Origin of the sequence: Chlorobaculum sp. MV4-Y, assembly GCF_025244685.1 — a bacterium.
GTDB lineage: Bacteria > Bacteroidota > Chlorobiia > Chlorobiales > Chlorobiaceae > Chlorobaculum.
Genome location: NZ_CP104202.1, coordinates 1,443,527 through 1,500,558 on the forward strand (window position 1 = coordinate 1,443,527; position 57,032 = coordinate 1,500,558).

Genomic DNA, 57,032 nt, shown 5'->3' on the forward strand with positions numbered 1-57,032 from the left:
TTGCATACGAATAATCGTCTGCATCTATTGGTACATAGACTTGTTTAACGAGTCCGTCCATGCTGAAACTCGGAGTGCAACGACATCTCACACCTATCCTGTCGATAGCCTGTCATCCCCAGTAGGTCAAAGAACAATTGTGCTCAGGAGTAGATACCATTTTCTCCTGATATTGACAACAAGCGGAATCTGAGAAGAGTTCCGGCGAACATTGCAAAAATCAGTTCATGCCCGGAAGCTCCGGCGAGTTGGCAACATAGCAGTAATCGCCACCTTTGGAGCGCACGGTGCGGCTCCACATGCGTTCGTATTCATCCGTGAATACCTGCTCGCTCGATGCATCGGCGGTGTACCACGAGCCATCTTCGAACTCCTTTTCGAGCTGCCCCGCGCTCCATCCAGCATAACCGAGAAAAAAGCGCACCTCGGACGGTTTGATGACGCCGGTATTGATGAGATAGCTGAGCTGCTCCTTGTCGCCTCCCCAGAAAAGGCCCGGAATCACTTCGACAGCCCCATCAATCACATCACCCCGCGTGTGCAGAAAATGCACTGTATCAACCTGCACCGGACCGCCCATGTGCAACGGCTCATCAATCTCGTCAAATCCGCTGATGGCTTCACACACCTTGAACTCCATCGGCTTGTTCAGAATGAAACCGATCGAACCCTCTTCGTTGTGTTCGCACATGAGAAGCACCGTCCGCTTGAAATTGGATTCAAGCAGATTCGCCGAAGCCAGCAGGAGCTTGCCCGGCTTTAATATTTCAAATTCGTTTGTCATGTGTCACGTTTTTTGCTGCAACCAGTCGAGCACCTCTGCTGCGTGCGTTTCAGGTTTAACCTTTGGCCACACCTTTTCGATGGTGCCCTGTTCATCAATCAGATAGGTGACCCGGTTCGTCCCCATGTACTCTCTGCCCATGAACTTTTTCAGTCCCCAGACTCCGTATGCTTCGACGATTTTTTTCTCATCATCAACCAGGAGCGTGAACGGCAATTCATACTTGTCAGCGAATTTACGATGAGCTTTCTGCCCATCGACGCTCACCCCGAGCACCACTGCATCTACCTTTTCAAAGTTAGGCAAATTGTCACGAAAAGCACAAGCCTCCTTGGTGCAACCCGGCGTATCGTCCTTCGGGTAAAAGTAGAGAACAACCTTTCTGCCTATGTAGTCGCGAAGGGAAACTTCCTTCCCATCCTGGTCTTTCGCGGTGAATTCCGGAGCCTTCTGGCCCGCCTGCAATAGTGCCATGACTGGTGATTTATAATTACATTTTCATCGAGTTTTCAGCATCGGGAACTCATATCCGCCTACAAAAAGTTTCCTGGATTTTTCATGGCACCGGAGCAGGATCACCTATCTTCAGAAATTATTTGAACACGGTTCCGGTTTTTGCGGATGAGATCGAACGGCTGCATTGTGCTTCCGTTTCGAAATGAAACCGACACCTACTCTTTACTGTTTCCGGCATGAAGTCATTTGCATTCTGCCCGCTGTGCGCCACACCACTGAACGACTCTTTCATCGATGGCCGCGACCGGATGAGCTGTCCTCAGTGCGGATGGGTGCACTACATCAATCCCCTGCCGGTCGCCGTCGCTCTGACGGTCAACCGGAACAACGAGCTCCTGATGATCCGGCGTGCGCACGAACCGGCCTTCAACGAATGGGCGCTGCCCGGCGGATTTCTCGAAGCGGGCGAACGGCCCGAGGAGGGGTGCCTGCGGGAACTGTTCGAGGAGACCTCGCTGGAGGGAACCATCGACAAACTGATCGGGGTGTGGCATCTGGAATCGGAGCTGTACGGATCACTGATGGCGGTAGCGTACCGCGTGATTGCAGCTCACGAGCGCATCTCGATCAACCACGAGGTGTTCGAGGCGGGATTCTACCGGCCCGACAACATGCCTCCGGTAAGGATTCCGCTGCATCGCCAGATCATCGAACAGAGCCGCTGGCCGGAGTACGATCTGTCGCTCACTCTATAACGGCTGGCGGAGGAACCACCGCGCCCTGGAGCTGATAGGCCTTGAGATCGAAGTACGGCAACACGGCGAAAATATGATCAAGGATGTCTGCCTGCACCCCTTCGTATTCCGCCCAATCTTTCGTTCTGGTGAAGCAGTAGATCTCGCACGGCAAACTGAAGGCATCCGGTTGCAGATACCGGATCATAATCATCATATCGGTATTGATTTTCGCCAGATTGTGCACGTAGGCCTGGAGATAGGCGCGGAAAGTGCCGAGATTGGTAAGCCGACGGCCATTGACTGGCGAGCCGTCATCAGCGCCCACAGCCCGGTTGTGGTTGGCGATCTCCTGAAGACGTTCCTGCAGGTAAGGCTTCAGAAGCTGGACCGCCTCGACTTTTTTCATGAGTTCGCCGTCGAGAAACCGGATGCTCTGCATGTCGATATTGAAGGAGCGCTTGATGCGTCGCCCGTCCGACTCCTGCATCCCCCGCCAGTTCTTGAACCCCTCGGAAATGAGCGTATAGGCCGGAAGCACCACAATGGTTTTGTCGAAGTTCTGCACCGACACGGTCACGAGCGAAAGGTCGATCACATCGCCATCAGCGCCATATTTGGGCATCGTAATCCAGTCGCCGATGCGCACCACGTTGGTCGAAAGCTGCACACCCGCCACGAGCCCAAGAATCGAATCCTTGAAAATGAGCAGCAGCACCGCCGTGAAGGCGCCAATACCGCTGATGAACACCACGGGAGACTGGCCGAGCAGCCGGGAGATGACAATCACTGCGCCAATCGAAACGACAACAGTCTTGATCACCTGCACGATGCTTTTGACCGGCAGCTTCATGCCAATCGGGTGCCCCGAGTAGAATTCGTAAACAACATCGAGCACGGCGAGCAGCAGCAGAATAACGACCACGGCAAAATAGATGACCAGCCCATCCGTTACCTGCGGCACCGCGGCAGGATAGAACTGCAGAACAGTACCGGCCATCCGGTACGCGAGCAACGGCACCACCAGCCGGGCGATCCAGTCGAACACGCCCTGGCTCACCATGAGGTCATCGAGGTTGGTTGCCGTTTTTGCCGCGAAGTGACTGATGGATTGGAGAAGGAATTTTTTCGTGATGACCTCGACAATGCCGATAAGCGCTACGGCTCCGAGAACGGCGATCAGCGTGGCCACCGGCGTGGCGATTGCGTGATCGATTTTGAAGGATTCGATATAGAGCAGAAGGGAGTCGAGCATAACTGGCGGGATTGGATATTGCGGGGTTCAACGGGAATTGCGTGCTTGCAGAGCCAGTAAGGTTACGCACAAAAAAAATGCCGATTAACCGAAAAAGTTGCCGAAACCGCCCGTCAGGTTTCAGCGACAGGAATCGTGACCGTAAAGGTCGAGCCGCGGTTAATCCGGGAGCGCACCTCCACCTTGCCCCGGTGCGCAAGCACGATGTGCTTGACAATCGACAGGCCGAGACCGGTGCCGCCAAGATCGCGGGAACGCGCCTTGTCAACCCGGTAGAATCGCTCGAAAATCCGTTCGAGATCGGCCTGCGGAATGCCGATGCCGTTGTCGGCGACCTCGATGCTGACACCATCGCCCGAGGCGTAGGCGCTGACTCGTACCCGACCGCTCTCCGCATCGACATACTTGATGGCGTTATCGATGAGGTTGCGCATGACGATGTCGAAGTAGTTGCGGTCAGCATAGACTGGCGGCAACCCTTCAGGCGCGTTCAGCTCAATGCGCACGCCCTTGCGTGAAGCGGCTGGTTCGAAGAGCGCCACCGTTTTTTCGAGCTGCGGTTTGACATCGACCGACTCGAAAGTGTAAACGATCTTGCCCGATTCGATGCGCGACAGATCGAGCACATCGTTGACCAGCGCCGTGAGCTGCTCGCTCTCCTGGAGGATGATATTCAGAAATGCCGTGGCGTTTTCCGGATCGTTCATCGCCCCTTCGAGCAGTGTTTCGGTGTACCCCTTGATGCTCGCCAGCGGCGTGCGCAGCTCGTGCGACACGCTGGAGACGAAATCGCGGCGCGTGCGTTCAAGATTGCGCAGGCGAGTCACGTCGTTGATGACAAGCACCGTACCGTCGAACTGCTCGCCCTTCATCACCGGCACGGCAGTCACCTTGAGCGTGCGCCTGCCCTTGGAGGTCATGGCCGACAGCTCTTCGTTGTAAACCCCGCTCTGGCGACGGTGCACCCGCTCGAACAGCTCCCGCATCCCCGGATCCTCGATATTGGTGACCGGTATCGAGCGCTTCCAGGCGGCCTCGATCATGAACAGCCGCGACGCGGCGGGGTTGGCAAGCACGATCTCACCCGAAGCGTTGGTAACGATGATCGCCTCGCGGATGCTCGACAGTACCTCCCGCAGCCACTCCTCCTTGCGGGTCAGCCTCACGATCTCTTCGGAAAGATAGTTGAACGCCCGCGCCAGGCGCCCGATTTCGTCGTCATGCTTGACGGGAATCTTCACCTCCGTCTCGCCGTGCAGAAAGCGGTCGGCGGCGCTGGCGATCCTGACCAGCGGGCGGGAGAGAAAGACCGCCGACAAGGTCCCCGCCGTCAGGGCAAGCAGGAGCGCCCAGTAGAGGCCCCCTTCGATGCCCTTGTCAATCTGTGCCTCGACCGCAGCGATGTCGTGCAGCGGCTTGGCCAGCCTGAGCACGGCCCAATGCTCGGGCCTACCGACCGGCATGGCCATGTAAAGCATGTTTTCACGAACGGAAACGCTGAAGCGCGTCGCCTCGCCGAGGCCACCGGCAAGCGCCGCTTTGACCTCTTCGCGATTTCGATGGTTCTCAAGCATGGCAAGTTTGGCAGCGGAGACGTAAGAGTCTCCAATGACCTTGCCATCGAGACCGATCAGCGTGACCCTCACGTCGAGCGTCTTGCCAACCCGGTCAGTCCACTGGTCGGAAAGCTCCGGATTGCTCCACCCCGGCGGGCGGTTCTCCAGCATTCCGGCGGTAAGGCGAAGGTCGTGCAAGAGGCTGGTGCGAACGTTCTGAAACAGCACCTTGCGGAGCTGACGCCCCTGATAGACATAACTGAAGGCAAGCGAAAAAAAGATGATCAGGCCGAAAACCAGACCAAGTCTGAATGAGAGCTTAGCCTTCATTCAAATCGTCTCCGTTTTCATCGAACTTGTAGCCAAGGCCTCGAACGGTCTTGATGAAGCGCCCGGAGTCGCCGAGCTTTTCGCGGAGCCGCGTAACGTGCGTGTCGATGGTGCGGGTATTGATGCTCTTGTCCACATCCCACACGTCGCTCAGGAGCACCTCGCGCGTCTGCGCCTGCCCTTTGCGTTTCAAGAGGAGCGCAAGCAGCTTGAACTCCATCAGGGTCAGCACCAGCGGACGACCATCGAGCGTGGCCGCATGGCGTCCGATATCGACCTCGATGCCACCCGAGCGGAGCACCTCCTGCACGTTGCTGCGGTTGCGGCGGTCGCGCTTGAGAATCGCGCGGATACGCAGATTCAGCTCGCGGGGGCTGAAGGGCTTGACCACATAGTCGTCGATGCCGAGTTCGAACCCGAGCACCTTGTCGATCTCCTCGCCCTTGGCGGTCAGCATGACGATGGGCAGATCGCTCCACTGCACATTCTGGCGAATGCGGCGGCACACCTCGAAGCCGTCGATACCAGGCAGCATGATGTCGAGCAGCGCGAGGTTCACGGCATGGCGTTGCAGCTCGTCGAGCGCATCCTCTCCACTGGCGGCGTGAATGCAGCCATAACCGGCTTTTTCGAGGTTGTACTTCAGGAGCCCGGCAAGGTTCCGGTCATCTTCGACGATCAGTATGGAGGTTTCAGCCATGCTCGTTCAATTGTGTTCAGTTCAGGGGATTTTCCAGCAGGCCGCCCGATGGCCCGGTTCATATTCGAGAATCGGCGGCTGCTCACGGCGGCAGTGGTCATCAGCCAGCGGACAGCGCCCGGCGAACCGGCATCCGTCCGGCAAACGGGTGGCGCTCGGTACGTTGCCCTCGATCACGTTCAGCCGCTCCTTTTTCGCGCCGAGACGCGGAATCGACTTCAGCAGCCCTTGCGTGTAGGGGTGGAGCGGATTCTCGAAAATGTGCCGCACCGTGCCGCTCTCGGCGATGCGCGAAGCGTACATAACGACCACCTCTTCGCAAAGCTCGGCCACCACGCCGAAGTCGTGCGTAATGAGCATCACGCTCATACCCCGCTCCTCGCGCAGCTTGCCGATGAGTTCGAGAATCTGCGCCTGCACCGTCACGTCGAGCGCCGTCGTCGGCTCGTCGGCGATGAGCAGCTCCGGCCCGCAGGACAAAGCCATGGCGATCATCACCCGCTGCCGCATTCCGCCGGACATCTCGTGCGGGTAGGAGTCGATGCGCTCGGAAGGATTCGGAATGCCAACCAGATTCAGCAGTTCGACCGCCTGTTTGCGCGCCTCGGCCTTGCTCACATCGCGGTGGTTGAGAATCTGCTCCGTGATCTGATCTCCACAGGTGAAGACCGGATTGAGCGAACTCATCGGTTCCTGAAAGATCATGGCGATCTCGTTGCCGCGAATCTTGCGCATCTCGGCTTCGGTTGCCTTGACGATGCTGCGCCCTTTCCAGAGAATATCGCCCCCGGCAAAGTAGCCCGGCGGCATCGGCACGAGGCGCATGATCGACAGCGCCGTCACCGACTTGCCGCATCCCGACTCACCGACGATGCCGATGATGCGGTTCGGCGCAAGCGAAAAGCTGACGCCATCGACAGCCTTGGCAATACCGCTATCGGTACGGTACCAGGTTTTGAGATTCTTGAGTTCGAGAAGATGCTCCATAAATAATGACCATGCGCCCGCGCCCGCCGGCGAAGTGCGCAGCTTTGATGAAGGTGAATGTACGACAGAGAACTTTGACAATTACGACCGCAAAAGGCCGCGACAGTGCAATTTGCACAATTTTCACAAAGTATGGGAGATGAAAGTTCAGGGTGGAGGGGAACAATGCAGAAAGCCTATCGATTATGACTTGCTCACGAATCGATTGGCAGAAATGATCGGAAGCATGCCCATTGCTATACTTCTTTTTTTGCGAATCTTATCCTTAAAGTGATTGTCAACTCGATTTATCGCTCCCTTTATCTCGACTGAAAACTCATTTTCATCATCAAACCGATAAATTACACGATCATTCTTTTGAACACGAGCTGGATTTCGATCGACTGTAGCCCCAGGTCTGGCAAACGCACCTTTTAGCCAAAAATGAAACCATAATTCTGCTCTCAGCTTACGAACTAATTTCCCCACGCCCTCGAACCTCTCCTCCACCTCTTGGCCCCATATTGCTTTTGACTCTAGAATCACATGTATTCAGCAGTCCCTTTAACTTGTCTTCGCCAAGTACTTAACCCGACAATACCAATTATCAACGCTCCGATAGTTCCAGCTATTGATACGATGTCTTTTGTCACGGCCCAAAATCGATATTGGATATGGTCAAACAAATATCCATGAATCTCCTTTATGAATCATAATCACAGGCCAGCCCAAACGAAGAGTAAATCTAACGAATTGATCAGTTATACCAACGATCTCAGCATCATCATCGCCCTGTACGGGCAGGCCTCGCGCCTGCTCTGCCCTCCCCGCATCATCCCCGCAAAACGCGGCTCGCTCTTTCAACGCCCTTTAGTATATTCCCATATTGATAATACCGCCTCCGGCGCAGGGCGCTTTGCCTCGCTCCGAAAATCCGGGTTGCATTGTCTGCGAATTAAATACCGCGGACTGAATTTCCGTTTGCCCGAAATCAGTATCGATGCCGTTCTATGAAATTTTCCGCTAATCCCGCGCCACAGTTCGCCAGTATCGTCAAAAGACCGGTCGATCTCGTGATCGACAGCCTTGCCGCGTCGGCTCCTTATCGCGCCCTCCGCGAGGCGCTTTCGGTAACGGCGGACGAAGAGCACCGGCCCGTGGACATCTGCGGCGTTCGGGGTTCACTCGCGCCGTTCATCGCCGCCGGGCTGTTCCGGGATTTCGACGCGCCGGTGGTGCTTTTTTGCAGCGCCGACGAGGAGGAGGTGTACGACAACGACCTGCCACTGCTGCTTGGCGGCAAGCCCTTCCGCAACACCGCCGACGAGCTTTCTCCGGCGCTCGGAATGCTCTCCCGGCGCGAGTCGCTCGTCGTGCTGGCGGCCTTCGAGGATGTCGGCGTTGAGGTGTGCAGCGCGGAGTCGTCGGGTGAACGGCTCTTTTCGCTCTCCGCCGGAAGCGATGTCGGGTACGACGCACTGATGCAGTTCCTTAAAAACAACGGCTTCGAGAAGCGGGAGTTCGTCGAGAACGAAGGCGAGTTTTCGGTGCGCGGCTCGATCATCGATGTCTTCAGCTACGGCAGCCGCGAACCGGTGCGCATCGAGTTCTTCGGCGACACGGTCAGCTCGCTCAGGAATTTCGACACCGACAGCCAGCTCTCGACCTCGGCCATCGAGTCGGTCGATCTGTTCGGCAGCTTCACGCAGAACAGCGAAGCAACCAGCCACTCCGGCATCCTCGACTACCTGCCGGAATCAACGATCATCGTCATCGACGACGCCACCGCGATGCAGAGCGCCACGAGCCGCGCCGTGCTCGAAGCGGCGCTCCCCCGCTTCCGGCACGTGGTAATCCACCGGATCGACAGGCAAGGCATCGACTTCAACTCAAGCGAGCAGCAGCACCTGCAAGGAAATTTCCGTCTGCTGGCCGGCCGCTTGCAGGAGAAGGCAGAGCGCGGGCTGAAACCGCTCTTCGCCTGCGCGTCACGCCGGGAAATCGAGGAGCTGGCGGAGTTCATTGCTGACGAAAACGCCGGTAAATCGCCCGACGCTATCAAATGGATTCCGGCGAACCTGCACTCCGGCTTTTCGTTTGGCGAGCTGAATCTCTACACCGAATCCGACATTTTCGGCAAGTTCCACACCTACAAAACACACCGCAAACGCAAGGTTCGGGGCATTTCGCTCAAGGAGCTTCAGCGCCTCAAGGTTGGCGATTACGTCGTGCACGAAGATTACGGCGTCGGCGTGTTCCGGTCGCTCGAAACGATCCAGGTAGGAGATTCGGAACAGGAGTGCGTGCTGGTCGAGTACGAGGGCGGCGACCAGTTGTACGTCAATGTGCAGAACATCAACCTCCTCTCGAAGTACACCGCTTCGGAGGGGTCGCTGCCGAATCTCTCGAAACTCGGCAGCTCGAAATGGAGCGCCAAGAAGGAGAAGGTGCGCAAGAAGCTGCGCGACATCGCGGCCAAGCTGATCCGCGTGTACGCCGAGCGCAAGATGACACCCGGTTTCGCCTTCGGGCCGGATTCGATCTTCCAGCGTGAGTTCGAAGCCTCCTTCATGTTCGAGGAAACCCCCGACCAGCTCAAGGCAATCCAGGAGGTCAAGAAGGACATGCAGTCCCCCTCACCGATGGATCGGCTCATCTGCGGCGACGCCGGATTCGGCAAGACCGAGATCGCCATGCGCGCAGCTTTCAAGGCGGTCGAGTCGAAAAAGCAGGTAGCGATCCTGACGCCGACCACCATTCTGACACACCAGCACGGCGAGTCGTTCGCGCGGCGCTTCGCCAACTTCCCGGTCAACATCGCCGTTCTGAGCCGCTTCGTGCCGAAAAAGCAGCAGAAGGAGGTGATCGAACGGATCGCATCGGGGGCGGTGGACATTGTGATTGGCACGCACCGACTGGTCTCGTCGGACGTGGTGTTCAAGGATCTGGGGCTGCTCGTCATCGACGAGGAGCAGCACTTCGGCGTCGAGGTCAAGGAGAAGCTCCGCCAGCAGTTCCCCGGCGTCGATACGCTCACCATGTCGGCCACGCCGATTCCGCGCACCATGCAGTTTTCGATGCTCGGCGCACGCGACATCTCCATCGTTTCAACGCCGCCAAAGAACCGCCAGCCGGTCGAGACGGTCATCACGGAGTACGACTCGGCGACGATCCAGGCGGCCATCCAGCGCGAAATCCAGCGGGAAGGTCAGGTCTTCTTCCTGAACAACCGCATCGCCAGCCTCGAAGATGCCGAACGCACCATACGCGAACTCGTGCCTTACGCCCGCATCGCCTCGGCGCACGGCCAGATGCCCGCCAAGGAGCTGGAAAACATCATGATGGACTTCATGCAGCAGGAGCTCGACGTACTCATCGCGACCTCGATCATCGGCTCGGGCCTCGACATCTCCAACGCCAACACGATCATCATCAACCGCGCCGACATGTTCGGCCTGTCGGATTTGTACCAGCTCCGGGGGCGCGTGGGACGAAGCGAGCGCAAGGCGTACTGCTACCTCGTCACGCCGCCGCTGCACACGCTCAAGCGCGAGGCAATCCAGCGCATCGCGGTGATCGAGAGCTTCACGGAGCTTGGCTCCGGCATCAACGTCGCCCTGCGCGACCTCGACATTCGCGGCGCGGGTAACCTGCTCGGCGCGGAGCAGTCGGGCTTCATCCACGAGATTGGCTTCGACCTTTACCAGAAGATGATCGAGGAGACCGTCGCCGAACTCAAGCTGACGGAATTCAGCCACATCTTCAGCGACAGCGAGAAGGCAGCGCTCAAGCCGCAGAGGCCTTGCGACATGATCTTCTTCTTCGACGCGCTCCTCCCCGATTACTACATCACGGCCACCCAGGAGCGCTTCTCGTGCTACGACCGCATTTCGAAAGCCGCTGACGACGCGGCGCTCCGGAACATTTCCAAAGAACTCGAAGACCGCTTCGGCGCGATGCCCGCCGAGGTGCAAAATCTGCTCGCACTCACCCGCATGAAGCATCTCGGCTCGGCGCTCGGCCTCGAAAAGATCGACCTCCAGCCATCGACCGCCACAATCTTCCTGCCGTCCGACGAGGACAAGGAGTTCTACGACAGCGCTTTCTTCCAGAACCTGATCGTGGCATTGCAGGATGGTACAATCAAAGAGTACCACCCGCAGTTCAGGCACGAGAAAAAGATGAAGCTCGTCTTCCGGCACCCCGGAACCGCCGACACCGCTCCCCTCGCGCTGATCGCGCGGTACGAAGCGCTGCTGAAGGAGATCGCCGAGAGGGCGACAAGCGAATAAAATCCGCTATTCATCTACCCTTTTATAGGTCTTTTACGATTTATAAGACCTGTTCTCCCTCCCCCCCCCAACTTTTCACAATTGTTTAGAAACTATTTCCCGAATCTCTACTGTTATGGTGGATATGACGAAATTCACTTGATAAACATAAAAACATACAGTCATGAACATCACCGTAAACGATAGAGAGTGTTCCGCCCAGGTTGGGGATAGATTGCTCGATGTAGCTCGCGCCAATCACAGCCATATAGGTTATTTCTGCGGCGGCAACGCCATCTGCCAGACCTGCTACGTCAGGGTGCTCGAAGGTGCGGAGTTGCTTTCGCCGATGAGTGACGCCGAAAAGGCGATGCTTTCCGACAAGCTGGTCAAGAAGGGGACGCGAATGGCCTGTCAGACACTTATAGAGAAACCCGGCAAGATCACGGTTCTCTCCGAGGTCGAAGCGGCCAAGAGGATGACTCTGGAAAACCCGCTCCAGCTTCCGGCATATATGGGCAAAATGGGTTGGGAGTCCGCCGTCAAGTTCACCGATACGATTGCCTTCCAGGCAAGGCGTGAACAGGGAGAACATGCACTGGAGCCGACCCAGCTGCTTCACGATGTGGCCGCCGCCATCGGCGACGCGATTCAACTGGTGTTCAACGCGATTCAGGCCGCCTTTGGCGTGAAGCGTTCAGCGGACAAGCCCCAGATCAAAGCGGGCAACGGATGCGGCTGTGATACGGCGCTCCTCGCAAAAACGGCAACTTGTGACAACGGTCATGGAAGGATCGTCTCTCCTGAAATACTCCAGCTCCATCAGGAGAGCGGCGCGGTCTGCAACTGACCTGCGTTTGAAAAAGCCGGCTTGTCCGGCTTTTTTCTTGTCCGCTCATTTGACGCAGTACCGTTGAAAGGACTCTTTGAAACCCATCGAACCGGAAGTATATTTTCGAATAGGCAAACCTGCCCGCGCTTGTTTCTTAGAGTCATCGTTCACCAATGAAAATCTCACCGCCATGATTATCTACATCAATGACAAACCCTGCAACGCCAAGGTCGGGGAGTTGCTGCTCAACACCGCAAAACAGAACAAGTCTCACATCGGCTACATCTGCGGCGGCAACGGCATATGCCAGAGCTGCTTCGTCTATGTACTCGAAGGCGCTGAATGCCTCTCCGAACCGGGCGAAGACGAAAAGGCTTTTATCTCCGACAAGCTCTTTGCAGAAGGCGGACGCCTCGCCTGCCGCACCACCATCGTCAAGGAGGGGACGATCCGGGTGCTGACCCGTGCCGAAAAGTTCCGGCGGATCGTGCTTGGACTGAACGTCCCGGGCTTCATCACCTACGCACAGACGATCGGTTACAATGTGACAAACAAACTCCCGTCCGGCGTTTCAAGCATCGTCTCAAGAGTGCAGAGCGGGCGACTCAATCCTGTCGATACAATCGGCAAGATCGCCAGCGGCCTCAGCCCGGCATCGCAACTTGCCTACAATAATTTTATTGAGACCTTCCCCTTCATGGAAACCCCCGTAAATCTGGTTAGCGGTGTAACCAAAGGCGCGCTCGACAATGCCTCTGGCGCACTGTGCACCATCAGCGGCGGTCGGCTTCACCTGCCGGGTTCGACCTGCGCAACCCACGACAAACCGGCTGAACCCATCGAGCGCATTACCATCACGACGAAATAAACCATACAAACTCTTGACCAACGAGCGTCCCCGGCTTTCATGAATTGCAGTCGGGGACGCAATGCGCTGCACGGAGCTGTTTCAGAAATTCTGACGATTTGACCGACGATGGGCTATTCATCCGATCTGGAAACTCTCGAATTCGAACTCGGAGTCAAAACTCTCGAGCGCTGGCTGCTCAAACCGGAAAAGACGATGAGCGTCTCCATCGCCATCCCGAAAGAGCGTGCCCAGGACGAGCGGCGCGTGGCCCTTTCACCGGCGGGTGTTCAGATACTTTCCGAACAGGGTATCCGGGTGGTGGTGGAAAGCAACGCGGGCCACTTCTGCAATTTCCATGATCAGGATTACGCCGAAGCCGGTGCGATCATCGTCACCTCACCAGAGGAGCTGTACCCGCAGGCCAACATCATCGTCAAGGTCTCACCGCCGCAACCCGAAGAGTTGCACCTCCTCCTGCCGGGCCAGATGCTCATTTCCGCCGTGCACCTCGGCACGGTGAGTCGCCAGATGATCAAAACGCTGATCGACAAGAACATCACGGCGCTCGGCTTTGAGTTCATCGAAACAAGAGATGGTGAACTGCCCATCGTCAGAACGTTGAGCGAAATCGCCGGCTCTCTGGCCATCCAGACGGCGGCGAAATACCTCGAAACCGGTTACGGCGGCAGCGGTATTCTGCTCGGAGGCATCGCCGGCGTACCGCCGGCGCACGTCACCATCATCGGCGCGGGAACGGTGGGCCTGTTCGCCGCGCAGGACGCGCTCGGCCTCGGTGCGCAGGTGACGGTGATCGACAAGGAGATCAACCGGCTGCGGCGATTTGAGGCTTTCTTCAACCGCCACCTGGTAACGGCCATCGCCAACGAGCACTACATTTCACAGCTCGCGAAAATGTCCGATGTGATGATCGGCGCGCTCAGTCCCAAGCTGAAGCTGAACAAACCGCTGGTGAGCGAGCAGGTGGTTCAATCGATGAAACCCGGCTCGGTGATCATCGACGTTTCGATCGACCAGGGAGCCTGTTTCGGCACCAGCCGTCACACGACGCACACCAACCCGATTTACGTCAAGCATGGCGTCACGCACTACTGCGTACCGAACATCCCGTCAGCAGTCGCCAAAACCGCCACCTTTGCCCTGACCAACACGCTCCTGCCGTTCCTGCTCAAGCTGAACGCGCACCAGACCATTCCGGAAATACTCTGGAACAGCCACAGCCTGCGCAAAGGCACCTACCTTTACAAAGGCTACGTCACAAAAAAATCCTCGCCGAACTGACCGATTTCCCATTCCGCGAAATCGAAATGCTGCTCGCCACGGCGTGAAAAAGGGCGGCCACAAAGGCTGCCCCTGTATCATCCTGTCCACCAAATCCACCTCGTTCCCCCCTACAAATACTCCAGCGGCTTGCCAAGCTGACGTGCGATGTAGGAAGCGCACGAAATGCCCGAGTAGGTCACGGCAATTACTCCCTGACCGGGAAAGGTACTGTCGCCAGCGGCAAAGAGGTTCTTCACCGGCGTGCGGTTCTGCGGCTTCAAAAGGATGTTCTGACCCGGCTTAAGCAACGGCCCGTAGGAGCCGTCACGGCGATTGAGGTAGCACGCGTGGCTCTGCGGCGTTGCGGTCACCATGAGTTCGGTGGCATCCTGAATTCCCGGCAGGAGTCGCTCGGCTCTCGCAATCAGTGATTTTGCAAAAGCCTCTTTCGCAGCCTTGTATTCCGCGCCGCGATACTCGTACCGATCCCACTGCCAGGTCTCGGCGGTCACAAAAAGATGCAGGGCGTGCTTGCCGGGCGGCGCAAGCGACTGATCGAGCACCGAGGGAGCAGAGAAGTAGATCGTGCCTCCAAGCTCGTCGTGCGTCGACCAGTCATCCACAATGATGTGGTGCATGTGGAAGCCCTGAGGTACGATCGAGCCGTCCACACCGAGCCATAGCTGGAACCAGCTCGGAGCCTTGATGAAACGATCATCCGGAATCCGCAACCGGGGATCGTCCACGAGCTTGCTGAAGGTGTCCCACACCGTGGCGTTGCTGACCACCGCCGTCGCTCTCACCTCCTTGCCGTCAGAGAGACGGACACCGACCGCCGAGCCGTTCTCGACGATGACCTTCGACACTTCGCTGCCGAACCGGATTGAGCCCCCGAATTTTTCGAATCCCTTCACCAGCGCCGACGGAATGGCTCCCGAGCCACCGACAGGATAGTTGATACCGCCATGGTGCCGATCGGCCAGGCAGATGCCCGCATTGACCAGCGGGGTCGAAATGGCGTCCTGCACCGCCCACGAGTAGGATTCGAGATCAATAAAACGCAGCAGCTCTTTGTCGCTGATGTAACGCCGCGCCATCTTGCCCATCGAAAAGAGCGTCTTGACGCCAAGGGACATAACCTTCAGCGGATGCCGGGCACCGACAACCCCAAGATGCATCACATCTTCGAGTGAGCCGGCGGGCAAAGAATTCAGAATTTCATAGACCGATTCAAGCTCGTCGTAAAATTTCCGGATGCCTGTGCGTTCGTGCGGAAACCGGCGGCAGAGCGCTTCGAGAAAACGCTCACGATCAAACCAGGCCGGAACCTCGAAGCCTGCCGGCATGTGGTAATGAATCTGCACCGGATCGGGAATGGTCTTAACCTCGATGCCGAGTTTGCGGAAAATCCGTGAATGCAGGTTGAGTGTCCCCTTTGCGTCGTCATCGCAGAAACCGTAAAACACCGAGGCTCCGGCATCGAAGGTGTAACCTCCCTTCTCAAACGACGAGCAGCTCCCACCGGGAAACCTGTTTTTTTCGAAAACGACGGTTGAAAAACCCCGCTCCTGCAACAACGCTGCCGCCGTCAGGCCTCCGATACCCGCCCCGATGACAATAACATCAACCGTTTCAGCCATCTTTCAATTTTTTTTGTGCCAAATCAAAACCTCTGACGCGGAACCAATATTTGGTGTTGAACTCAAAGTTCTCTAAAGATATATTTTTATATTGTTTGTCGTGAACAACACTATCACTGACCATCGAATTCGCAGCTCTATTCGGGAAAAAACTTCCTCAAAGCATCCGTCAAAACCACACCCTATGAAAGAGAAAAAACAGATGCTCTCAGCTCAGGAACAGCTCAAACAACAGGAGTTTCAAGAGGAGGCTGTCGCGCATATCAATTCACTCTACAACTATGCGCTGCATCTCACGATGAACCCTGACGACGCCCATGATCTGGTGCAGGAGACATACCTGAAGGCATATAAATTTTTCAATTCCTTCGAGCGGGGAACAAACTGCAAGGCGTGGCTGTTCAAAATTCTCAAAAACAATTACATTAACAAATTTCGTAAAAACGCAAGGGAACCCGGCAAAGTTGATTACGACCTGATCAAGGATTTTTACCATACGATCAAGGACGTGCAGAGCGACACAACCGAAGCCGAGTCGGATTTTTTCCATTCCCTGTTGCACGAAGAGGTTTACCAGGCATTACAGTCGCTTCCAGAAGAGTTCAGGGAGGTCATACAGTTGTGCGATATTGAAGGATTTACTTACGAGGAGATCGCGAATATGGTTGAAAGCCCGATCGGAACGGTTCGATCACGTTTGTACAGAGGCAGAAAACTGTTGCGTGCCAAACTTGAAGATTACGCCAAAAAGCACGGGTACGACACCGAATCTGGTGATTAATCCCTTTACTTCAAATAATTTATCAGTTGACAGCCATGAATTGTAACAAAGCAATGGTGCTCATGAGCGCAGCTATTGACGGGGAGCTCACCCCGAAAGAAGAGGAAGAGCTTGCCCAACACCTTGCTGATTGTCCTGAATGCCGGGCCGAGTTTCAGGATGCAAAAAAAACCAAAATCATTATCAAAGAACGCATCGTTCGAGTCAAGGCGCCGTCAACCCTCGTCGAGTCGATTACAAGGCTGACCACCATTACTTCCTGAAGTACCCTCCCCATAAATACAGTATTTTCCTCGCAATCACCCATTCATGCAATGAATGGAGAGGTTGTTTTTTGGTTTGATTAATGTGATTTAATAACTATATATATTAATACTTTTTCATTCGTACCATTGAATGACGCAAAGAGGCATTAACAGGATTATCACATGAGCAAATCGATTACAATTACAGAAGAAGAGGTAAAAAAATGGCAATTCAATATGCCGGACGAGATGCTCGATGCTGTATCAAACCGGTTCAAACTGCTCTCCGAGCCGATGCGGCTTAAAATTTTGCGAACTCTCTGCGACCGGGAACACACGGTTCAGGAGATCGTCAAGGAGGTCGGAGCGAGCCAGGCCAACATCTCCAAGCATCTGGCGCTCATGCACGACAACGGCGTCGTCAACCGTCGCAAAGAGGGACTCAAGTGCTACTACCGGATTTCGGACGACAGCATCGTCTACGCCTGCTTCCTCATCTCGAAAAGCGTGGTTGAAAACCTTCAGGACCGTTTGAGCTGGATTCAGAAAGTGAACACCAACCTGACAACCTGAACAGTTTTGCGCAGATAGAACAGATACCAGGGCGATATTCAGTATTGCCCTGTCTTTGTTTCCGCCGCTCGCCTGACCCTATCTACCAGATAATAACTCCGCCTGACAGACCCGGCATGTGCTCATAACCAAGCTTCTCCCATTTACTCTGCACTGTTTTCCTTACCTGTGCTCTCCTCCTGAAAGTCTGACAAAATGACCATCCTCATGTCAGAACGCCGATAAATACACGCATATCTGTCAGACAAAAACAGAGGAAAAGTCGAAAAAACGCCTTGGCACGTCTTTTGATGTTTTAATAACAGAGGTGATCAAGGATCGCCAAACCAAAATGATTTAAAACAAACAAAGCATAAAGGAGATCATCATGTTAATGAAAATAGCGAAAGACCCGATGAGGCTGTTCGACGATATCTGGAGTGGCAGCCAGATGCCTGTAGCCCCGTCATTCAAAGTGGATATTTCTGAAGACGAGCATGCCTACCATCTCGACGCCGAGCTTCCGGGCATTGCAAAGGAACAGATCGCACTGAACATCGAGGATGACGTACTCATTATCAAGGCCGAGCGCACGCACAAAGAGGAGGAGAAAAAGAAGGATTACCACAGGGTCGAAAGAACCTACGGTTCATTCTCCCGCAGCTTCAATATCGGCGAGATCATCGACCAGGAGCACATCAGCGCAACTTACGACAATGGCGTACTGCACGTCACACTGCCGAAGACCCAGCCGGTCAAGAAAACCAAGGAAATTTCAATCAACTAACCGATTTTCTCCCGAACGCCTCCTGACAGAACGGAGGCGTTTAACGTAGATCAAAACCATAAAAAAAAGGAATTACACATCATGGGTAAAATTATCGGAATCGACCTCGGCACCACCAACTCCTGCGTAGCGGTCATGCAGGGTACCCAGCCGACGGTCATAGAAAACTCTGAAGGCAGCCGAACGACTCCGTCGATGGTCGCTTTTACCAAGACGGGCGAAAGGCTCGTGGGCCAGGCTGCAAAGCGCCAGGCCGTTACCAACCCGAAAAACACCATTTTTTCGATCAAGCGCTTCATGGGCCGCAAATACGACGAAGTGCCGAACGAGAAAAAGCTTGCCTCGTACGACGTGGTCAACGAGGGCGGCGACGCCAAGGTGAAAATCGGCGACAAAACCTACTCTCCCCAGGAAATTTCAGCCATGATCCTTCAGAAGATGAAGCAGACGGCTGAAGACTTCCTCGGCGAAAAGGTAACCGAAGCCGTCATCACCGTTCCGGCCTACTTCAACGACGCCCAGCGCCAGGCCACCAAAGACGCCGGCAAAATCGCGGGTCTCGAAGTCAAACGAATCATTAACGAGCCGACGGCAGCTGCACTTGCCTACGGCCTCGACAAAAAGCAACAGAACGAGAAGGTGGCTGTGTTCGACCTCGGTGGCGGTACCTTTGACATTTCGATTCTCGAACTCGGCGACGGCGTGTTCGAGGTCAAATCGACCGACGGCGACACCCACCTCGGCGGTGATGACTTCGACCAGGTGATCATCGACTACCTTGCCGACGAGTTCAAGAAACAGGAGGGAATCGACCTGCGCAAGGACGCTATCGCATTGCAGCGTCTGAAAGAGGCCGCAGAAAAGGCCAAGATCGAGCTGTCGTCGCGCACCGACACCGAGATCAACCTCCCCTTCATTACCGCGACCCAGGAGGGCCCGAAACACTTGGTGATCAACCTTACCCGCGCCAAGTTCGAGGCGATGAGCGCAGCCCTTTTCGACAAGCTGCTTGAACCCTGCCGCCGCGCTATCAAGAACTCAAAGCTTGACATGAAGGAGATCGACGAGGTAGTGCTGGTCGGCGGTTCGACCCGCATTCCGAAGGTACAGGCTCTCGTGAAAGAGTTTTTCGGCAAGGAGCCGAACAAGAGCGTCAACCCTGACGAGGTGGTCGCTATTGGCGCGGCGATCCAGGGCGGCGTGCTCAAGGGCGACGTCACCGACGTGCTTCTGCTCGACGTCACCCCGCTGTCGCTCGGTATCGAGACCCTCGGCGGCGTCATGACCAAGCTGATCGACGCCAACACCACGGTGCCGACCCGCAAGCAGGAAGTCTTCTCGACCGCCGCCGACAACCAGACCTCGGTCGAGGTGCACGTGTTGCAGGGTGAGCGTCCGATGGCCAGCGACAACAAGACCCTCGGCAGGTTCCACCTCGGCGATATTCCGCCGGCACCACGCGGCATTCCGCAGATCGAGGTGACCTTCGACATCGACGCCAACGGCATTTTGAACGTGTCGGCCAAAGACAAGGCGACGGGCAAGGAGCAGAGCATCAAGATCGAGGCGAGCGGCAAACTGACTGACGCCGAGATCGAGAAGATGAAAGAGGATGCGAAGGCGCACGCTGCCGAAGACCAGAAGCGCAAGGAGGAGATCGACCTGAAGAACTCCGCCGACTCGCTGATCTTCAGCACCGAGAAGCAGCTCACCGAGCTTGGCGACAAGCTTCCGGCGGACAAAAAGGCGCAGATCGAGAGCGCGCTCGAAAAGCTTAAAGAGGCGCACAAGAGCGGCAGCGCTGATGCGATCAAACCGGCGATGGATGAGCTGAGCAAGGTCTGGAGCGAAGCTGCTTCGAACCTCTATGGCCAGCCCGGCCCGCAGCCTGAGTCAAACGGCCACGCCGGAGCCAACAAGAGCAGCGACGGAGCGGTCAACGCCGAATACGAAGTGATCGACGGCGACGACAAGTAAAAGCTGTCGGACCAGCCACAATCAAAAAGCCCCGTGTCAGTAAAAACGGGGCTTTTTGCGTTTATGACGATGAAGCGGATTTGACACTCACCTGTCATTGCGAAGAGCACAGCGACTTGGCAATCCAGTTCACCCCTCAGCGCACAGCATCTCCTCCAGAATGTCCGAGGCTGTAGCGACAGCATCAACACATACTGTCTCGAACAGCTTCAGCTCGCGCGCTTTTTGCAGGTTTTCCGGTTCGCCAATGCAGAGGCCGAGAATCGATTCGCATTGGCATGAACCCATGCGCCTCTCGAACTCCGCCATAAACTGCCGCCCAAGCTCGTAAGTTTTCGATTTGTTCGCCAGCTCCTCAATACCACCCATGCCGTAGCGCATCGACAACACCATCAGCGCCCCTGTCACCGCACCGCACATCCCTCCACCCGATCCAACGCATCCGCCCCCAAACACCGTCGCCAACCGCAACGCGCTCGCTTCGTCAAGCACCTCCGCCTGACGAAAAGCAGCAAACACCGCCTGGCTGCAATTGCAACGGTTGCTGAACAGCTCAATCGCTTTTTCTTTTCTGTGCATGAGATTATGGTAAAGGGTTCTTGATAATCATCGAAAAACGCTCACTCGCCGCGTAATGCTTTCTCGTTTTCCGCCAGTATTTGCTGGGCTTCGGGTAAATTTTTGTAACGCAAAAAGAAATAAATGCCAAAAGCGAAGGTATGATGCATGTTCAATTCTCTTGATTCAAGATCCGTCAAAAGGTCAGGCGAGATCTCAATATACTCAACAAGTGAACATTGACACCTAAGTGTTTGAGTAGCATCCCTTAACGACAGCATTGCAAGGGCGAAAAGTGCGAAATATCTGAAAAAAGTCGGAAAATCATAACACACGACTTCCCGTAAAGGAGGTGAGCGCAGCCATGAAATCTTTTTTATTTGCAGACCTTTTGCTAACTTAACATAATTAAGGTTTACACCACCAAGAGGTGCCCAGTCAGCCAATCAAACCGAGCAGAACCATGCAACCTCAGCTCAGCCGCCCACAAACCGCCACCAACCAGGTTCGTAAAGCTGTTTCCGGCCCATGGTCAGGAAATGCGGTACACAAAGCCGAAAAGTATTTCATTACATCAGCAAAACGCGATCGCAACGACAGGCTTCAGATCGAGCTTGTTCCTGCTTCTGGTCGCCGCAAGCTGTCGCCAACACCGGAGATGATCCGTAGGCTCATCGATGGCGAAATCGAGATTTACGTCCTCACCACCCAGCCTGACATCGCCATCGACATGAACAAGGAGGTCATCGACATGGAAAACCGCTATGTCATTGATTTTGACAAGCGCGGCGTCAAGTGGACGATGCGGGATATTCCTGTTTTCTACCGCGAAGGCAAGGGTCTGTGCGTGGAGCTTCATAACAAGATTTATACCCTCGACCAGTTCTTCAAATAAACAGGCTTGTTTCAGCACCTCTCTCAAGCAAATCTGTTCAAAAAGAGCCATGCTCCAGCGTGGCTCTTTTTTTTGCCCATAAAAAAGCCCGGTGATGTCCGGGCTTTTCAGAGTGTTTTAGATTACTTCTTATCGAGATTCTTTTGGGCGAGTTTCGCCTCGGGAGATTGCGGGTAAAGATTGACTACATCCTTGTAACGCGCTCTTGCGTTGGCCTCATCTCCGATTTTCGCGAATGAAAGTCCCTGCTTGTACAGCGCAGCGGGCCGTTTGGGACTCTTGGTATATCTGGCAATGACGGTCTGATATTCAAGAATAGCCTTCTCGTACCACTTTTCGTTGTAATAAGTCTCGGCCAGGAAAAATTGGGCATCGGCAACTTTCGGCGATTTGGGATTGCCGGTCATAAAGGCATTGAAACTCTCGCGAGCGCCAGCGTAATCTTCTCTTTTCATCTTGATCAACCCTTCGCTGAGTAATGCCTCGCCAGTTGCGGGTGCCAGAGCCCCCTGCGTTGCAGCCGAAGGCTCTTCTTTTTTGGACTGAGCAGATGTACTCCCTGAAGAATTGCTTGACGTTGAAGATGACTGTGGCGGCGGCACAACCTTCGGCAACGAAGACTTGTCTTTTCCGGTAGTCTCAATCCCAAGATATTGCTCTATCCTTGCAATCCGGTTTTCAAGATCGTCGGCCTTTCTGACCAGCAAGGAATCCTCCATATCGAGCCTTTTCTTAGAAGCCCGATAATCGTATTGCAATTCATCGATCTTTCCATTAAGAGAAGCGACCTCTTCACGGTATTGGGTTATTTCGGAATAGGAACCCGCCGACTGCTGTTTTATAACCGTCGACTCTTGCTTGAGCTGTGAAACCTCCCCCTGAACATAGCTCAGATCTTTCTGTGACGCACATGCAGAAAGAAGAATCGAAGGAATCAACAAAAGACGTCTGGTTTTCATCATGGATCGATATTTGGTTCATGAATAACAAAACCGGGGACTGGGCATAACCCGGCCTCCGGTATAGTGCTCATTCGATCGGAAGATTTATTTCGTGACGAAATGGTCTCTTCTGTTCTTTGCCCAAGCCTCTTCGTTATGACCGGGGTCAAAAGGCTTTTCTTCACCGTAACTGACGGTGGAAAGACGACCGCCGTTTACTCCAAGATTAACCAGATAAGCTCGAGCCGCTTCAGCACGGCGCTCACCAAGCGCGATGTTGTACTCATCGGTCCCCCGCTCATCGCAATGTCCCTCAATGGTCACGGCAGAAGCAGGGTGTTTCTGCATCCAGGCGGCATTCTGATTGAGTTGTTCCTGTGCTTCGGAATTTAGTGCCGAGCTGTCGAAATCGAAGAAAATGTCGCCGATGATTGAACCGGCTCGGCCCCCTTGTCCAATGTCTTCCACACCCACTCCGGCTCCAGCTCCGCCTCCCATTCCCGATCCATAACCGGATCCGGAGGTTTCGTCTGTCGATACTGCACTTTTTGAAGAACAGCCTGCCAAAATGATCATGGCAGCACCGATAATTCCTGTTAACGTATGTCTCATGGGTATTCTCTCGTTGTGTTGATGTAATCAAAAAAGACTGGAGGGCTCTTATGCCCTCCATATCTTCATGGCAAATTTACTTTTCTTCAAAATGCGCTCTTCTGTTCTTTGCCCATGCCGCCTCGTCGTGACCAGAATCAAACGGCTTTTCTTCGCCGTAGCTGACCGTGCTCATACGAGCCTGATCGGCACCAAAACTCATCATACCTTGCATTGCAGACTGAGCCCTACGTTCGCCAAGTGCCATGTTGTACTCCGACGTGCCCCGCTCGTCGCAATGACCTTCAATAATGATGCTCTTGTCCTTGTTAGCGGCCATCCATTCAGCATTGGTCTTGAGCTGCGCCTCGCCTGCCGGGTTAATCCTGGAACGATCGAAATCAAAGAAAATATCGCCTAACGGTTCAACTGCTGGCATGGGCGCGGGTGCCGGTGGTGGCGGAGGAGACGGTGGTACCGGTGTCGGTTTCGATGTGCAGCAGCATGCGCCAAGCAGCAGCAGTGCCGGAACATACAATGCCCTCTTGGTAATCTTTTTAATGTTTGTCATAAATGCCTCTCTTTATTAAAGGTTGACAAAATGAGCCTCTACTTGCTTACAGACCATGATGGCTGCTGCTGCTCACCTTGCATATTCAGCAAAGGCCGTTGATTCGAACCGTCAGCATTCATGACATAGAGTCTTCTTCTGCCATTCCGGGTCGATGAAAAAACAATCATACTTCCATCAGGAGACCACGACGGATGCTCGTTATTGCCTGAGCCACTGGTCAGCTGAAGTAGACCTGATCCATCGACATCTATCGAAAATATATTGATTTCACCACTCTTTTGCATTGAAGAATACAAGATTTTACCCCCATTTGGCGACCATGAGGGCTGGGTATTGTAGATGCCACTGTAGGTCAGTCGTCGAACCTGACCACCATTCATATCCTGGATGAAAATCTGTGGGCCGCCTTGCCGGGTCGAAACAAAAGCCATTTTCGAGCCGTCTGGCGAAAAGGTCGGAGACACATCGATGCCACCACCTTTGGTCAACCGGCGCTCAACCGTACCATCAGCCCTGATGAGGTAAAGGTCCTGATCGCCCTGATAGGAGAGTGTCGTAACAAGCGTATTCGTGCCTGGCCGCCACGCCGGACTGATGCACACCCCGTGCTTGTTGACCGAAACTTTGGCACCAGTGGCAAGATTCTTGATATAGAGATCAGGCTTACCGCTCGTATAATCGGTCCATGCGATGTAATTACCATCTGGCGAAACAGCGGGCGTAAGAGAGATAGACCTCGAATTGGTGAGCTGCACAACATTCTCTCCGTCGAAATCACACATGTAAACCTCTTTGTTCCCGGTGCGGTTGGAGACGAAAACAATTTTGGTACCAAAAACAGAGCGTTTGCCGGTAAGCAGCTCAACAAGATCGGCACAGAAACGCAAGCCGATCGCCCGGAGCTGGGACTCTTCCCCGGTATAGGTACGAGCGAGCAGCGACTTGCCGGATGAATCATAAACATGCATTTCAAGAACAGGTCGCCCCGACCTCTTTGTTACAGAACCGCCCGCGTAAATATCACCGCCAACAGAAACAATAGATGCCAGATTAAGTGTGCCATCCTTGGCATTCCTGATATTCAGAGGGGCCGGTAGCAGATTGAACAGACCGGTGAAATCGAGTCCCTTATTGATCGTGGCATCGAGGCTTCGGGCCCATTCCGCCTGCCCGCTTCCATCGGCAGATATTTTGTCAAGAACGATCGCAGTCCTGCTGGCACCCTCTTTACGTATAGCAATATATTCACCAACCTCTTCAGCTCTGAGCGTGAATGGCACAAAGAGCATACCGAACAGCATGATGCAGAGACAGGCGAATGAATTTCTGGTGCTTCTCATATCAGTCGGAAATGAATTTATGTTTTTGTCACAAGCACAAACAGTTCGAGCGGGACACGGTCACAGCCTTATCATGCAAACCGGTAAAAAACACCTCAAAACTGTCAGGGGAACAGCCTTTCTGAATATACAGCAACTTTGCGATACAAGGCAACTTACCAACAGAGATGTTCAGCGCCCGACACCTTCCGGAGTGAAAACAAACCCTACCCAGATACCTTTGGCACCGTATTCCCTGGGAAGTGAGGGAAATGGCGTCGATTTGGCAAGCGCGTTCTTGACGGAATTGTTCAGGTATTCGCTCGATGATTTCCGGTCATAGCGGATCTCGTTGACCGATCCGTCCGGCAGAATCAGCAGGGAAACGTAGACCTCCATGCCCGAAGTGCTCCGAACCATCTGGCTTGAAAAAGACCAGTTTTTCTGGATAATGTCAGCAATTCTGGCCTTGTAGGGATCGAACACTCCCCCGCCACCAGTGCCGTAACGTCCACCGCCGGCGCCTGAACCGGAACCGGAGCTGGCGGGACCACCCCCGCCGGACGCAACTTTTTTCTGAAGATTGGCCAACGTACTGCTGAGATTGCTCGGAGCCGCAGCTTTGCCTGTTTCCGTTTTCTGGCTGGACGATTTATTCTTCAGCCGTTCAAGAGCGGCCTGAAGATTCTTCCGTTCATCCACGACACTCTCCTTCTTCGGAGCCGGTTCGGGAGCCTTGACCGGGGTCTTTTCAGGATTTTTTTTGACCACCAAAGGCTCGGGAATCTTTTTCACAGGTTGAGGAGGCGGTTCTGCCACCTTCTTTGCCGCCGCCGGTTCAGGAGTTTCCGCCTGCTTCTCGATGGCAGCTGGCGGTGTTTCGGGACTTTTCGGCCCACCAGCAGGACCGGGAAGTCCTGGCATCTGCACCAACGAAACATTGACGATCTTCATCGGTGGATGCATCCGGACGTAAAGCAGCTGAAGAACAACGACAGCAGCAACAACGGCCGCATGCGCTGCCGCGGCAATACCAAGCCAGACGTAAAACCGCCGCTGTTCCAGTTTCAGTTCAGTCCTGCGCTGCATACCTTGCCTGTCGAATCAACGTTTCTGGCTATCAGTCACCGATGGTTCAGTGACCATGCCGACCTTTTCCACCCCGGCATCCCTGATCGATGCCATGACCGACATAACGAAACCGTACGGCAGTGTCTTGTCAGCCTTCAGATAGACCTCTTCAGCCTTCATTGATTCGAGAATTTTCGGCAGGCGCTCGGCGATCTGCGATTCGTCGAGCTGATAATCGTTGATCATGATTTTCCTCGACGCATCGATGCTCACCACAAGCCCTTTTGGATCGATATCCATCCGCTCATGCGTCGTCTGCGGAACATCCACTTTCATCCCGCTGGTCATCATGGGAGCAGTCACCATGAAGATAACGAGCAGCACAAGCATGACGTCAACGAAAGGCGTCACGTTGATCTCGCTCATGAGCCTGGTTTTCTGACCGGTCATCATCGCCGTACTCCCGCTTACTGGTTGAAAAATGAATCGACGAAGTCGAGAGCGAAATCCTCCATGTCACGCTCGATCTGACCGATCTGATGGGTCAGATAGTTGTAGCCCATCACGGCGGGAATCGCCGCAACCAGACCGGTCGCCGTGGCCACAAGCGCTTCGGAGATACCCGGAGCGACGGCGGCGAGCGAGGCCGATTTCATGAGACCGATATTCTGAAACGCGCTCATGATGCCCCAAACGGTACCGAACAGTCCGATGAACGGCGCGGTGTTGCCCGTTGTGGCCAGAAACGGCACCATATGAGTCAGGCGCTTGCTCTCGGCGTTGACCTCCCGCTTGACGGCGAGCGTGATGCGCTCCTTCACATGTGAGGCGTTGGCGCGGTCACGCATCGCACTGTACTCGATGTAACCGGCACGGAATACTCTGGCAAGGGAACTGTTCCGGTAGTTTTCGCTCACCGCGAAGAGCTTGTCTGCATTCCTCAGGTCAAAAAACGAGTCCAGAAAATCCTGCGACTCATTCATCGACTTTCTGACAAACCCGAACTTCCAGGCGATAATCGCCCAGGAAATGATTGAAAAAAGGATCAACACCAGCAGCACCATCACCACCACTGGGCCGGAGCCGGCAATCATCGACACGATTCCGCCACTCGCATGTTCAAGCATGTTCGATTCCCTCTGATAGGTTCGCGATTATAAAGAGACCAGATTCCGGACAACCAGGTAGGCGACAGCGGAGCCCGATATTGCACACAATGTATTGACCAGATCATTGTTTACAAAATCATATCCCTTAAGCAGTTCGTTGGCAACACGACTGCCGTCGGAAGCGATGCTGTGCGTCCGTTCCGTCACCTTCTGGCGGATGGGATCGTAATACTGAGCCTGCACCGTCGCACCAAAAAAGCTGTCCACGAGGCTGGCGAAAAGCCCGGAAACGCCAATCACCAGAAGCGATGTCATGATGCCAACCTGACCAATCCATGACACATTCATCAGGACGGCGCTTGAACAGATGAGCAGCGAACCGAGAAACGATGCCAACGTGCCGGGAATGGAGACGCCACCGGAGGTTCCAACCGGCACATCCTTGAAGGTGGTGATGAGGCGCGCTTTGGCATTGGGCCACATCGTGCCGATTTCGGTCGCCCAGGTATCGGCCTGCACGGCAGCGAGCGTGCCGAGATAGGCGAAGAAAATGTAGGGGTCGCCGGTCAGCGAGTAGATCACCATCATGATCCAGGCCACACCGCCATTGGCGTAGACCTGAGCGGCATCGCGCTGGGATCCCTTCTCGAACACCAGGTCGAACTTCGCCTTCCGCTTGTGACCGAGCTTGGAGAGAATAGACGAAAGAAGATAGAAGGTCAGAAGCGGCACGGTCCAGACCACGCCACCGACGCCGAAAATAGTGGTACCGAGCAGAAAGGTGGCCGTGGCGCCGCTGTTGTTGAGAAACTTGACCTTGATCGAAAAGATCGCCATCATCAGCGCGAAAAGCCCGCCGAGCAGAAAAGCGTCGATCGTCACCATGTCGTTGACATCGATCAGGTAGAGCACGTAGGCGATGGATAGTGGAATGAACAGATTGTCGAGACCCCAGGAGAGCAGCGCCTCGACCGCCGTAACCAGCAGCGCCAGAAGCAATGCCAGAGCAAGCAGTTTCCAGACCGGCTGTCCAATGAGTCCACCGGTAAAAGCATCCCGGAAAACAAAGAGGGAGACCAAAAGAATGACAAGGCTTGAGATGAACATAGCCATCGACCCCTCGATGCTCTTCCGACTTTTGGTGAGGTTCTCGATATGCCGTCCACCGGCTGCCGTACCTACCAGTGCAGCCAGCGCATCGCCAATGCCCAGTACCAGCATTGAGGTCTGGAGAATCCAGACATGCTCACCCCAGAGAAACAGCGCTTGCAGAAAGAAAACCAGAGGAAACAGCACAGGGCCATAACTAATAACCGCCTCGCCCTCCGACGTTATAACAGGCTCACCATGCAGCGACCGGAAAAATCGCGCCTTCAGACTCACCAAACCGATGACAGTGAAAAGCAATGATGCAAGAAGTGGCCAGGCATTGGAGACAAAGTAGGCAGGAATGAAGAACATCACGACCCCCATGCAGAGGTGAATCACCTTCCTGACGACAAGCGGGCTGACGCTGAACTTCCTGGTCAAAAGCTCGCCAAGCAACAGGAAAAAACCGACAAGAGTCAAAAGCAGAAAAAAAGAAGGCATATCCTGCGTAGAGGGCGACTGGATATTCACCATGGTACTGACTTTTTGTTTGATAGGTGGAAGATAAGCAGAACCCTTTGTTCCAAGATACAATTATTAAGTTTTTACACCACTTCGGACAAATGAATTAATTGCTGATTTTTGTACAGGAGAAAATTGTACTCTTGCTTTAATAAGCGGGAAAATGTAAATTACCTTCAATTTTTTATGAACTGGCTCGACAACCGATCCATTGCAATGCCGTCTCAGACCAAACATCGTTCCATGACCGCTGCCTCAGGGCACAAAGAGGCTTCACAGCCTGAAGCACCTGCGGCAAGCAGCTTCACTGCACACCACACCACCCTCCTCTCCGGCATTACCCTTACCGTATCGGTACCGCTCGTACACGTACGAATTATCGTAGCCTGACCCACCGTCAGCCCGTTTCCAGGTCCATCGTATTTTCCGCGACAATGCATCAGACTTCAAGGCTTCGGGACAGGCAGGCCCGGACTTTTGTTTTCTTTGTTTTTCAATTGCTAACCATCAGACTTGACCCATGAGATCAGATATCATAAAAAAAGGATTTGAAAAGGCTCCGCACCGCAGTCTCCTCAAAGCGACCGGATGCGTTTCGACACGAGATGATTTCTCGAAACCGTTCATCGGCATCTGCAACTCGTTCAACGAGCTGATTCCCGGCCACGCCCATTTGCAGGAGCTGGGCAAAATTGCCAAGGAGGCCGTGCGCGAAGCTGGCGGCGTACCGTTCGAGTTCAACACCATCGGCGTCTGCGACGGCATCGCGATGGGCCACGTCGGTATGCGCTACTCGCTGGCCAGCCGCGAGCTGATCGCCGACTCGGTCGAGACCGTCGTCGAAGCGCACCGGCTCGACGGCCTGGTCTGCATCCCGAACTGCGACAAGATCACCCCCGGCATGATGATGGGCGCACTCCGCACCAACGTACCGGTTGTCTTCGTCTCGGGCGGGCCGATGAAGGCCGGCCACACGCCCTCCGGCAAAACGGTCGATCTCATTTCAGTGTTCGAGGCAGTCGGCAAATGCAGCACCGGAGAAATCACGGAGGAGGAACTCCAGACCATCGAGGAGTGTGGCTGCCCCGGTTGCGGCTCCTGCTCCGGCATGTTCACGGCCAACTCGATGAACTGCCTCTGCGAGGCGCTCGGCTTCGCGCTGCCCGGCAACGGCACAATCCTCGCCGCCGATCCTCGCCGCAACGAGTTGGTCAAGGCCGCTGCCGGACGCATCGTCGATCTGGTCAAAGAGGATGTTCGCCCGCGCCAGATTCTGACCCGCACGGCGATGCTCAACGCCTTCGCGCTCGATCTGGCGATGGGCGGTAGCACCAACACGATTCTGCACACGCTGGCCATCGCGAGCGAAGCTGAACTCGACTTCGACTTCTCGGAGCTGAACGACCTGTCGGCTAAAACGCCCTACATCTGCAAGGTCAGCCCGGCGACCACCGAGGTGCACATCGAGGATGTGGATCGCGCGGGCGGCATCTCGGCGATCCTGAAGGAGCTGTCGAAGGTCGAGGGACTGCTCGACCTCTCCGCTCCGACCGTCACCGGCAAGACGCTCGGCGAGAACATCGCCAGCGCCGAGGTGCTCGACCGGAAGGTGATCCGCTCCGTCGAGGAACCGTACGCGGCCACCGGCGGCCTGGCGGTGCTCTATGGGAACCTTGCGCCGAACGGCGCGGTTGTCAAGACCGGCGCGGTCAACCCGTCGATGATGAAGCACACCGGCCCGGCGAAGGTCTATGACTGCCAGGACGACGCGATCGCAGGCATTATGCAGGGTGACGTCAAATCGGGCGACGTGGTGGTGATCCGCTACGAAGGCCCACGCGGCGGCCCTGGAATGCCCGAAATGCTCTCGCCGACCAGCGCCATCATGGGCCGCGGCCTCGGCGATTCGGTCGCGCTCATCACCGACGGACGCTTCTCTGGCGGATCACGCGGCGCCTGTGTAGGTCATGTATCGCCCGAAGCCGCCGACCGCGGTCCGATCGCAGCCGTGCAGACCGGCGACATGATCACCATCGACATTCCGCAGCGCTCGATGACGGTAGCGCTCGATGACGAGACCATCCGCCAGCGCATCGAGGCGTTGCCAGAGTTCGAGCCGAAAATCAAAAAAGGGTACCTGGCGCGATACGCACGGATGGTCACCTCGGCAAATACCGGCGCGGTGCTGACAACAGATTTTTAACTGAAATGAAACAGGGCAAGGCCGTCGCACCTCCAGATAGCTCACCCTGCCATCAATCAACAGGATTGAAACCATGCATAACAACGGAGAGAAACTGATCGGATCCGAAATATTTTTCGAGTGTCTGAGGCGTGAAAACGTCGAGTACATTTTCGGCTACCCTGGCGGGGCGTTGCTGAAGGTTTACGAAACCCTGCACGATGTCGAGGATATCGAGCACATTCTGGTGCGTCACGAACAGGGCGCGACCCACATGGCCGAGGGCTACGCCCGCGCCACCGGCAAGCCCGGCGTGGTGCTGGTCACCTCCGGCCCCGGCGCAACCAACACAGTCACCGGCATCGCCAACGCCTACATGGACTCCACGCCACTCGTGGTTTTCACCGGCCAGGTGCCGAGTTCGCTGATCGGCAACGACGCCTTTCAGGAGGCGGACATTGTCGGCATCACGCGACCGATCACCAAGCACAACTTCCTCGTCAAGGACGTGCGCGAGCTGGCTACGACCATCCGCAAGGCGTTTTACCTCGCCACCAACGGACGGCCCGGCCCGGTGCTGGTCGATATGCCAAAGGACGTGCTCAACGCGGAGTGCCTCTTCGAGTGGCCAGAGAGCGTTGACATTCGCGGCTTCAAGCCGACCATCAAGTGCCACGCCAACCAGGTGCAGAAAGCGGCGAAAATGATCGCCAGGGCCAAGCGCCCTCTGCTCTACGTCGGCGGCGGCGTCATCACGGCTGAAGCTTCGGAAGAGCTGCGCAAGCTCGCCATCGATCAGCAGATTCCGGTCACCATGACCCTGCAGGGGCTTGGCGCGTTCCCCGGAGACCATCCGCTCTCGATGGGAATGCTCGGCATGCACGGCACCTACTGGGCCAACCAGGCGGTGAGCAACTGCGACCTGTTGATCGCCGTCGGCGCGCGTTTCGACGACCGCGTCACCGGCAAGGTGGACACCTTTGCTACCCATGCGTACAAAATCCACAACGACATCGATCCGACCAACGTGGACAAGAACATCAAGGTCGATCTGCCGGTGGTCGGCGACTCGAAGGACTTCCTCGCCTCGCTCATCGAAGCAATGCCGAAATCGCGGGAGGATCGCGGCGCGTGGCTCGCCGAAATCGAGGCGTGGCGCAAGCAGTGCCCGCTCGACTACGAAATCGAGCCGGATTCGCTCAAAACCGAGTTCGTCATCGACGAGGTCTCGAAGCAGACCAAAGGCCACGCAGTGGTCGTCACCGACGTCGGTCAGCACCAGATGTGGACATCGCAGTACTACAAGTTCACCGAACCGCGCTCGATCATCACGAGCGGCGGCCTCGGCACGATGGGCTTCGGCCTGCCGTCGGCGATCGGCGCGGCGTTTGGCGTGACCGACCGCCCGGTGGTACTCTTCAGCGGCGACGGCGGTCTGATGATGAACATCCAGGAGCTGGTCACAGCGGTCTACAACAAGCTGCCGGTCAAGATATTCCTGATCAACAACAGCTACCTCGGCATGGTGCGCCAGTGGCAAGAGCTTTTCCACCAGGAGAAGTACACCTTCACCGACCTGGCGTCGAGCAACCCCGATTTCGTCAAGGTTGCCGAAGCCTTTGGCTGCAAGGCGATGAGCGCCAGCAATCCAGAGGCGGCCAAAAACGCCATCACCGAAGCGCTCGCGTACAACGACGGCCCGGTGCTGGTCGATTTCAGGGTTATCCGCAAAGATATGGTTTTTCCAATGGTGCCCGCTGGCGGGTCGATCTCCGACATGCTGCTTGCCCGGCTGAATCCGAAAACAATGGTTTAAGTTACTTCTATGAAACATCTTATATCCGTTCTGGTCGAGAACAAGTTCGGCACGCTGAACCGGGTTGCGGCCATGTTCAGCGCGCGCGGCTTCAATCTCGAAAGCATCTCCATCGGAGAGACCGAAGACCCGGAAATTTCGCGCATGACCATCGTGACGCGGGGCGAAGACCGCATCATCAGCCAGGTGCTCAAGCAACTGAACCGTCTGGTCGATACGATCAAGGTGACCGACCTCACCCATCAGCCGCACGTGGAGCGCGAATTGCTGCTTCTGAGCCTGAAACTCAGCAAATCCACCCAGCACGAGATTTTCGAGCTGGCCAATGTTTTTAAGGGAAAAGTCGTGGATATAAAGCAAAAATCCATTACTATTGAGTTCATCGGTTCACCCGACAAAATCAACACGGCCATCGACCTTTTCAGGCCTTTCGGCATCCGTGAACTCGCCCGTTCCGGCGCGGTAGCCATCCATCGCGGCGAGAGCTGAAGTTTTTTATGTACGTCCAAAACAAGTCAATACGAATATGTCAATGAATGTCTATTACGAGCAGGATGCCGATCTCGCGGTACTGCAGAACAAGAATATCGCCATTCTCGGCTACGGCAGCCAGGGCCACGCTCATGCACTGAACCTGAAGGATAGCGGCATGAACGTCTGCGTCGGCCTCAAGACCGACAGCGCCTCCTGCGCCAAGGCCCGCGAAGCTGGCCTGAAGGTTGACACGGTCGCCGAAGCGGTCAAGTGGGCCGATATCGTCATGGTGCTCCTGCCGGATCAGACCCAGAAAAGCGTTTGGGACAACGAAATCGCGCCGAACCTGAAATCGGGTGCGACGCTTGCTTTCGGCCACGGCTTCAATATTCACTACAAGCAGATCGTGCCTCCGGCTGACGTGAACGTCATCATGATCGCTCCGAAAAGCCCCGGCCACCTCGTTCGCCGCACCTACACCGAAGGCAACGGCGTCCCCTGCCTCATCGCAGTGCACCAGGACGCCACCGGCGACGCCAAAGCAATTGCGCTGGCATGGGCCAAAGGGATCGGCGGCACCAAGGCTGGCGTCATCGAGACCAACTTCAAGGACGAGACCGAGACAGACCTCTTCGGCGAGCAGGCCGTGCTTTGCGGCGGTTCTGCCGAGCTGATCAAAATCGGCTTCGAGACCCTCACCGAAGCTGGCTATCCGCCGGAACTGGCCTATTTCGAGTGCATGCACGAGCTGAAGCTCATCGTCGATCTCTACTACGAAGGCGGCCTGTCGCGCATGAACTATTCGGTCAGCGACACCGCCGAGTACGGCGGCATGACCCGCGGCCCGCGCGTCATCACTGCTACCGCGAAAGCCGAGATGAAGAAGATTCTCGAAGAGGTGCAGGATGGCCGCTTTGCCAAAGAGTTCATCGACGAGTGCAACTCCGGCTACAAGAAACTCAACGAGCTGCGCGAGAGCAATCGCAACCACCCCATTGAGGTCGTTGGCGAGAAACTGCGCGGCATGATGAGCTGGCTGAAAAAGAAATAAGCGGGAGGATGATGTATAAAATTGTCTCCATACCCGGTGACGGCATCGGCCCCGAAGTGGTGGCCGGTGCTCTTGAAGTGCTGAACGCCGTCTCGAAAAAACATGGTTTTGAAGTGGCGGTCGAGGAGCATCTCTTCGGCGGCGCTTCGTACGATGTGCACGGCTCCATGCTGACAGACGAAACGCTCGAAGCGTGCAAGAATTGCGATGCCGTGCTGCTTGGCGCGGTCGGCGGTTACAAATGGGAAAATCTGCCGCACGAGCAGAAGCCTGAAGCGGCACTGCTGAGAATCCGCAAGGAGCTCGGCCTCTTCGCAAACCTCCGTCCGGCAAAGGTGTATGATGCTCTCGTGGCATCATCGACACTGAAGACCGAAGTGGTGCAGGGCACCGACTTCATGGTCTTCCGCGAGCTGACTGGCGGCATCTACTTCGGCCAGCCGAGAGGCTACGACGAGAATCGCGGCTGGAACACGATGGTTTACGAGCGTTACGAGGTCGAGCGCATCGCGCGGCTTGCGTTTGAATACGCGAAAAAGCGCGGCAACGCCAAGGTAACGTCCATCGACAAGGCCAACGTGCTCGAAGTTTCGCAGTTCTGGCGCAACATCGTGCATGAAGTGCACCAGGATTTCCCTGAAATCGAGCTGGTGGACATGTACGTTGACAATGCCGCCATGCAGGTGGTGCGCAATCCGAAGCAGTTCGAGGTGATCGTGACCGGCAACATCTTCGGCGACATCCTGAGCGACATTTCGGGCATGATCACCGGCAGCCTCGGCATGTTGCCTTCGGCGAGCATCGGCTCGGAGCACGCGCTCTACGAACCGATCCACGGCAGCGCTCCCGACATCGCAGGCCAGAACAAAGCAAACCCGATCGCGACCATCGCGTCGGTGGCCATGATGTTCGAGAACAGCTTCAACCGGCCCGAAGTGGCGAACGATATCTACGCCGCCATCGAAGGTGCGCTTGCCGCTGGCTTCCGCACGGGCGACATCGCAGCACAAGGCGAGGCGATCTGTTCGACAACGGAAATGACAGCAGCTATCGTCGCCCGAATTTGACGGCGAACAACGCGAAGAAAACGACAGAGCACATGCGGCGGTGAGCCGCGACGAGAAAAGCCGGAGCTCTGCAAGCATCCGGCTTTTCATTTTTTGACGGGGCCTGCCAGCCCGGACAAGAAAAAATTCAGACAAGATTTATATCCGATAACGGAATCTTTCAAATCATGGCACAAACGATAACCCAAAAAATTTTTGCCAGGGCCGCGAACCGCAAGTTCGTCGATCCTGGTCAGAGCGTATGGCTCAATGTCGATGTTCTCTTGACGCACGACGTCTGCGGCCCGCCGACCTTCGATATCTTCAAGCAGGAGTTCGGCCCGAACGCCAAGGTGTGGGATCCATCAAAAGTGGTGGTGCTTCCCGACCACTACATCTTTACGGCCAACGAGCACGCGCACCGCAACATCGACCTCTTGCGCCAGTTCGCCGCCGAGCAGGGTTTGCCGAACTACTATGACGTAGGCACCGACCGTTACCGCGGCGTCTGCCACGTGGCGCTCGCCGAAGAGGGCTTCAATCTCCCCGGCACCGTCTTGTTCGGCACCGACTCGCACACCTGCACCTCCGGCGCATTCGGCATGTTCGGCTCCGGCATCGGCAACACCGACGCGGCCTTCATTCTCGGTACCGGCAAGCTCTGGGAGAAGGTGCCTGATTCGATGAAGTTCACCTTCGAAGGCCAGATGCCCGAGTACCTGACGGCCAAAGACCTGATTTTGCAGATCCTCGGCGACATCACCACCGACGGCGCGACCTACCGCACGATGGAGTTCGACGGCGAGGCAGTCTATTCGCTGCCCATCGATGAGCGCATGACGCTCTGTAACATGGCCATCGAGGCGGGTGGCATGAACGGCATCATCGCAGCCGACGCCGTGACCGAGGCCTTCGTGAAGGCGCGAAGCAGCAAGCCGTACGAGATTTTCCACAGCGACGCCGACGCGCAGTACCACAGCATGTACCGCTACAACGTCGAGAAGATGGAGCCGGTGGTCGCGCAGCCGCACAGCCCCGACAACCGCGCCACCGTGCGCAGCGTGGCCGGAACGCCGATCACCAAATCGTACATCGGCTCCTGCACCGGCGGCAAGCTGACCGACTTCAGGCTCGCAGCGAAGATTCTCAAGGGCAAGAAGGTCAGCGTGACGACCAACATCGTTCCTGCGACCGTGCTCGTAGCATCGCAGCTCGAAACCGAGATGTACGACGGCCAGACGCTGCGCCATATTTTCGAGGAGGCTGGCTGCAACATTGCCTTGCCGTCGTGCGCGGCGTGTCTTGGCGGCCCTTCGGACACCGTCGGACGCTCGGTGGACAACGACGTCGTGGTTTCGACCACCAACCGCAACTTCCCCGGACGCATGGGCAGCAAGTTCGCGGGCGTTTACCTGGCCTCTCCGCTGACCGCGGCGGCCTCCGCCGTGACTGGCAAACTCACCGATCCGAGGGACTTCCTCTGATCGAACGAAGAAACTGACAAGGAAAACAGCATCATGGACACCATCATACAGGGGAAAGCCTACGTTCTCGGCAAGAATATCGACACCGACCAGATCATTCCCGCCGAGCACCTGGTCTACAGCCTCTCCGATCCCGAAGAGGTGAAGATGTACGGCAAATACGCGCTTTCGGGCGTTCCGATCGACCAGGCGGGGCTGCCGGAAGGCAACATTCCGTTCGTCGAAGAGGATAAGTTCACCTCACCATACTCGATCATCATTGCCGGGCCAAACTTCGGCTGCGGCTCGTCGAGGGAGCACGCGCCTTTCGCGCTGAAGGTCGCCGGAGCCAAGGCGATCATCGCCGAATCCTACGCAAGGATTTTCTATCGCAACTGTGTAGACGGCGGCTTTGTTATCCCCTTCGAGACGGCTCAGCCGCTCAACAAATCGATCCTGACGGGCGACGAGCTGTCGCTCGACATGGAGAACAACACGCTGACCAACCTCACGCAGAACATCACCTACCAGCTCAGGCCACTCGGTGATGTCGTCAACATCGTGCAGGCGGGCGGCATCTTTGAATATGCAAGGAAAAACAACCTCATGGCTTCGACTGAGGCATAAGCAACAGCATGGTAATTGAACTGTATGACACCACCCTGCGTGACGGTACGCAGGGTGAACACATCAATCTTTCGGTACAGGACAAGCTTCTGATCGCAGAAAGGCTCGACGAGTTCGGTGTGGACTTTATCGAAGGCGGCTGGCCGAGCAGCAACCCGAAGGACGAAGAGTTCTTCCTCAAGGCAAAAAAGCTCGACCTGAAGCACGCCCGCCTCGCCGCGTTCGGTTCAACGGCGCGTTCGCTCGACAACATCGAGAATGACCCTAATCTGGTCGGCCTTGTCAAGTGCGAGGCTCCGGTGCTCACTATTTTCGGAAAAACCTGGAAAGCCCACTCGGTCAAGAGCCTCGGGATTACGGATGACGAAAATGCCGAACTGATCCGCCGTTCGGTCAGGTTCCTCGTCGAGTCGGGCCGTGAGGTCTTCTTCGACGCCGAGCACTTTTTCGACGGCTGGAAAGACAACGCAGAGTTTGCCGAACGGATGATCGCCTCGGCGATTGAGGGCGGCGCGAGCCGCGTCGTGCTCTGCGACACCAACGGCGGCACGCTGCCGCACGAGATCGCGAAGATCGTCGCACGGGTGCGGCAGATCGTAACAGTGCCCGTCGGCATCCACGCTCACAACGACGGCGACCTCGCCGTGGCCAACTCCATTGAGGCGGTCAGGGCCGGAGCCACGCAGGTACAGGGGACCATCAATGGCATCGGTGAACGGTGCGGCAACGCCAATCTGGTAAGCATCATACCAAACCTCATGCTCAAACTCGGCGCGGAGTTTAACCATGTCAAGAATTTGAAATCGCTGACTTCGATGTCGAAGTTCGTGTTTGAAATCCTGAACCTGCCGCCGGACACCAAAGCGCCGTTCGTGGGCAAATCGGCCTTCGCGCACAAAGGCGGCATCCACGTCAGCGCGGTGATGAAGGAGAGCTCGCTCTACGAGCACATCGACCCGGCGCTGGTTGGCAACCGCCAGCGCGTGCTGGTCTCGGAGCTGGCCGGGCAGAGCAACATCCGCTACAAGGCGCAGGAGCTTGGCATTTCGCTACCGGAAAAGGGTGAAGTGTTCAAGAATCTGGTCAACCACGTCAAAAAGCTCGAACACCAGGGCTACCAGTTCGACGGAGCCGAAGCCTCCTTCGAGCTGATTCTGCGCCGCGAGCTCGGCCAGTTCAAGCCCTATTTCGAAGTACTCGAATCGAAGGTGGTGATCCAGAACGGCCAGGAGATCAAAGCGGTCGATCAAGCGGTGATGAAGGTGATGGTCGGCGCAGAAACCGAGCAGACGGTCGCAGACGGCGACGGCCCGGTCAACGCACTCGACAAGGCGCTCCGCAAGGCGCTGCTGCACTTCTATCCGGACATTCGCGCCATCAGGCTGATCGACTACAAGGTGCGCGTACTCGAAGAGAAGAGCGGCACCAGCGCCAAAGTGCGCGTGCTCATCGAAAGCAGCGACGGCCAGAACAGCTGGGGAACAGTCGGCGTTTCGACCAACATCATCGAGGCGAGCCTTCAGGCACTCAACGACAGCATCAACTACTACCTCTTCTACAACCAGTCGAAGGCGGTCGCGACGGCGCCAGCCAGCGAGGCCCTGAATAGCTGAAAACGACTTTTAGTGCTGCCGAAAATTGTTGGCAGCACACCCATCTCTGCTTGCATCTATTGCCCAGTCAGGCTTATCTTCAGCATATTATTTACTCCTGCCCCCTACAGGACACATCATGCGCATACACGATATCGATCCCGACAATCGTCCGAGGGAGCGGTTTCTCCGTTCCGGCAAGGAATCCCTCAGCCCGGCGGAACTGCTGGCGCTCATTCTCCGCTCCGGCACAGCGGGGCTGAACATCATTGACACCTGCAACAAGCTCATCGCGGAGCACGGTCTCGAACGCCTCGCTGACCTGTCGATTCAGGAGCTGCAGAAAACACCCGGCATCGGCGAAGCCAAAGCAATGCAAATTGCGGCAATCTTCGAGCTTCAGCGACGGCTGCACTTTGCACGCAACATGAACCTGAAAGTAAAGGGCGCGCGTGACGTATTTGAGTACATGAAAGGAAGAATCCCGGACGAAACCAAAGAGCATCTTTTCGTGCTGTTCATGAGCACAAAAAACCAGATTCTGAGGCACGAAACCATTACCATCGGAACGCTCACCGCGTCACTGATCCACCCGAGAGAAATATTCAAGGCGGCGATCCGCGAAAGTGCTCACTCGATCATTCTGGTGCACAACCATCCATCAGGTGACGTGCAGCCAAGCAACGCCGACAAACAGGTCACCTCAATCCTGAAAAAAGCCGGAGACCTTCTCCAGATCGAACTGCTCGACCATGTGGTCGTTGGTCGCGATGACTGGTTCAGCTTCAGGGACCACTCCCTGCTGTGACTGGTTTTGCAGCCGATAAGCTCTCGAAAGAATTACGATCTCAAGATCGTAATTCCTGAATTTGGTCTGCTGGATCAAAAAAAGAGATTGTCGGGAAATAGGTGGAGGGACAGCGCCGGAAACGGCTTACTGATGCACGGGATTGAATTCGCCCTGAACCCCAAGCCTTACCGCTGGATTCTCAGCGCCGGAAGCCACTGCAACTGCGGAAACAGAAAGTTCACGAACATTTTTGGCCTGAAGGCCTTTCTGCGTCTTGTCAAGATCATATTCCACTTCAGCATCCTGATTGAGTACCTTGAAACTCTGGTCGGACATGATCGCAGAGAAATGAACAAAAATATCCTCTCCGCCCTCAGGGTTCAGAATAAAACCATACCCTTTTTTGCCATCAAACCATTTGACTTTACTTTTAGCCATGATGACGACATTAGATGGTTAATGTTAACAAAATACAAAATGAAAACATCACTTTATTTTTTAATATAGATTATTTCGTCATATGACGCAATAATATTTTCGCCTTAAACACACTATACATAAAATATATAAATCGACTCTTGACTTAGCTATGAAACATATACTTCTGATCACCGGTGCAGGAAAAGGCATTGGCCGCGCTATTGCGCTCGAATTTGCCCGAGCTGTAAGGCACCACCCTGATTTCGACCCCGTACTCATACTCTCTTCACGCACACCGGCAGACCTCGAAGAAATATCTCTTGAGTGCCGTGCCGAGGGGGCCCTGACCGACACCGTCACCGCCGATATCTCCGATATGACTGATGTACGCCGGTTAACCGCTCATATTGCTGAGCACTATGGCCGAATTGACTGTCTGGTGAACAACGCCGGAGTTGGCCGTTTCGGAGCGCTGAGTGATCTGACCGAAGAGGACTTCGATTACACGATGAACACCAACCTCAAGGGAACCTTTTTCCTGACGCAGGCGCTGTTCGCCCTCATGGAACGCCAGCGTTCGGGGCACATTTTCTTCATCACCTCGGTAGCCGCAACCAAAGCATTCAAGCACTCAGCGGCCTACTGCATGTCAAAATTTGGCCAACGCGGCCTGGTCGAGACAATCCGCCTGTATGCCAGAAAGTGCAACGTCCGCATCACTGACGTCCAGCCGGGAGCAGTGCATACTCCGATGTGGGGCGAGGTGAGCGACGAGATGATGGCACTCATGATGATGCCGGAAGACATAGCGACTCCGGTAGTGCAGGCTTATCTGCAACCAACGAGAACGGTGATCGAAGAGATCGTGCTGAGGCCAACCAGCGGAGATATTCAGGACGAATGAGGCGTTTCAGGTGCTCCGGATCGGACAGATCGGTCGAATCAGTCAGATCAGACTGATTTGCCGGATTACCCGAACACGCCGCAGCTCTACCAATCTCGTTTTTTTCTCTTATCTTCCGGTTCTTGAAAACAATACCAACGAACCGCACCATCTACTGCCATGAGCCTTAAGGAAAGAATCGACCAGGAGCTGAAAGAAGCCATGAAAAGCGGCGACAAGATTCGCCTCAACGCCATCCGCTCTATCCGGGCCGCCCTGCTTGAAAAGGAGGTCTCGATCAGAGTTGGCGGCAAGGCGGTGCTGAACGAGGAGCAGGAGCTCGAAGTGGTGATGGGGCTGGCCAAGCGTCGGCGCGACGCCATCGAGCAGTTCACGGCAGGCAACCGGCTCGACCTGGCTGAAACCGAGACCGCAGAGCTGAAAGTGCTCGAAGAGTACCTGCCGCAGCAGCTTTCCGACGAAGAGGTCGAAGCGGCCATCCGCGAAATCATCGCGCAAACCGGCGCGACCTCCATGAAAGAGATGGGCAAGGTGATGGGCCTTGCCATGAAAGCGCTCAAGGGCAAGGCCGACGGCGGCAAAGTCCAGAACCTGGTGAAATCGCTTCTCTCAGCCTAACCCACATTCTCCGCAAGATATATGCTTGACATTACTTACATCCGCCAGAACCCGGATGATGTGAAAGAGATGCTGCGCCGCCGCCAGCAAAGTGACGACGCACCGAAGGTTGACCGTCTGCTCGAACGCGACGCTGAACGCAAGGCAATGGTGCAGCGAACCGACGACCTCAAGGCACTGCGCAACCGGGTATCGAAAGAGATCGCCAACATCAAGCGCACCGGCCAGGGATCTGGTGACGAACTGATCGCTCAGATGAAATCGGTCTCCGACGAAATCGCCGATCTCGATCTTGGGCTTTCGACGCTTGAAGGAGAGCTTGAAGAACTACTGCTCACCCTGCCCAACCGCCTGCACGAAAGCGTGCCGGAAGGTCGCTCAGCGGAGGAGAACGTGCTCTACAAGGGGCCGGTTTTGTTCGAGCACAATCTGGACTTTCCGGTCAAAAACCACCTCGAACTCGGCAAGAGCCTCGGCTTGCTCGACTTCGAACGCGGCGCGAAAATCAGCGGCACGGGTTTCCCGGTTTACACCGGCAAAGGCGCAAGACTCGAGCGAGCGCTCATCAACTTCATGCTCGACACCCACACATCAAACCACGGCTACACCGAGGTGTTTCCGCCCTTTATGGTAAACCGCGATTCACTGCGCGGCACTGGCCAGTGGCCCAAGTTCGCTGACCAGGTCTATCACATGCCGGAGGACGGGCTGTACGCCATCCCGACAGCCGAGGTGCCGGTAACCAACCTGCATCGCGGCGAAATGCTCGATGCGGAGAAGCTGCCGATCGCCTACGCCGCCTACTCGGCCTGCTTCCGGCGCGAAGCGGGAAGCTACGGCAAAGACACACGAGGCTTCCTGCGGGTACACCAGTTCAACAAGGTCGAGATGGTGCGCTTCACACGGCCGGAAGAGTCGTACGCGGCACTTGAAGAGATTCTCGGCCACGCCGAAGCGATCCTCTGCGCACTCAGGATTCCCTACCGCGTCATCACGCTCTGCAGCGGCGACATCAGCGCCAACGCCGCGAAGTGCTACGACATAGAGGTGTGGTCGCCCGCCGAAAACAAATATCTCGAAGCATCGAGCGTCTCGAACTTCGAGGACTATCAGGCTCGCCGCTCGAACATCCGCTTCAAGCCCGACAGCAAGTCAAAACCGGAGTTTGTGCACACCCTCAACGGCTCGGGCCTGGCTACATCGAGGCTGATGGTCTCGCTGCTCGAACACTACCAGACCGCCGACGGCAAGATCATGGTGCCTGAAGTGCTGAAGCCCTACACGGGGTTCGATGTGATTGAGTAAAAAGTGGACAGAAGAGACGAGAAAACGAGGCGCGGCAAAACACCGCGCTTCTTTCATTTTAAATCTTCTCCTTGAACTCGCAAACCATGCGACTGACCGTGTCGGTGTCGATGAGGAAGGCGTCATGACCGTAGGGTTCGTCGAGGAAGAGCAGGCGGGAACCGGGAATGAGTCGGGCGAGTTCCTCCTGCTCCTCTTTTGGATAGAGCACGTCCGAGTCGATGGAGAGAATCTCGACCGGCATTGTCAGCGCCGCAAGCGTGGCTTCGTATGACTCGCGTCCGCGACCGAGGTCGTGCATGTCCATCGCTCTGGTGAGCGTGACGTAGGTGTTGGCGTCGAAACGCTCTACGAGCTTGTCGCCCTGGTGGCGCACGTAGCTCTCGGCCTCGAACAGACCATCCTCGCGCTGCTGGCGGCCGAAGCGCTGCTGGTAGTTCTCGAAGCAGCGGTAGGTGCACATGGCCATCATCCTTGCTGCCGCAAGTCCTTTGCGCGGCTGCGTCGCCGGATCGTACCAGCCATCCTGCCACTCTGCGTCGGCGGCGATTGCCTGCCGCTGTGCCTCGCTCTGCGCGATGCACCACGCCGAATGGCGGCCTGAAATACCCATCGGCATCAGGGCCCCGGCCATCTCCGGATACATCGCGCCCCATTCGAGCACCTGCATTCCGCCAAGCGACGCACCGACAACGAGCCGGATCCTTTCGATGCCGAGCGAGCGGAGCAAGAGTCGTTGAACGTTCACTATGTCGCGGATGGTGATGCGCGGGAAATCGGGGCCGTAGTGTTTGCCGGTCAGCGGATTGCGTGAGAGCGGCCCAGTCGAGCCGTAGCAGCTCCCGATCACGTTGCTGCAAATGATGAAATCTTTTGTCTCGTCAAAGGCGCGTCCCTCACCGAACATGCCGCACCACCAACTATCGGCGTCGGCGTTGCCTGTCAGCGCATGGCAGACGAGAATGACGTTGCTTTTCTCAGCGTTCAGCTTACCCCAGGTTCGGTAAGCTACCTTCACGCCGGGCAGTTCCCCTCCCAGTTCGAGCGGCAACGGTTCGTGTGATTTGAAGTATTTCGTACTGTCGGAAATAATTGCTCTCTGCTCCATCCGGGTCATACTAAATTCTCGAAAGCCTGGCTGAAGTCAGCCTTGATGTCATCAATGTGCTCGATGCCAACTGACACGCGCACCATGTCGGCGGTGACGCCCGCCGACTGCTGCTCCTCCGCGCTGAGCTGCTGGTGCGTCGTCGAGGCAGGGTGGATCACAAGGGTCTTGGCATCGCCCACGTTGGCCAGGTGGCTCGCCAGCTTCACGCTGTCGATGAATTTGACCGCCTTCTCAAATCCGCCCTTGACGCCAAAGGTGAGCACGCAACCAAATCCGTACGTGAGGTAACGCTTTGCCAGCTCGTGCGTCGGATGGCTTTCAAGGCCCGGATAGTTCACCCACGCAACCGCGTCGTGCGACTGAAGCCAGCGAGCCAGTTCAAGCGTGTTGTCGAGGTGGCGCTGCACCCGGAGCGAGAGGGTTTCAAGCCCCTGCAAAAGCATGAAGGAGTTGAACGGGCTGATCGCCGGGCCGAAATCACGCAGTCCCTCGACCCGCGCCCTGATGATGAACGCCAGCTCGCCAACCGCCTCATGGAACTTCAGGCCGTGGTAGCCTTCCGAAGGCTCGGTGAAGAGCGGAAACTTGCCGTTTCCCCAGTCGAAGGTGCCTGCATCGACGATAATACCGCCCATCGAGGTGCCATGCCCGCCGATCCACTTGGTGGCCGACTCGACGACGATGGACGCGCCATGATCGATCGGACGGCAGAGGTAACCTGCACAGCCGAAAGTGTTGTCCACGATCAGCGGAATACCGTTCTCGCGGGCGATGGCGGCGATGGCCTCGAAATCGGGCACATGGAAGGCCGGATTGCCGATCGACTCCATGTAGAGCGCCTTGGTGTTGCCGTCGATGGCCTTGCGAAACGCCTCCGGATCGTTGCCATCCACGAACTTCACCTCGATACCAAGACGCTTGAAGGCGACCTTGAACTGGTTGTAGGTGCCGCCGTAGAGGTAGCTCGACGACACGATATTGTCTCCCGCCTGACAGATGGTGGCGATGGCAATGAACTGCGCCGAGTGGCCGCTTGCCACGCCAAGTGCCGCCTTGCCTCCTTCGAGCGCAGCCATGCGCTTTTCGAGCACGTCGGTAGTCGGGTTCATCAGGCGCGTATAGATATTGCCCGCTTTACGCAGCGCGAAAAGGTCGGCACCGTGCTCGGCGTTCTCGAACACGTAGGAGGTTGTCTGGTAGATGGGTACAGCCCGCGATCCGGTCACCGGATCAGGCTCCTGCCCGGCGTGAACCTGCAAGGTCTCGAACCGGAAGGAATTATCCTTGGTCATGGTAAAATATTCTATGATTGAAGCTTACGCTCCATGCAAAGGATTCGGGGTCTGGACGTGCGCGTGGAAGCTTGACAAGAGAGGTATGAAATCAGCAGGAATGCATACATCATCTTTCCCGGATTCCCTCCGGGATGGATTTGGCACCTCTCATATGGAATGAAGGTTGCCAAGGCTTCGCAGGGCCAGTCCCTCCGCCTTTCTGGATGATCGCTCGAAATCTGAAAAAGAACGTTCAAGTTTCAGGAATCTACGACAGATGATACTATTTTACAATACGTTGCTACCCGCTTTCAGTAAAAACAGTCGCCAGCTTTCCGATCTATGACCGCACGTGAACTCGCCCTTCGTGTTTTGCTCGAACTCGACGGTATGCGCAAATCTGAAGAGCTGCTCAACCGGATGCTCGAACACTTCGGCCTCGGCAAGAGCGACCGGGCGCTTGCCAAAGAGCTGGTGGCCGGAACGCTGAAGTACCAGCTCCAGTGCGATTACATCATCGCGCGATTCTACCGGCACGACTACGCCAAAACGGCTACCGTTCTCAAGCACATCTTGCGCCTCGGCGTCTATCAGCTCATGCACCTTGACCGTGTTCCAAAGTCGGCGGCGGTCAACGAATCGGTCAAGCTGGCCCGCAAGTACAAGGGCGACCACCTGGCGAAGCTGGTCAACGGCGTTTTGCGCAACATTTCAAAAGCGACCATCGATCTCGAAAGCTGGACGGCTGCTCTGCCCGAAGCGAAACGCCTGTCGATCATCTACTCGTATCCGGAGTGGCTGACCGACCGCTGGATCAAACATTACGGCGCTGAAACTGCCGCGCAGATGCTCGCGCACGGCAACCGGCCTCCAGCCACCGGCTACCGGATCAACCGGCTCAAAGCCGATCCCGAAACGCTTTTCGCCCTGCCCGCGCTCGCGGATGCGCGGCGAGTAGAGGCCGCAGAACTCGACAGCTTCTTTTTCTCGAAACAGTTCGCCCTGCTCGAACCGCTGCTCAAGGAGGGACTCGTCAGCGTGCAGAATCCGGCACAGGGACTTGCCTGTCTGATGGCCGCGCCGCAACCCGACAGCACGGTGTTCGACATGTGCGCCGCGCCGGGGGGCAAGGCAACCTTTATAGCCGAGCTGATGGAGAATCGCGGGCGCGTCATCGCACTCGACCGCTCCCCCGCGAAAGTTGCGCGAATCGCTTCGAACGCGGCAGCACTCGGCATCACCATCATCGAGCCAAGCGAGGGCGACGCGCTCACCTTCGATCAGGGATGCGCAGTGGACACCATTCTGCTCGACGCGCCGTGCACCGGCACCGGCGTGCTGGGCCGTCGCGCTGAACTGCGCTGGCGCACGACGCCCGAAAAGCTCCGGGAATTGACGGAACTGCAAACCGCGATGCTCGATCGCGCAGCCTTGCTACTTCGTGCCGGCGGCGCGCTCCTCTACGCCACCTGCTCGGTCGAACCCGAGGAGAACGAGCTTCAGACGGAAGCCTTCCTGCAACGTCATCCAGAGTTCATCCTCGAAGCGTCGCGGCTGACGTTGCCGGGATCGAGCGAAGGGTTCGACGGCGGATTCGCCGCGCGGTTCCGCAAAACGGAGGGGTAAAGATGCCGGAACGCGAAGAGCCGTGGCGCGACGCGCTCGAAACCTTCCTGAACTACCTGACTCTCGAACGCAACTTTTCGGGCAACACGCGGGCCTCATACCTGAACGATCTCGAACGCTACCTCGCCTGGCTGCACGAAGGCGGCGTCAAACCCGAAAAGGCCGTGCCCGGCGACATCCGCAAATTCATCGCAGAATTGCACGAGATCGGTCTCGAAGCGAGTTCGGTCGCCCGCAACATTTCGGCCATCCGCTCTTTCCACAAATTCTTGCTCACCGAGCGGCTCGCCGAGATGAACCCCGCCGAGAACATCCACCAGCCGAAACTTGCTCGTTACCTCCCATCAGTGCTGACCGTCGAGGAGATGGTGACGCTGCTCGATGCCCCGCTCAAGCGGCATCCGACCGGCACCTTCATGCTGCGCGACAAGGCGATGCTTGAATTTCTCTACGCCACAGGAGTCCGGGTCAGCGAGCTGCTGGGCCTCAGCCGGCTGAATCTGCACATGGATGACGGCTTTGTGCGGGTCTTCGGCAAAGGCTCGAAAGAGCGGCTTGTGCCAGTCGGCCAGACGGCCATTTCGTGGATGAAGCGCTACCTCGACGAGCTGCGCCCCGGCATGACGAGCGCCGCGTCCTGCGACACCATCTTTCTGAACTCGCGCGGCGGCAAGCTTTCGCGCATGGCTGCATGGAACATCGTGCGTGAGCACGCGATCATCGCGGGCATTGAAAAGCCGATCAGCCCGCACACCTTCCGCCACTCCTTCGCCACACACCTGCTCGAAGGGGGCGCTGACCTTCGCGTCGTGCAGGAGATGCTCGGCCACAGCTCCATCATCGCCACCCAGATCTACACCCACATCGACCGCTCGTTTATAAAGGAAGTGCACAAAACCTTTCACCCGCGAGGATAAAAACAATTGATAATGGATAGTTGATAATTGATAATTCAGGAGCCTGGTGCTCTTCATTCATCATTTTTCATTATCCTTTCATCACGCCTACCGGCACCAGCTTTGCCACCTTTTTTGCGATGCCTGCCGACACCACCGTGCCAACCACTTCCCCGATGTCCTTGTAGGCGGCGGGCGCTTCTTCGGCGAGGCCCTGCATTGAACCGGCCTGCACGGAGACGCCTATCGCTTCGAGTTCCTGCCTGAGCTGGCTGCCCTGCACCATGTGTTTGGCTTTCGTCCGTGACATGCGGCGGCCTGCACCGTGGCACGACGACCCAAAGCTTTCGCGCATTGAGCCAGGCGCACCTTCCAGCACGAACGAGGCAGTACCCATGCTGCCGGGAATGATCACCGGCTGGCCTGAGAAGGCGCGGGTTGCGCCCTTACGGTGCACAAGGAGCTGACGGCGCTGGCCGTCGATTTCGTGCGTTTCGATCTTTGCGATGTTGTGCGCTATATCGTAGACCACTCGCAAGGGATCGCCGCCCATCACGCTTTTCCACGCCTGACGAATCTCCCAGGTGATGAGCTGGCGGTTGGCCCACGCGAAGTTCGCGCCCGCCGACATGGCACTGAAGTACTCTTTCCCCTCCGACGAATGGAACGGCACGCAACAGAGCTCGCGGTCGGGCACGGTGATGCCGTAGGCTTGCATGGCACGGTTCATGACGCGGATGTAGTCGGTGGCGATCTGGTGGCCGAGGCCGCGCGAACCGGTGTGGAGCTGGATGACGATCTGCCCCTCGAACAGTCCCATGCGCCCGGCGGCCTCCTGATCGAAAATGGCATCGATCCGCTCGATCTCGACGAAATGGTTGCCAGCGCCGAGTGTGCCGAGCTGATCGCATCCCCGCTGCTTCGCGTGCTGCGATACTTTCGATGAATCGGCAACATCGAGTACACCGCCGGACTCAATATGAACGAGGTCTTCCGGCTCTCCGTATCCAAACTCCACCATGCGGGGCGCACCGCCACGAAGTATCTGGTCGAGCTGTTTTAATGAAAAGGTGAGCCGGTTACCATGCCCGACGCCGGAGGGTACCTGTCGGTAAATCTCCTTTGCCAGATCGGGAATCTTCTCCCGGACGCTCTCAATGGATGATCTGGTCGCCAGCAGGCGCACGCCGCAGTTGATGTCGTAGCCGATGCCGCCGGGAGAGATGACGCCTGCGTCAAGGTCGAATGCTGCCACGCCGCCAATCGGGAAGCCGTAGCCCTCATGAATGTCGGGCATCGCCAGAGCAAAACCGACAATACCCGGCAGCGTGGCGACGTTGACGAGCTGCTCCAGCGAGCGGTCGGAGAGAATCTGCTCCAGCATCGCCGCCGAGGCGTAAAACCGCGCGGGAACCCGCATGTCGCTGCGGTACGAGCGGGGGATCTCCCACAACCCGCAGGAAATCTGCCTGATCGATGACCGCTTCATCTCGCCTCCGTTGGTTTCATTCATCGTTCTCACCGGGGAAAACAGAGAACCAATCGCCGCGGGTAAGCGTTCCAGCGGAACATCCCTGAAACACCTCAACCGCTCGTTATCATGAACCCTTCACGATTAATCCGGAGCACGCTTGCCACGCTTTTGACGCTGCTGTTGCTCATGCCATCCATGCTCAGCGCTGGCCAGAAAGGAGAAGCCATGACCTTTGAACTCACCTCTGTGGCATTCCGAAACATGGGCGCAATCCCGACGCTTTACACCTGCGAAGGCAAAAACATCTCGCCGCAGCTCTCATGGAAAAACCTGCCGAAAGGCACGAAAAGCCTCGTGCTCATCGTGGACGATCCCGACGCACCCGACCCGGCAGCCCCGAAATTCACCTGGGTGCACTGGGTTTTGTACAACATTCCGCCGGAAACAACGGAGCTCGCCGAAGGAGCCGGGAACCAACCCGCCGAAGCTGGAATGCTGGAAGGGTTCAGCAGCTGGAACCGAGGAGGCTACGGCGGGCCCTGCCCGCCCGTCGGCACGCACCGCTACTTTTTCAAACTCTACGCGCTCGACACCGTCATTGACGACCTGCTCTCCCCGCTCAAAGCCGACGTCGAAGCTGCGATGAAGGGGCACATCCTCGGAGAAGCCATGCTAATTGGCACATACAAAAAGGAGGGAAATTGAGTTGAGAATTGATGGGGGCATCTCAGCCTGTCGGGACACCCCTGCAAAGCCTGAGCAAATGAACTGTCAATTATCAACTATCAATTGTCAGCTCCTCTTCCTGTGCCCCTCGAACTCGATGCGCAACGCTGAAAGCGTAAGGTTCACGTCGAGCAGGAAGAGCACGAGCGAGCCGATCAGGCTGAGCATACTGATGATGAACACCGTCGAAACCAGCAGCGGCAAATCGAAGTGAAACAGGCTGGTGAGAAAGAGCAGAATGATGAGCGTGGCCGCGCCGAGACAGCTTGCCACCGCCAGCATGATGGCGTTGCGCACGTAGTGAGCGCGCCGCCAGAGCACGTCGATCTCGCGGTCGATGCGGGTGCGATCAACGCCGAAAAGCTTGTCGCCCTCCTCAAGCAGCTCCCGCGAGCGGTCGATGACTCTCGACAGGCGGTTGGTCATGGTGAGAAGCAATAGGCCAAGTCCTGAAATAAGGATGACCGGGCCGATGGCCGTCTGGAGCACCGGCACGAGTTCTTTGATAGTGGTAATCGTCATGTGTGTTTTTAACATTATTCAGATTCAGCCCGGTGCAGCTGGTTCGAGGCAAGATCGAGCCGGTCACCGGGTTTGGGAATGAGCGCAGCGGCGGCAATCTCATCGCGCAGAAAGCCTTTGAAAGACTCCTTCACACTCTCCTCGCCATGCACGATCATCACCTGTGAAGAACCGTCCCGACTCTTCAGCCAGTGCAGCAGATCGCTGCGGTCACCATGAGCCGACAGGCCGCCAATGGTGTGGAGTTGCGCCCGAACCCGGTAGCTCCGGCCGTGCAGCCGCACCTCCTTGCGCCCTTCGACCAGCTCCCGGCCAAGCGTACCTTCGGCCTGGAAGCCGGTGATGATGATGTGGCACTCGGGCCGCTCGATGTTGCGCTTCAGATGGTGCACGATGCGCCCGCCGTTGCACATGCCGCTTCCGGCGATGATGATCGCGCCCTCCCGGATGTCGTTGATCTTCATCGACTCTTCGACCCTGCCGGTCAGGTGGAGATTACCAACGGGTGGCATCTTGCGCATATTCTGGCGGAACAGGCGGGCCTCTTCATCCCATAACTCCTCGTGATGCCAATAGATACGACTCGCCTCGATGGCCATCGGGCTGTCGAGAAAGACCTGCCATTTCTCCAGCTCCCACTCATGGTAGTGTTCGCCGAAAAGGTAAAGCAGCTCCTGGCTGCGGCCAATCGAGAAGGCAGGAATCAGGATGTTGCCGCACTCGCGGCACGAGGTTTCGATGATCTCGCCGATTTCAGCCACGGTACTGTCGAAATCACGATGCAGACGGTCTCCGTAAGTACTCTCCACGAGCACCACATCGGCGTGGCCAATCGCTTCGGGATCGTTCAAAATCGGGGAATCGTACTGGCCGAGGTCGCCACTGAAGACCACCGTGCGGGTAGTTTCGCCCTCCGTGATTTCGAGTTTGACAAACGCCGAGGCGAGGATGTGGCCCGCATCGAGCAGCGTCACGGCGATGCCGGGCAGAATCTCGCGCCGCTCGCCGTAACGCAGCCCCGTCATGTCGTGGACGCAACGCTCGGCCTGTTCGACGGTGTAAAGCGGCTCGGCATCACGACGGCCATGTTTTTGCCAGTACCGGGCATCATGCTCGGCAAGCGAAGCTGAATCCCGGAGCAGAATCCGGCACAGCTCGATGGTGCCTTGATGGGTGTAGATCGGCCCCTTGAAGCCGCGGTTCACCAGCAGTGGCAGGCGGCCCGAGTGATCGATATGACCGTGGCTGAGCACCACAGCATCGATTTCAGCCGGATCGAACGGAAACGGCTCGCGGTTCAGCGCCTCGACACCGTAGCTACCCTGCACCAGCCCGCAATCGAGCAGCACCGTAAACCCGTTAACCCTCAGAATATGGCAGGTACCTGTCACCCGCCGCGCCGCCCCGTAAAACTCGATCTCCATATCGCAACTCCCTGTTTTCGTAAACCGGATTACCGGTAGACTGGATGCGAAAAGTACTTATAATTAAAATGTATATGCTGCGGGATGAAAAGCAAAAGAGCCCGACGCGGCAGGGCTCATCGCGTCAGGCTCTTTCAAATCACGAGCTGCAGAAAAAGGTCAGTCTTTCATGCGCTTCTTTTTGCTGCCGGTAAAGCCGGTGAAGAACGCGCCATCATCTTTTTTGCGCTTGCCGCCCGAGGGTTTGCCATAGCTCTTCTTTTTGTCGCCGCCAAATCCACGGTCGCCGCCGCGATCTTTGCCGAAGCTGCGATTGCCATCACGATCACCACCGAATCCACGGTCGTGCCTGTCTCCGAAACCACCCTGACGGTCATCCATCTTCGATGCCCTTAGCTGGCGTCCGCAAACCCTGACCTTCTTGAGTTCCTGGAACACATCGTTCGGCATTCCCGCAGGAAGCTCGACCGTGCTGTACTGCTCGTTGATGACAATCTTGCCGACCGCTTCAGGATCGAGACCGATCTCGTTGATGATCGCGCCGGCAATGTTGCCCGGCTTCACGTCGTGCATATTGCCCACTTCGATGCGGTAGGTCTCCTTCTTCTCGTCGGAATAGAGGCCGCCCTTGCTCTGCCTGCGCGGCTCGCGCTCCTGACGAAAATCGTCGCGGAACGAATCGCGTCCATGCTCGCGACCTTGACGCGGTTCGCGCTCTTCACGGTGGGACGGACGTTCGCGTTCAGGCTTCGCGGAGAGCAGGAACGGTTCATTGCCCTGCAATAGTTTGGCCAGCGCAGCGGCAGCTTCAAGCTCGGAGACATCATGCTCCTGGCAGTAATGGCCGATCATGCTGATGTAAAATTCGAGGTCTTCTGCTCCGATGGTGTCGGTGATGCGCTGCTTGAATTTGGCGATGCGCTTGTCGTTAACGGTTTCGGTCGAGGGCAACTCCATCAGCTCGATGCGCTTGCGGGTGGCGCGCTCAATGGCGAAGAGCATCCCGCGCTCCCTCGGTGAAACGAACAGGATCGCCTCGCCGCTGCGACCGGCGCGGCCCGTTCTGCCAATACGGTGCACGTAGGACTCGGTGTCGGTCGGAATGTCGTAGTTGATGACATGGCTGATGCGCTCGACGTCGAGGCCGCGCGCGGCGACGTCGGTGGCGATGACGATGTTCAGCGTGCCGTCCTTGAGCTGCTCGATGGTGCGTTCGCGAGCCGACTGCACCATGTCGCCGTTCAGCGCGGCAGCGGCGTAACCGCGAGCCTGAAGCTTTTCGGCAAGCGCCACGGTCTCGGTCTTGGTGCGCACGAAGATGATGATGCCGTCAAACGGCTCGACTTCGAGGATGCGCGTCAGGGCGTCGAGCTTGTGATGGCCGCCGACCATCCAGTAACGCTGGCGGATGGTTTCGACTGTCGTGGTTTTGGCCTGAATCGTAATCTCCGCCGGAGCCTTCAGGTACTTGCGAGCGATGCGCAGGATCGGCTGCGGCATGGTGGCCGAGAAGAGCGCCACCTGACGGCTTTCAGGAGTCTGGTCAAGAATCCACTCGACATCGTCGATAAAGCCCATGCGCAGCATCTCGTCGGCCTCATCGAGCACCAGGCACTTCAGGCTGTCGAGGTTCAGCGTGCCCTTGCGCATGTGATCCATCACGCGGCCCGGAGTGCCGACCACGACGTGCACGCCACGCTTGAGGTTGCGAATCTGCACGCCATAATCCTGGCCACCGTAGATCGGCAGCACATGAAAGTCCGGCATGAACTCGGCGTAGGTGTGGAACGCCTCGGCCACCTGGATCGCCAGCTCGCGAGTTGGAGCAAGCACGAGCGCCTGCGGATCGGTGGCAGAAAGATCGATATTCGAGAGGACCGGCAAAGCAAATGCTGCCGTCTTGCCGGTACCGGTCTGGGCTTGGCCGAGCACATCGCGGCCTTCGAGAAGCAGCGGAATGGTGCTGGCCTGAATGGGGGTTGGGTTTTCATAACCCACCGCTTCGAGGGCCTGAAGCAGGGGTTCAGCCAGTTCAAGGCTGCGGAAATTCACGGAATTGTCTTGCTGTTCGCTCATAATCTCCTTCCAGATCATTGATAAAAAAAGCCCCGGCGGGGCGCAAGTGGTCGCAATGCTGGAAAGAAGAAATGAAGAGGGGTCGTCTCACATCAGTCCTGAGGCAGGAAGCAAACCCGCCATCGCTCCATCGCACAATCAGCGGAAAAACGCGGCCAGAGGGGCCGTCCGGATTTCCACACTCTTTCTTGGCATCATCACCACAACAAAAATCGATTTGTATAGTACGATTTTATCCGGCCAAAGACGAATTAATTTTTTTAAAGCGATACCATTGGCTGCATCATCGCCCCACTTTCAGATTTCTCGCCAAGCACGAACCGGCAAAGTTCCCGGTATTGTGCGCCGCCGGGTTTGAGCATCGATTCGTAGAGACAGAGAGCGTCGAATTTGCCAGACCAAGCCACTGTTTCGCGAAGCGTGAGCGTTCCCATTGCCTTGAAATCGTGCAAGTTGAAGCGGGCGATGGTCAGGTGCAAAAGGAACGATTTTCGCGACTCACCTGCCGCTCCGGTTGCGGCAAGCAGACGGCGGGCGAACTTCGGCATTCCGGCGGGCGCTTTGCCCGTCGCCCAGATGAGGCGTGGACGGCGCGGTTCGGGACCAAACGAGACGCGCTCGAAAGCGACCTCGAACGGCGCCTGCTGCGCGGCCTCATCGCGCAGCGCCCGGCACACGGCATCGACATCGAGGCACTGCCACGGCGGCACCATCGTCAGATGCAGATTTTCCGGCCTGACCCACCGCACCTTCAGCCCGGCGTGTGCCCGCCGGAACTCCCCGGCTGACTCTGCCAGCTCGCAGCCGGCAGGTAAAGCCACGAAAACCCTTCTGCCTTCCATCAGATGTCCATCAACAAGATTGCCAACCATGAACCGTCAGCCCGCTCTTCGACCTTTGCGCCGTGATAAGTAACGGCTTTGACTTCATCACGTGCACCGGAAATTGCTCTGCCGAGAAACGATCCTTCGACAAACATCTCGCCGCTTGAACGGATTGAGAGTGCATCGTAGGCTTCGCGGTGAATCTGCGACAGGGCAAGCGCTTCGTTGAGCAGATCGACGAGCAGCGCAACCCGGTCGGGCGCTTCGATGCGAAAATCGCGTTCGACCCGTTCCGATGACCACTCCGGCCCGCTCCACTCCGTCATGGCGCGCAACGCCTCGCCCAACAGCTCCTCAAAGCTCCCGGCAGTGACCTCGAAGCTGAGGTCGGCGGTATGGTCGATCTGGCGGTACGACATATTCCGGAATCTCCATGATGGATCGTTCAGCAGACGTTCACACAAGCAATGTACGCAACCCGGCGCATTCAACTCACTGCCTCAGCCTTGTCGCATTTTTTATTACCTTGAGCAACGTCTTGACCAATTCAACAAATCATGGCTTCACTCGCCCTCGCTGCATACCGGTTCTTCTCCCCGCTTCAGCCACAGTTGTTTCGACTGCTGGCGGCGCGCAAACCGAGGCTGAAGACCTTCCTTGGGGCGCGAGCCAACCTGTTCGAGGAGCTTGAATCACGCCTGCACGCGCTGCCGGAACCGTCTTGCCGTCTGTGGATTCACGCCTCGTCGGTCGGCGAATTCGAGCAGGCCCGCACGATCATCGCCGAACTCCGGGCGCAGATTCCGGACATGGACGTCGTGGTTTCGTTTTTCTCAGACTCCGGTTACGAAGCACGCAAGCACTACCCCGACGCGGCGGCCGTATTCTACCTGCCACTCGACACGCGGGAGAATGCACGAAGATTGGTCGATCTCATCGGCGCGGACATCTTCATGCTGATGCGCTACGACTTCTGGCCGAACCACCTCGAAGCCATCAAAAAGAGCGGGGCACGAATGCTCCTGGCCGCCGCCGCACTCCCGCCGGGTTCGCCCTATCTCAAGCCTTGGCTCAGAGGATTCTACGGTGAACTCTTTTCGCTCTTTGATGCCATCTACACCATCGACAGCAAAGACCGCGAAATGTTCCTGAACGGGTTCGGCTGCAGGAACGTCTTCACCGCCGGTGATCCGCGATTCGACCAGGTGCTCGAACGGCAGAAAAAAAGCGACGAGCAAGCGGCGAGGCTCAAGCCGTTCTTCCACGGCCGGATGGTGCTGGTCGGCGGAAGCACCTGGGAGCCGGACGAAGCAATCCTGATTTCGGCGTGGCTGTCGCTCCGCCAGAAACTCAGCCTTGTTCTAGTGCCGCACAAGGTGGATCGACCGAACATCGAACGCCTGTTGCAGAATCTCCGACAGCAAAAGATCGATGCGGTGACGATTTCGGAGATGGATGAAACCTTCGACCCCGCGAAACAGGTACTGGTGGTTGACCAGACCGGCTACCTCGCCGAACTCTACACCATCGCCACTATTGCTTACGTCGGTGGAGGCTTCGGCGTCAACGTGCACAACACCATCGAGCCCGCCGCGCACGGCATTCCGGTGCTCTTCGGCCCTCGCCACACCAATTCGCCCGAAGCCACAGGACTCATCGAAGCCGGAGCGGCCACGGTCGTCACCGGGGAGCCAGAACTCCGCCAGGCGCTGACAACGTTCGTCGAGGATACCGACCACCTGAAACGTGCCGGAGCAAAATCCAGCGGTTTTGTCAATGGCAGGCTTGGAGCCACCGCGATTATCACCAGGGATATAGCACAGCATTGCCGGACGAAATCGTGATTTCCGTATATTCCGGACATATCTGACCACTTGACAAAACACCTCAAGCCATGTTAAGCAGAATCCAAAGCCTTTACCTCTTCATCGCCGCACTGCTCGCCTTCGGTAGTATGGCCTTCCCCTTCTGGACGTTCACGACCAACCACATCATTCTTTTCGGCGACTTCATGGACGTGCAGGGTGCAGGCATGATCGTCACCGCCGGAAGCATCGGTGGAGGCCTGCTGTCGCCGCTCACCGGCATCGTGGCGCTGGCAACCATCTTCTTGTACAAGAACCGT

55 protein-coding genes, 1 other RNA gene, 1 pseudogene and 1 riboswitch (2 of these 58 running past the window's edge) are annotated in these 57,032 nt (G+C 56.6%); of the genes and pseudogenes, 29 read left to right on the forward strand and 28 right to left on the reverse strand.

All coding sequences use genetic code 11. The features are described 5' to 3' along the window. The 3 genes from ssrA to bcp all read right to left on the reverse strand — a co-directional run. Positions 1-120, reverse strand: a transfer-messenger RNA (tmRNA) gene (gene ssrA, locus NY406_RS07085); it reaches 284 nt to the left of the window's first position. Between the two features lie 100 nt (positions 121-220). Then, a complete protein-coding gene (locus NY406_RS07090; protein ID WP_260533408.1) occupies positions 221-784 on the reverse strand; it encodes a YqgE/AlgH family protein in 564 nt (187 codons plus the stop codon). Positions 785-787: 3 nt separating this feature from the next. Then, positions 788-1,258 (reverse strand): thioredoxin-dependent thiol peroxidase, encoded by a 471-nt coding sequence (bcp, locus tag NY406_RS07095; protein WP_260533409.1) that lies wholly within the window; start codon positions 1,256-1,258, stop codon positions 788-790. A gap of 218 nt (positions 1,259-1,476) precedes the next feature. Here bcp and NY406_RS07100 point away from each other — a divergent pair, with 218 nt between their 5' ends. Continuing rightward, entirely contained in the window at positions 1,477-1,995 is a 519-nt protein-coding gene (locus NY406_RS07100) for an NUDIX hydrolase (protein WP_260533410.1), read from the forward strand. On the opposite strand, the gene NY406_RS07105 is transcribed toward NY406_RS07100, so the two are convergent. The 5 genes from NY406_RS07105 to NY406_RS07125 all read right to left on the reverse strand — a co-directional run bounded on the left by NY406_RS07105 (position 1,985) and on the right by NY406_RS07125 (position 7,291). Next, positions 1,985-3,229 (reverse strand): mechanosensitive ion channel family protein, encoded by a 1,245-nt coding sequence (locus NY406_RS07105; RefSeq protein WP_260533411.1) that lies wholly within the window; start codon positions 3,227-3,229, stop codon positions 1,985-1,987. The two genes, NY406_RS07100 and NY406_RS07105, sit on opposite strands and share 11 nt — an antisense overlap. 113 nt (positions 3,230-3,342) lie before the next feature. After that, positions 3,343-5,115 carry an ATP-binding protein gene (locus NY406_RS07110; protein ID WP_260533412.1) on the reverse strand — a complete coding sequence of 591 codons (1,773 nt, stop codon included), beginning with the start codon at positions 5,113-5,115 and terminating at the stop codon, positions 3,343-3,345. Further along, a complete protein-coding gene (locus NY406_RS07115) occupies positions 5,105-5,815 on the reverse strand; it encodes a response regulator transcription factor (protein WP_260533413.1) in 711 nt (236 codons plus the stop codon). The genes NY406_RS07110 and NY406_RS07115 overlap by 11 nt, the downstream gene beginning before the upstream one ends. Positions 5,816-5,836: 21 nt before the next feature. Then, on the reverse strand, positions 5,837-6,802 hold the full coding sequence (locus NY406_RS07120; RefSeq protein ID WP_260533414.1) for an ABC transporter ATP-binding protein: 966 nt from the start codon (positions 6,800-6,802) through the stop codon (positions 5,837-5,839). 183 nt (positions 6,803-6,985) lie between these two features. Then, complete coding sequence (locus NY406_RS07125; RefSeq protein WP_260533415.1) at positions 6,986-7,291, reverse strand: hypothetical protein; 306 nt, start codon at positions 7,289-7,291, stop codon at positions 6,986-6,988. Between the two features lie 195 nt (positions 7,292-7,486). On the opposite strand from NY406_RS07125, the gene NY406_RS07130 reads away from it, so the two are divergent. The 5 genes and pseudogenes from NY406_RS07130 (at position 7,487) to NY406_RS07150 (ending at position 14,080) form a co-directional block, all read left to right on the forward strand. Then, complete coding sequence (locus NY406_RS07130; RefSeq protein WP_260533416.1) at positions 7,487-7,795, forward strand: hypothetical protein; 309 nt, start codon at positions 7,487-7,489, stop codon at positions 7,793-7,795. Next, positions 7,792-11,073 (forward strand): transcription-repair coupling factor, encoded by a 3,282-nt coding sequence (gene mfd / locus NY406_RS07135; protein ID WP_260533417.1) that lies wholly within the window; start codon positions 7,792-7,794, stop codon positions 11,071-11,073. The genes NY406_RS07130 and mfd overlap by 4 nt, the downstream gene beginning before the upstream one ends. Before the next feature lie 163 nt (positions 11,074-11,236). Next, complete coding sequence (locus NY406_RS07140; protein WP_260533418.1) at positions 11,237-11,902, forward strand: (2Fe-2S)-binding protein; 666 nt, start codon at positions 11,237-11,239, stop codon at positions 11,900-11,902. A gap of 172 nt (positions 11,903-12,074) precedes the next feature. Then, entirely contained in the window at positions 12,075-12,752 is a 678-nt protein-coding gene (locus tag NY406_RS07145; protein WP_260533419.1) for a (2Fe-2S)-binding protein, read from the forward strand. Positions 12,753-12,860: 108 nt separating this feature from the next. Next, positions 12,861-14,080: pseudogene (locus NY406_RS07150) on the forward strand (alanine dehydrogenase). A gap of 63 nt (positions 14,081-14,143) precedes the next feature. On the opposite strand, the gene NY406_RS07155 reads toward NY406_RS07150, so the two are convergent. Next, a complete protein-coding gene (locus NY406_RS07155; RefSeq protein ID WP_260533420.1) occupies positions 14,144-15,655 on the reverse strand; it encodes an FAD-dependent oxidoreductase in 1,512 nt (503 codons plus the stop codon). A 184-nt stretch (positions 15,656-15,839) separates the two neighbouring features. Between NY406_RS07155 and NY406_RS07160 the strand changes: the two genes are divergently transcribed. The 5 genes from NY406_RS07160 (at position 15,840) to dnaK (ending at position 19,997) form a co-directional block, all read left to right on the forward strand. Beyond that, on the forward strand, positions 15,840-16,436 hold the full coding sequence (locus NY406_RS07160; RefSeq protein WP_260633766.1) for a sigma-70 family RNA polymerase sigma factor: 597 nt from the start codon (positions 15,840-15,842) through the stop codon (positions 16,434-16,436). A gap of 35 nt (positions 16,437-16,471) precedes the next feature. Further along, on the forward strand, positions 16,472-16,699 hold the full coding sequence (locus tag NY406_RS07165) for an anti-sigma factor family protein (protein ID WP_260633767.1): 228 nt from the start codon (positions 16,472-16,474) through the stop codon (positions 16,697-16,699). A 165-nt stretch (positions 16,700-16,864) separates the two neighbouring features. After that, a complete protein-coding gene (locus NY406_RS07170; RefSeq protein ID WP_260533421.1) occupies positions 16,865-17,254 on the forward strand; it encodes an ArsR/SmtB family transcription factor in 390 nt (129 codons plus the stop codon). Between the two features lie 367 nt (positions 17,255-17,621). Continuing rightward, on the forward strand, positions 17,622-18,020 hold the full coding sequence (locus NY406_RS07175) for an Hsp20/alpha crystallin family protein (RefSeq protein ID WP_260533422.1): 399 nt from the start codon (positions 17,622-17,624) through the stop codon (positions 18,018-18,020). Between the two features lie 81 nt (positions 18,021-18,101). Next, complete coding sequence (gene dnaK / locus NY406_RS07180; RefSeq protein WP_260533423.1) at positions 18,102-19,997, forward strand: molecular chaperone DnaK; 1,896 nt, start codon at positions 18,102-18,104, stop codon at positions 19,995-19,997. Between the two features lie 129 nt (positions 19,998-20,126). Here the strand turns inward: dnaK and NY406_RS07185 are convergent, their stop codons facing one another. Then, positions 20,127-20,576, reverse strand: coding sequence for a C-GCAxxG-C-C family (seleno)protein (locus NY406_RS07185; RefSeq protein ID WP_260533424.1), 450 nt, complete (start codon positions 20,574-20,576; stop codon positions 20,127-20,129). Between the two features lie 41 nt (positions 20,577-20,617). Continuing rightward, entirely contained in the window at positions 20,618-21,001 is a 384-nt protein-coding gene (locus tag NY406_RS07190; RefSeq protein WP_260533425.1) for a hypothetical protein, read from the reverse strand. A gap of 17 nt (positions 21,002-21,018) precedes the next feature. Here NY406_RS07190 and pscD point away from each other — a divergent pair, with 17 nt between their 5' ends. Next, positions 21,019-21,450, forward strand: coding sequence for a photosystem P840 reaction center protein PscD (pscD, locus tag NY406_RS07195; protein WP_260533426.1), 432 nt, complete (start codon positions 21,019-21,021; stop codon positions 21,448-21,450). Between the two features lie 122 nt (positions 21,451-21,572). On the opposite strand, the gene ybgF is transcribed toward pscD, so the two are convergent. The 8 genes from ybgF to NY406_RS07235 form a co-directional block, all read right to left on the reverse strand. After that, entirely contained in the window at positions 21,573-22,412 is an 840-nt protein-coding gene (ybgF, locus tag NY406_RS07200; protein WP_260533427.1) for a tol-pal system protein YbgF, read from the reverse strand. Between the two features lie 84 nt (positions 22,413-22,496). Next, complete coding sequence (gene pal / locus NY406_RS07205; protein WP_260533428.1) at positions 22,497-23,003, reverse strand: peptidoglycan-associated lipoprotein Pal; 507 nt, start codon at positions 23,001-23,003, stop codon at positions 22,497-22,499. Between the two features lie 76 nt (positions 23,004-23,079). Then, positions 23,080-23,553: a peptidoglycan-associated lipoprotein Pal gene (gene pal / locus NY406_RS07210; protein WP_260533429.1), complete on the reverse strand. Its 474-nt coding sequence runs from the start codon at positions 23,551-23,553 to the stop codon at positions 23,080-23,082. 38 nt (positions 23,554-23,591) lie between these two features. Further along, positions 23,592-24,896 (reverse strand): Tol-Pal system beta propeller repeat protein TolB, encoded by a 1,305-nt coding sequence (tolB, locus tag NY406_RS07215; RefSeq protein ID WP_260533430.1) that lies wholly within the window; start codon positions 24,894-24,896, stop codon positions 23,592-23,594. Between the two features lie 171 nt (positions 24,897-25,067). After that, positions 25,068-25,964 (reverse strand): energy transducer TonB, encoded by an 897-nt coding sequence (locus tag NY406_RS07220; RefSeq protein WP_260533431.1) that lies wholly within the window; start codon positions 25,962-25,964, stop codon positions 25,068-25,070. A gap of 15 nt (positions 25,965-25,979) precedes the next feature. Continuing rightward, a complete protein-coding gene (tolR, locus tag NY406_RS07225) occupies positions 25,980-26,399 on the reverse strand; it encodes a protein TolR (protein WP_260533432.1) in 420 nt (139 codons plus the stop codon). A 14-nt stretch (positions 26,400-26,413) separates the two neighbouring features. Continuing rightward, entirely contained in the window at positions 26,414-27,073 is a 660-nt protein-coding gene (gene tolQ / locus NY406_RS07230; protein ID WP_260533433.1) for a protein TolQ, read from the reverse strand. Positions 27,074-27,100: 27 nt separating this feature from the next. Next, positions 27,101-28,678, reverse strand: coding sequence for a DUF92 domain-containing protein (locus NY406_RS07235; RefSeq protein ID WP_260533434.1), 1,578 nt, complete (start codon positions 28,676-28,678; stop codon positions 27,101-27,103). Positions 28,679-29,186: 508 nt separating this feature from the next. Between NY406_RS07235 and ilvD the strand changes: the two genes are divergently transcribed. The 9 genes from ilvD (at position 29,187) to radC (ending at position 39,725) form a co-directional block, all read left to right on the forward strand. Continuing rightward, positions 29,187-30,869: a dihydroxy-acid dehydratase gene (ilvD, locus tag NY406_RS07240; protein ID WP_260533435.1), complete on the forward strand. Its 1,683-nt coding sequence runs from the start codon at positions 29,187-29,189 to the stop codon at positions 30,867-30,869. 73 nt (positions 30,870-30,942) lie between these two features. Then, complete coding sequence (ilvB, locus tag NY406_RS07245) at positions 30,943-32,664, forward strand: biosynthetic-type acetolactate synthase large subunit (protein ID WP_260533436.1); 1,722 nt, start codon at positions 30,943-30,945, stop codon at positions 32,662-32,664. 9 nt (positions 32,665-32,673) lie between these two features. Then, on the forward strand, positions 32,674-33,153 hold the full coding sequence (gene ilvN / locus NY406_RS07250; RefSeq protein ID WP_260533437.1) for an acetolactate synthase small subunit: 480 nt from the start codon (positions 32,674-32,676) through the stop codon (positions 33,151-33,153). Positions 33,154-33,196: 43 nt separating this feature from the next. After that, a complete protein-coding gene (gene ilvC / locus NY406_RS07255) occupies positions 33,197-34,189 on the forward strand; it encodes a ketol-acid reductoisomerase (RefSeq protein ID WP_260633768.1) in 993 nt (330 codons plus the stop codon). An 11-nt stretch (positions 34,190-34,200) separates the two neighbouring features. Next, positions 34,201-35,256, forward strand: coding sequence for a 3-isopropylmalate dehydrogenase (leuB, locus tag NY406_RS07260; RefSeq protein ID WP_260633769.1), 1,056 nt, complete (start codon positions 34,201-34,203; stop codon positions 35,254-35,256). Positions 35,257-35,423: 167 nt separating this feature from the next. Continuing rightward, complete coding sequence (locus NY406_RS07265) at positions 35,424-36,719, forward strand: 3-isopropylmalate dehydratase large subunit (RefSeq protein ID WP_260533438.1); 1,296 nt, start codon at positions 35,424-35,426, stop codon at positions 36,717-36,719. A gap of 33 nt (positions 36,720-36,752) precedes the next feature. Continuing rightward, positions 36,753-37,325 carry a 3-isopropylmalate dehydratase gene (locus tag NY406_RS07270; protein WP_260533439.1) on the forward strand — a complete coding sequence of 191 codons (573 nt, stop codon included), beginning with the start codon at positions 36,753-36,755 and terminating at the stop codon, positions 37,323-37,325. An 8-nt stretch (positions 37,326-37,333) separates the two neighbouring features. Further along, a complete protein-coding gene (gene cimA, locus NY406_RS07275) occupies positions 37,334-38,938 on the forward strand; it encodes a citramalate synthase (RefSeq protein WP_260533440.1) in 1,605 nt (534 codons plus the stop codon). A 118-nt stretch (positions 38,939-39,056) separates the two neighbouring features. Beyond that, on the forward strand, positions 39,057-39,725 hold the full coding sequence (gene radC / locus NY406_RS07280; protein WP_260533441.1) for a RadC family protein: 669 nt from the start codon (positions 39,057-39,059) through the stop codon (positions 39,723-39,725). Between the two features lie 126 nt (positions 39,726-39,851). On the opposite strand, the gene NY406_RS07285 is transcribed toward radC, so the two are convergent. Continuing rightward, entirely contained in the window at positions 39,852-40,145 is a 294-nt protein-coding gene (locus NY406_RS07285; protein ID WP_260533442.1) for a cold-shock protein, read from the reverse strand. Positions 40,146-40,296: 151 nt separating this feature from the next. Here NY406_RS07285 and NY406_RS07290 point away from each other — a divergent pair, with 151 nt between their 5' ends. From NY406_RS07290 to serS, 3 genes are all read left to right on the forward strand, one after another. After that, complete coding sequence (locus NY406_RS07290; protein ID WP_260533443.1) at positions 40,297-41,031, forward strand: SDR family oxidoreductase; 735 nt, start codon at positions 40,297-40,299, stop codon at positions 41,029-41,031. Between the two features lie 159 nt (positions 41,032-41,190). Further along, positions 41,191-41,649, forward strand: coding sequence for a GatB/YqeY domain-containing protein (locus NY406_RS07295; protein WP_260533444.1), 459 nt, complete (start codon positions 41,191-41,193; stop codon positions 41,647-41,649). A gap of 21 nt (positions 41,650-41,670) precedes the next feature. Then, positions 41,671-42,954 (forward strand): serine--tRNA ligase, encoded by a 1,284-nt coding sequence (gene serS, locus NY406_RS07300; protein ID WP_260533445.1) that lies wholly within the window; start codon positions 41,671-41,673, stop codon positions 42,952-42,954. Between the two features lie 58 nt (positions 42,955-43,012). Here the strand turns inward: serS and metX are convergent, their stop codons facing one another. After that, positions 43,013-44,071 carry a homoserine O-acetyltransferase MetX gene (gene metX, locus NY406_RS07305; RefSeq protein ID WP_260533446.1) on the reverse strand — a complete coding sequence of 353 codons (1,059 nt, stop codon included), beginning with the start codon at positions 44,069-44,071 and terminating at the stop codon, positions 43,013-43,015. Further along, complete coding sequence (locus tag NY406_RS07310) at positions 44,068-45,357, reverse strand: O-acetylhomoserine aminocarboxypropyltransferase/cysteine synthase family protein (RefSeq protein WP_260533447.1); 1,290 nt, start codon at positions 45,355-45,357, stop codon at positions 44,068-44,070. Before NY406_RS07310 ends, metX begins: the two co-directional genes overlap by 4 nt. A 106-nt stretch (positions 45,358-45,463) precedes the next feature. Continuing rightward, positions 45,464-45,570, reverse strand: a riboswitch (SAM riboswitch). 111 nt (positions 45,571-45,681) lie between these two features. On the opposite strand from NY406_RS07310, the gene rsmB reads away from it, so the two are divergent. Both rsmB and xerD read left to right on the forward strand, forming a co-directional pair. Beyond that, positions 45,682-46,965, forward strand: coding sequence for a 16S rRNA (cytosine(967)-C(5))-methyltransferase RsmB (gene rsmB / locus NY406_RS07315; protein WP_260533448.1), 1,284 nt, complete (start codon positions 45,682-45,684; stop codon positions 46,963-46,965). Between the two features lie 2 nt (positions 46,966-46,967). Further along, complete coding sequence (gene xerD / locus NY406_RS07320) at positions 46,968-47,882, forward strand: site-specific tyrosine recombinase XerD (RefSeq protein WP_260533449.1); 915 nt, start codon at positions 46,968-46,970, stop codon at positions 47,880-47,882. Positions 47,883-47,952: 70 nt separating this feature from the next. On the opposite strand, the gene NY406_RS07325 is transcribed toward xerD, so the two are convergent. Beyond that, positions 47,953-49,350: an RtcB family protein gene (locus NY406_RS07325; RefSeq protein WP_411267103.1), complete on the reverse strand. Its 1,398-nt coding sequence runs from the start codon at positions 49,348-49,350 to the stop codon at positions 47,953-47,955. A 210-nt stretch (positions 49,351-49,560) separates the two neighbouring features. Here NY406_RS07325 and NY406_RS07330 point away from each other — a divergent pair, with 210 nt between their 5' ends. Continuing rightward, on the forward strand, positions 49,561-50,040 hold the full coding sequence (locus tag NY406_RS07330; protein WP_411267104.1) for a YbhB/YbcL family Raf kinase inhibitor-like protein: 480 nt from the start codon (positions 49,561-49,563) through the stop codon (positions 50,038-50,040). 87 nt (positions 50,041-50,127) lie between these two features. Here NY406_RS07330 and NY406_RS07335 read toward each other — a convergent pair whose 3' ends face one another. From NY406_RS07335 to NY406_RS07355, 5 genes are all read right to left on the reverse strand, one after another. Beyond that, positions 50,128-50,583 carry a DUF2721 domain-containing protein gene (locus NY406_RS07335; protein WP_260533451.1) on the reverse strand — a complete coding sequence of 152 codons (456 nt, stop codon included), beginning with the start codon at positions 50,581-50,583 and terminating at the stop codon, positions 50,128-50,130. Positions 50,584-50,597: 14 nt separating this feature from the next. Beyond that, entirely contained in the window at positions 50,598-52,007 is a 1,410-nt protein-coding gene (locus tag NY406_RS07340) for an MBL fold metallo-hydrolase RNA specificity domain-containing protein (protein WP_260533452.1), read from the reverse strand. A gap of 159 nt (positions 52,008-52,166) precedes the next feature. Further along, a complete protein-coding gene (locus tag NY406_RS07345) occupies positions 52,167-54,083 on the reverse strand; it encodes a DEAD/DEAH box helicase (RefSeq protein ID WP_260533453.1) in 1,917 nt (638 codons plus the stop codon). A 260-nt stretch (positions 54,084-54,343) separates the two neighbouring features. Further along, positions 54,344-54,904: a 2'-5' RNA ligase family protein gene (locus NY406_RS07350; RefSeq protein ID WP_260533454.1), complete on the reverse strand. Its 561-nt coding sequence runs from the start codon at positions 54,902-54,904 to the stop codon at positions 54,344-54,346. Positions 54,905-54,924: 20 nt separating this feature from the next. After that, positions 54,925-55,326 (reverse strand): archease, encoded by a 402-nt coding sequence (locus NY406_RS07355; protein ID WP_260533455.1) that lies wholly within the window; start codon positions 55,324-55,326, stop codon positions 54,925-54,927. Between the two features lie 138 nt (positions 55,327-55,464). Between NY406_RS07355 and NY406_RS07360 the strand changes: the two genes are divergently transcribed. Then, positions 55,465-56,751, forward strand: coding sequence for a 3-deoxy-D-manno-octulosonic acid transferase (locus NY406_RS07360; RefSeq protein WP_260533456.1), 1,287 nt, complete (start codon positions 55,465-55,467; stop codon positions 56,749-56,751). A gap of 50 nt (positions 56,752-56,801) precedes the next feature. Further along, positions 56,802-57,032, forward strand: partial view of a DUF4293 domain-containing protein gene (locus NY406_RS07365; RefSeq protein WP_260533457.1) — the 5' portion only. The gene runs 234 nt beyond the window's last position; 231 of the gene's 465 nt are visible here — the first part of the coding sequence; the start codon lies at positions 56,802-56,804; its stop codon lies off the right edge, out of view.

Bases quoted from the DNA above. Each gene is read 5' to 3' on its own strand.
- NY406_RS07090 (WP_260533408.1), bottom strand. From the start codon at position 784: ATGACAAACGAATTTGAAATATTAAAGCCGGGCAAGCTCCTGCTGGCT.
- bcp (WP_260533409.1), bottom strand. From the start codon at position 1,258: ATGGCACTATTGCAGGCGGGCCAGAAGGCTCCGGAATTCACCGCGAAA.
- NY406_RS07100 (WP_260533410.1), top strand. From the start codon at position 1,477: ATGAAGTCATTTGCATTCTGCCCGCTGTGCGCCACACCACTGAACGAC.
- NY406_RS07105 (WP_260533411.1), bottom strand. From the start codon at position 3,229: ATGCTCGACTCCCTTCTGCTCTATATCGAATCCTTCAAAATCGATCAC.
- NY406_RS07110 (WP_260533412.1), bottom strand. From the start codon at position 5,115: ATGAAGGCTAAGCTCTCATTCAGACTTGGTCTGGTTTTCGGCCTGATC.
- NY406_RS07115 (WP_260533413.1), bottom strand. From the start codon at position 5,815: ATGGCTGAAACCTCCATACTGATCGTCGAAGATGACCGGAACCTTGCC.
- NY406_RS07120 (WP_260533414.1), bottom strand. From the start codon at position 6,802: ATGGAGCATCTTCTCGAACTCAAGAATCTCAAAACCTGGTACCGTACC.
- NY406_RS07130 (WP_260533416.1), top strand. From the start codon at position 7,487: ATGAATCATAATCACAGGCCAGCCCAAACGAAGAGTAAATCTAACGAA.
- mfd (WP_260533417.1), top strand. From the start codon at position 7,792: ATGAAATTTTCCGCTAATCCCGCGCCACAGTTCGCCAGTATCGTCAAA.
- NY406_RS07140 (WP_260533418.1), top strand. From the start codon at position 11,237: ATGAACATCACCGTAAACGATAGAGAGTGTTCCGCCCAGGTTGGGGAT.
- NY406_RS07145 (WP_260533419.1), top strand. From the start codon at position 12,075: ATGATTATCTACATCAATGACAAACCCTGCAACGCCAAGGTCGGGGAG.
- NY406_RS07155 (WP_260533420.1), bottom strand. From the start codon at position 15,655: ATGGCTGAAACGGTTGATGTTATTGTCATCGGGGCGGGTATCGGAGGC.
- NY406_RS07160 (WP_260633766.1), top strand. From the start codon at position 15,840: ATGAAAGAGAAAAAACAGATGCTCTCAGCTCAGGAACAGCTCAAACAA.
- NY406_RS07165 (WP_260633767.1), top strand. From the start codon at position 16,472: ATGAATTGTAACAAAGCAATGGTGCTCATGAGCGCAGCTATTGACGGG.
- NY406_RS07170 (WP_260533421.1), top strand. From the start codon at position 16,865: ATGAGCAAATCGATTACAATTACAGAAGAAGAGGTAAAAAAATGGCAA.
- NY406_RS07175 (WP_260533422.1), top strand. From the start codon at position 17,622: ATGTTAATGAAAATAGCGAAAGACCCGATGAGGCTGTTCGACGATATC.
- dnaK (WP_260533423.1), top strand. From the start codon at position 18,102: ATGGGTAAAATTATCGGAATCGACCTCGGCACCACCAACTCCTGCGTA.
- NY406_RS07185 (WP_260533424.1), bottom strand. From the start codon at position 20,576: ATGCACAGAAAAGAAAAAGCGATTGAGCTGTTCAGCAACCGTTGCAAT.
- pscD (WP_260533426.1), top strand. From the start codon at position 21,019: ATGCAACCTCAGCTCAGCCGCCCACAAACCGCCACCAACCAGGTTCGT.
- ybgF (WP_260533427.1), bottom strand. From the start codon at position 22,412: ATGATGAAAACCAGACGTCTTTTGTTGATTCCTTCGATTCTTCTTTCT.
- pal (WP_260533428.1), bottom strand. From the start codon at position 23,003: ATGAGACATACGTTAACAGGAATTATCGGTGCTGCCATGATCATTTTG.
- pal (WP_260533429.1), bottom strand. From the start codon at position 23,553: ATGACAAACATTAAAAAGATTACCAAGAGGGCATTGTATGTTCCGGCA.
- tolB (WP_260533430.1), bottom strand. From the start codon at position 24,896: ATGAGAAGCACCAGAAATTCATTCGCCTGTCTCTGCATCATGCTGTTC.
- NY406_RS07220 (WP_260533431.1), bottom strand. From the start codon at position 25,964: ATGCAGCGCAGGACTGAACTGAAACTGGAACAGCGGCGGTTTTACGTC.
- tolR (WP_260533432.1), bottom strand. From the start codon at position 26,399: ATGATGACCGGTCAGAAAACCAGGCTCATGAGCGAGATCAACGTGACG.
- tolQ (WP_260533433.1), bottom strand. From the start codon at position 27,073: ATGCTTGAACATGCGAGTGGCGGAATCGTGTCGATGATTGCCGGCTCC.
- NY406_RS07235 (WP_260533434.1), bottom strand. From the start codon at position 28,678: ATGGTGAATATCCAGTCGCCCTCTACGCAGGATATGCCTTCTTTTTTT.
- ilvD (WP_260533435.1), top strand. From the start codon at position 29,187: ATGAGATCAGATATCATAAAAAAAGGATTTGAAAAGGCTCCGCACCGC.
- ilvB (WP_260533436.1), top strand. From the start codon at position 30,943: ATGCATAACAACGGAGAGAAACTGATCGGATCCGAAATATTTTTCGAG.
- ilvN (WP_260533437.1), top strand. From the start codon at position 32,674: ATGAAACATCTTATATCCGTTCTGGTCGAGAACAAGTTCGGCACGCTG.
- ilvC (WP_260633768.1), top strand. From the start codon at position 33,197: ATGAATGTCTATTACGAGCAGGATGCCGATCTCGCGGTACTGCAGAAC.
- leuB (WP_260633769.1), top strand. From the start codon at position 34,201: ATGTATAAAATTGTCTCCATACCCGGTGACGGCATCGGCCCCGAAGTG.
- NY406_RS07265 (WP_260533438.1), top strand. From the start codon at position 35,424: ATGGCACAAACGATAACCCAAAAAATTTTTGCCAGGGCCGCGAACCGC.
- NY406_RS07270 (WP_260533439.1), top strand. From the start codon at position 36,753: ATGGACACCATCATACAGGGGAAAGCCTACGTTCTCGGCAAGAATATC.
- cimA (WP_260533440.1), top strand. From the start codon at position 37,334: ATGGTAATTGAACTGTATGACACCACCCTGCGTGACGGTACGCAGGGT.
- radC (WP_260533441.1), top strand. From the start codon at position 39,057: ATGCGCATACACGATATCGATCCCGACAATCGTCCGAGGGAGCGGTTT.
- NY406_RS07285 (WP_260533442.1), bottom strand. From the start codon at position 40,145: ATGGCTAAAAGTAAAGTCAAATGGTTTGATGGCAAAAAAGGGTATGGT.
- NY406_RS07290 (WP_260533443.1), top strand. From the start codon at position 40,297: ATGAAACATATACTTCTGATCACCGGTGCAGGAAAAGGCATTGGCCGC.
- NY406_RS07295 (WP_260533444.1), top strand. From the start codon at position 41,191: ATGAGCCTTAAGGAAAGAATCGACCAGGAGCTGAAAGAAGCCATGAAA.
- serS (WP_260533445.1), top strand. From the start codon at position 41,671: ATGCTTGACATTACTTACATCCGCCAGAACCCGGATGATGTGAAAGAG.
- metX (WP_260533446.1), bottom strand. From the start codon at position 44,071: ATGACCCGGATGGAGCAGAGAGCAATTATTTCCGACAGTACGAAATAC.
- NY406_RS07310 (WP_260533447.1), bottom strand. From the start codon at position 45,357: ATGACCAAGGATAATTCCTTCCGGTTCGAGACCTTGCAGGTTCACGCC.
- rsmB (WP_260533448.1), top strand. From the start codon at position 45,682: ATGACCGCACGTGAACTCGCCCTTCGTGTTTTGCTCGAACTCGACGGT.
- xerD (WP_260533449.1), top strand. From the start codon at position 46,968: ATGCCGGAACGCGAAGAGCCGTGGCGCGACGCGCTCGAAACCTTCCTG.
- NY406_RS07325 (WP_411267103.1), bottom strand. From the start codon at position 49,350: ATGAAGCGGTCATCGATCAGGCAGATTTCCTGCGGGTTGTGGGAGATC.
- NY406_RS07330 (WP_411267104.1), top strand. From the start codon at position 49,561: ATGACCTTTGAACTCACCTCTGTGGCATTCCGAAACATGGGCGCAATC.
- NY406_RS07335 (WP_260533451.1), bottom strand. From the start codon at position 50,583: ATGACGATTACCACTATCAAAGAACTCGTGCCGGTGCTCCAGACGGCC.
- NY406_RS07340 (WP_260533452.1), bottom strand. From the start codon at position 52,007: ATGGAGATCGAGTTTTACGGGGCGGCGCGGCGGGTGACAGGTACCTGC.
- NY406_RS07345 (WP_260533453.1), bottom strand. From the start codon at position 54,083: ATGAGCGAACAGCAAGACAATTCCGTGAATTTCCGCAGCCTTGAACTG.
- NY406_RS07355 (WP_260533455.1), bottom strand. From the start codon at position 55,326: ATGTCGTACCGCCAGATCGACCATACCGCCGACCTCAGCTTCGAGGTC.
- NY406_RS07360 (WP_260533456.1), top strand. From the start codon at position 55,465: ATGGCTTCACTCGCCCTCGCTGCATACCGGTTCTTCTCCCCGCTTCAG.